General features: G+C 67.2%; 57 protein-coding genes and 2 tRNA genes (2 of these 59 cut by a window edge). 20 read left to right on the plus strand and 39 right to left on the minus strand.

Features of this window, described 5'->3' with window-relative positions; translation table 11 throughout:
• The 3 genes in view from ACCO44_RS13130 to ACCO44_RS13140 are tightly spaced (at most 38 nt apart) and all read right to left on the minus strand, a layout consistent with a single transcriptional unit that may run on beyond the window.
• On the minus strand, positions 1-233 hold the 5' end (the start) of the coding sequence (locus ACCO44_RS13130; RefSeq protein WP_262000907.1) for an Fpg/Nei family DNA glycosylase. 766 nt of this gene lie to the left of the window's left edge; only the first 233 of its 999 coding nucleotides appear in the window; its start codon is at positions 231-233; its stop codon lies beyond the left edge, outside the window.
• Position 234: 1 nt separating this feature from the next.
• A complete protein-coding gene (locus tag ACCO44_RS13135) occupies positions 235-720 on the minus strand; it encodes a ribose-5-phosphate isomerase (protein ID WP_372466851.1) in 486 nt (161 codons plus the stop codon).
• A 38-nt stretch (positions 721-758) separates the two neighbouring features.
• The gene (locus ACCO44_RS13140; protein WP_372466853.1) at positions 759-1,943 is read right to left on the minus strand and encodes a ferrochelatase; all 1,185 of its coding nucleotides are present in this window, start codon (positions 1,941-1,943) and stop codon (positions 759-761) included.
• A gap of 178 nt (positions 1,944-2,121) precedes the next feature.
• Between ACCO44_RS13140 and pepN the strand changes: the two genes are divergently transcribed.
• The 4 genes from pepN to ACCO44_RS13160 all read left to right on the plus strand — a co-directional run bounded on the left by pepN (position 2,122) and on the right by ACCO44_RS13160 (position 8,016).
• A complete protein-coding gene (gene pepN / locus ACCO44_RS13145) occupies positions 2,122-4,674 on the plus strand; it encodes an aminopeptidase N (RefSeq protein WP_372466854.1) in 2,553 nt (850 codons plus the stop codon).
• Between the two features lie 161 nt (positions 4,675-4,835).
• Positions 4,836-5,909 (plus strand): mechanosensitive ion channel family protein, encoded by a 1,074-nt coding sequence (locus ACCO44_RS13150; protein WP_029263443.1) that lies wholly within the window; start codon positions 4,836-4,838, stop codon positions 5,907-5,909.
• On the plus strand, positions 5,906-6,355 hold the full coding sequence (locus ACCO44_RS13155) for a globin (RefSeq protein ID WP_372466855.1): 450 nt from the start codon (positions 5,906-5,908) through the stop codon (positions 6,353-6,355). Before ACCO44_RS13150 ends, ACCO44_RS13155 begins: the two co-directional genes overlap by 4 nt.
• Positions 6,352-8,016, plus strand: coding sequence for an FAD-binding dehydrogenase (locus ACCO44_RS13160; protein WP_372466856.1), 1,665 nt, complete (start codon positions 6,352-6,354; stop codon positions 8,014-8,016). The genes ACCO44_RS13155 and ACCO44_RS13160 overlap by 4 nt, the downstream gene beginning before the upstream one ends.
• Positions 8,017-8,062: 46 nt before the next feature.
• Here ACCO44_RS13160 and ACCO44_RS13165 read toward each other — a convergent pair whose 3' ends face one another.
• Positions 8,063-8,728, minus strand: a complete 666-nt coding sequence (locus ACCO44_RS13165) for a hypothetical protein (RefSeq protein ID WP_372466857.1) — start codon at positions 8,726-8,728, stop codon at positions 8,063-8,065.
• Between the two features lie 50 nt (positions 8,729-8,778).
• Between ACCO44_RS13165 and ACCO44_RS13170 the strand changes: the two genes are divergently transcribed.
• The gene (locus ACCO44_RS13170) at positions 8,779-9,669 is read left to right on the plus strand and encodes an acyl-CoA thioesterase II (protein WP_262000902.1); all 891 of its coding nucleotides are present in this window, start codon (positions 8,779-8,781) and stop codon (positions 9,667-9,669) included.
• 30 nt (positions 9,670-9,699) lie between these two features.
• Here ACCO44_RS13170 and ACCO44_RS13175 read toward each other — a convergent pair whose 3' ends face one another.
• The 4 genes from ACCO44_RS13175 to ACCO44_RS13190 form a co-directional block, all read right to left on the minus strand.
• Positions 9,700-10,185: an acyl-CoA thioesterase gene (locus ACCO44_RS13175; RefSeq protein ID WP_372466859.1), complete on the minus strand. Its 486-nt coding sequence runs from the start codon at positions 10,183-10,185 to the stop codon at positions 9,700-9,702.
• A 7-nt stretch (positions 10,186-10,192) separates the two neighbouring features.
• Positions 10,193-11,872 (minus strand): energy-dependent translational throttle protein EttA, encoded by a 1,680-nt coding sequence (gene ettA / locus ACCO44_RS13180; protein WP_029263449.1) that lies wholly within the window; start codon positions 11,870-11,872, stop codon positions 10,193-10,195.
• Positions 11,873-12,145: 273 nt separating this feature from the next.
• Entirely contained in the window at positions 12,146-12,643 is a 498-nt protein-coding gene (locus ACCO44_RS13185; RefSeq protein WP_029263450.1) for a hypothetical protein, read from the minus strand.
• Between the two features lie 82 nt (positions 12,644-12,725).
• Entirely contained in the window at positions 12,726-13,241 is a 516-nt protein-coding gene (locus tag ACCO44_RS13190) for a single-stranded DNA-binding protein (protein WP_372466863.1), read from the minus strand.
• A 209-nt stretch (positions 13,242-13,450) separates the two neighbouring features.
• Between ACCO44_RS13190 and ACCO44_RS13195 the strand changes: the two genes are divergently transcribed.
• Positions 13,451-13,720, plus strand: coding sequence for a hypothetical protein (locus tag ACCO44_RS13195; protein WP_105709889.1), 270 nt, complete (start codon positions 13,451-13,453; stop codon positions 13,718-13,720).
• Positions 13,721-13,800: 80 nt separating this feature from the next.
• Here the strand turns inward: ACCO44_RS13195 and ACCO44_RS13200 are convergent.
• Positions 13,801-13,873: transfer RNA gene (locus ACCO44_RS13200), tRNA-Arg, on the minus strand.
• An 87-nt stretch (positions 13,874-13,960) separates the two neighbouring features.
• Between ACCO44_RS13200 and orn the strand changes: the two genes are divergently transcribed.
• The 6 genes from orn to ACCO44_RS13230 all read left to right on the plus strand — a co-directional run bounded on the left by orn (position 13,961) and on the right by ACCO44_RS13230 (position 16,596).
• Positions 13,961-14,587, plus strand: a complete 627-nt coding sequence (orn, locus tag ACCO44_RS13205) for an oligoribonuclease (protein WP_372466865.1) — start codon at positions 13,961-13,963, stop codon at positions 14,585-14,587.
• Between the two features lie 36 nt (positions 14,588-14,623).
• Positions 14,624-14,696: transfer RNA gene (locus tag ACCO44_RS13210), tRNA-His, on the plus strand.
• A 91-nt stretch (positions 14,697-14,787) separates the two neighbouring features.
• Entirely contained in the window at positions 14,788-15,417 is a 630-nt protein-coding gene (locus ACCO44_RS13215; protein WP_181156193.1) for a LysE family transporter, read from the plus strand.
• A 38-nt stretch (positions 15,418-15,455) separates the two neighbouring features.
• Positions 15,456-15,803, plus strand: coding sequence for a metallopeptidase family protein (locus tag ACCO44_RS13220; protein ID WP_029263455.1), 348 nt, complete (start codon positions 15,456-15,458; stop codon positions 15,801-15,803).
• Positions 15,800-16,096: an ATP-dependent Clp protease adapter ClpS gene (clpS, locus tag ACCO44_RS13225; protein ID WP_219860754.1), complete on the plus strand. Its 297-nt coding sequence runs from the start codon at positions 15,800-15,802 to the stop codon at positions 16,094-16,096. The genes ACCO44_RS13220 and clpS overlap by 4 nt, the downstream gene beginning before the upstream one ends.
• On the plus strand, positions 16,093-16,596 hold the full coding sequence (locus tag ACCO44_RS13230) for a DUF2017 family protein (RefSeq protein ID WP_372466868.1): 504 nt from the start codon (positions 16,093-16,095) through the stop codon (positions 16,594-16,596). Before clpS ends, ACCO44_RS13230 begins: the two co-directional genes overlap by 4 nt.
• A gap of 1 nt (position 16,597) precedes the next feature.
• Here the strand turns inward: ACCO44_RS13230 and ACCO44_RS13235 are convergent, their stop codons facing one another.
• Genes ACCO44_RS13235 through gatC form a run of 6 tightly spaced genes read right to left on the minus strand, consistent with a single transcriptional unit; the run spans position 16,598 to position 22,149 of the window.
• Positions 16,598-17,179, minus strand: a complete 582-nt coding sequence (locus ACCO44_RS13235; RefSeq protein ID WP_029263458.1) for an aminobenzoate synthetase — start codon at positions 17,177-17,179, stop codon at positions 16,598-16,600.
• Entirely contained in the window at positions 17,163-17,480 is a 318-nt protein-coding gene (locus tag ACCO44_RS13240) for a hypothetical protein (RefSeq protein ID WP_029263459.1), read from the minus strand. The genes ACCO44_RS13235 and ACCO44_RS13240 overlap by 17 nt, the downstream gene beginning before the upstream one ends.
• Positions 17,481-17,517: 37 nt before the next feature.
• The gene (dinB, locus tag ACCO44_RS13245; RefSeq protein WP_105709882.1) at positions 17,518-18,774 is read right to left on the minus strand and encodes a DNA polymerase IV; all 1,257 of its coding nucleotides are present in this window, start codon (positions 18,772-18,774) and stop codon (positions 17,518-17,520) included.
• A gap of 47 nt (positions 18,775-18,821) precedes the next feature.
• Entirely contained in the window at positions 18,822-20,336 is a 1,515-nt protein-coding gene (gene gatB, locus ACCO44_RS13250; protein ID WP_029263461.1) for an Asp-tRNA(Asn)/Glu-tRNA(Gln) amidotransferase subunit GatB, read from the minus strand.
• Positions 20,336-21,853, minus strand: a complete 1,518-nt coding sequence (gatA, locus tag ACCO44_RS13255) for an Asp-tRNA(Asn)/Glu-tRNA(Gln) amidotransferase subunit GatA (RefSeq protein ID WP_372466871.1) — start codon at positions 21,851-21,853, stop codon at positions 20,336-20,338. Before gatA ends, gatB begins: the two co-directional genes overlap by 1 nt.
• Positions 21,850-22,149, minus strand: a complete 300-nt coding sequence (gene gatC / locus ACCO44_RS13260) for an Asp-tRNA(Asn)/Glu-tRNA(Gln) amidotransferase subunit GatC (protein ID WP_029263463.1) — start codon at positions 22,147-22,149, stop codon at positions 21,850-21,852. The genes gatA and gatC overlap by 4 nt, the downstream gene beginning before the upstream one ends.
• Positions 22,150-22,216: 67 nt before the next feature.
• On the opposite strand from gatC, the gene ACCO44_RS13265 reads away from it, so the two are divergent.
• Together ACCO44_RS13265 and ACCO44_RS13270 are read left to right on the plus strand one after the other, a co-directional pair.
• Positions 22,217-23,917, plus strand: coding sequence for a long-chain-fatty-acid--CoA ligase (locus ACCO44_RS13265; protein WP_372466873.1), 1,701 nt, complete (start codon positions 22,217-22,219; stop codon positions 23,915-23,917).
• A gap of 47 nt (positions 23,918-23,964) precedes the next feature.
• Positions 23,965-25,809 (plus strand): DEAD/DEAH box helicase, encoded by a 1,845-nt coding sequence (locus tag ACCO44_RS13270; RefSeq protein ID WP_372466875.1) that lies wholly within the window; start codon positions 23,965-23,967, stop codon positions 25,807-25,809.
• Positions 25,810-25,832: 23 nt separating this feature from the next.
• On the opposite strand, the gene ACCO44_RS13275 is transcribed toward ACCO44_RS13270, so the two are convergent.
• Genes ACCO44_RS13275 through ACCO44_RS13290 form a run of 4 tightly spaced genes read right to left on the minus strand, consistent with a single transcriptional unit; the run spans position 25,833 to position 30,951 of the window.
• Positions 25,833-26,300 (minus strand): hypothetical protein, encoded by a 468-nt coding sequence (locus ACCO44_RS13275; RefSeq protein ID WP_105709879.1) that lies wholly within the window; start codon positions 26,298-26,300, stop codon positions 25,833-25,835.
• The gene (gene ligA, locus ACCO44_RS13280) at positions 26,297-28,630 is read right to left on the minus strand and encodes an NAD-dependent DNA ligase LigA (protein WP_029263467.1); all 2,334 of its coding nucleotides are present in this window, start codon (positions 28,628-28,630) and stop codon (positions 26,297-26,299) included. The genes ACCO44_RS13275 and ligA overlap by 4 nt, the downstream gene beginning before the upstream one ends.
• A gap of 38 nt (positions 28,631-28,668) precedes the next feature.
• Entirely contained in the window at positions 28,669-29,766 is a 1,098-nt protein-coding gene (mnmA, locus tag ACCO44_RS13285; protein ID WP_105709877.1) for a tRNA 2-thiouridine(34) synthase MnmA, read from the minus strand.
• A 9-nt stretch (positions 29,767-29,775) separates the two neighbouring features.
• Positions 29,776-30,951 (minus strand): cysteine desulfurase family protein, encoded by a 1,176-nt coding sequence (locus ACCO44_RS13290; RefSeq protein ID WP_372466878.1) that lies wholly within the window; start codon positions 30,949-30,951, stop codon positions 29,776-29,778.
• 100 nt (positions 30,952-31,051) lie between these two features.
• On the opposite strand from ACCO44_RS13290, the gene glgX reads away from it, so the two are divergent.
• The 3 genes from glgX (at position 31,052) to glgB (ending at position 37,463) form a co-directional block, all read left to right on the plus strand.
• Entirely contained in the window at positions 31,052-33,124 is a 2,073-nt protein-coding gene (glgX, locus tag ACCO44_RS13295; RefSeq protein WP_372466879.1) for a glycogen debranching protein GlgX, read from the plus strand.
• A gap of 65 nt (positions 33,125-33,189) precedes the next feature.
• Positions 33,190-35,262, plus strand: a complete 2,073-nt coding sequence (locus ACCO44_RS13300; protein WP_372466881.1) for a maltotransferase domain-containing protein — start codon at positions 33,190-33,192, stop codon at positions 35,260-35,262.
• Complete coding sequence (gene glgB / locus ACCO44_RS13305; RefSeq protein ID WP_372466884.1) at positions 35,259-37,463, plus strand: 1,4-alpha-glucan branching protein GlgB; 2,205 nt, start codon at positions 35,259-35,261, stop codon at positions 37,461-37,463. Before ACCO44_RS13300 ends, glgB begins: the two co-directional genes overlap by 4 nt.
• A gap of 28 nt (positions 37,464-37,491) precedes the next feature.
• On the opposite strand, the gene ACCO44_RS13310 is transcribed toward glgB, so the two are convergent.
• Together ACCO44_RS13310 and ACCO44_RS13315 are read right to left on the minus strand one after the other, a co-directional pair.
• Positions 37,492-38,415, minus strand: a complete 924-nt coding sequence (locus ACCO44_RS13310; RefSeq protein ID WP_372466886.1) for a tetratricopeptide repeat protein — start codon at positions 38,413-38,415, stop codon at positions 37,492-37,494.
• A complete protein-coding gene (locus ACCO44_RS13315; RefSeq protein WP_372466888.1) occupies positions 38,412-40,334 on the minus strand; it encodes a glycosyl transferase in 1,923 nt (640 codons plus the stop codon). The genes ACCO44_RS13310 and ACCO44_RS13315 overlap by 4 nt, the downstream gene beginning before the upstream one ends.
• Positions 40,335-40,514: 180 nt before the next feature.
• Between ACCO44_RS13315 and ACCO44_RS13320 the strand changes: the two genes are divergently transcribed.
• Positions 40,515-41,576 carry an AI-2E family transporter gene (locus ACCO44_RS13320; RefSeq protein WP_029263475.1) on the plus strand — a complete coding sequence of 354 codons (1,062 nt, stop codon included), beginning with the start codon at positions 40,515-40,517 and terminating at the stop codon, positions 41,574-41,576.
• Positions 41,577-41,598: 22 nt separating this feature from the next.
• Here ACCO44_RS13320 and ACCO44_RS13325 read toward each other — a convergent pair whose 3' ends face one another.
• The 9 genes from ACCO44_RS13325 to rpsB all read right to left on the minus strand — a co-directional run bounded on the left by ACCO44_RS13325 (position 41,599) and on the right by rpsB (position 48,337).
• Positions 41,599-42,315, minus strand: a complete 717-nt coding sequence (locus tag ACCO44_RS13325; RefSeq protein WP_372466890.1) for an alpha/beta hydrolase — start codon at positions 42,313-42,315, stop codon at positions 41,599-41,601.
• 2 nt (positions 42,316-42,317) lie between these two features.
• The gene (locus tag ACCO44_RS13330; RefSeq protein WP_105709870.1) at positions 42,318-42,605 is read right to left on the minus strand and encodes a hypothetical protein; all 288 of its coding nucleotides are present in this window, start codon (positions 42,603-42,605) and stop codon (positions 42,318-42,320) included.
• 9 nt (positions 42,606-42,614) lie between these two features.
• The gene (locus tag ACCO44_RS13335) at positions 42,615-43,307 is read right to left on the minus strand and encodes a transglycosylase SLT domain-containing protein (RefSeq protein ID WP_231481753.1); all 693 of its coding nucleotides are present in this window, start codon (positions 43,305-43,307) and stop codon (positions 42,615-42,617) included.
• 47 nt (positions 43,308-43,354) lie between these two features.
• Entirely contained in the window at positions 43,355-43,933 is a 579-nt protein-coding gene (locus ACCO44_RS13340) for a DivIVA domain-containing protein (RefSeq protein WP_029263478.1), read from the minus strand.
• Entirely contained in the window at positions 43,933-45,078 is a 1,146-nt protein-coding gene (locus tag ACCO44_RS13345; protein WP_029263479.1) for a phosphatidate cytidylyltransferase, read from the minus strand. The genes ACCO44_RS13340 and ACCO44_RS13345 overlap by 1 nt, the downstream gene beginning before the upstream one ends.
• A 5-nt stretch (positions 45,079-45,083) precedes the next feature.
• Entirely contained in the window at positions 45,084-45,638 is a 555-nt protein-coding gene (gene frr / locus ACCO44_RS13350; protein ID WP_029263480.1) for a ribosome recycling factor, read from the minus strand.
• Between the two features lie 68 nt (positions 45,639-45,706).
• Positions 45,707-46,423 (minus strand): UMP kinase, encoded by a 717-nt coding sequence (gene pyrH / locus ACCO44_RS13355; protein WP_105709869.1) that lies wholly within the window; start codon positions 46,421-46,423, stop codon positions 45,707-45,709.
• Between the two features lie 91 nt (positions 46,424-46,514).
• Positions 46,515-47,342 (minus strand): translation elongation factor Ts, encoded by an 828-nt coding sequence (gene tsf / locus ACCO44_RS13360; protein ID WP_372466893.1) that lies wholly within the window; start codon positions 47,340-47,342, stop codon positions 46,515-46,517.
• Between the two features lie 44 nt (positions 47,343-47,386).
• Positions 47,387-48,337, minus strand: a complete 951-nt coding sequence (gene rpsB / locus ACCO44_RS13365) for a 30S ribosomal protein S2 (RefSeq protein WP_029263483.1) — start codon at positions 48,335-48,337, stop codon at positions 47,387-47,389.
• 306 nt (positions 48,338-48,643) lie between these two features.
• Here rpsB and ACCO44_RS13370 point away from each other — a divergent pair, with 306 nt between their 5' ends.
• Complete coding sequence (locus ACCO44_RS13370; RefSeq protein WP_262000879.1) at positions 48,644-49,168, plus strand: murein hydrolase activator EnvC; 525 nt, start codon at positions 48,644-48,646, stop codon at positions 49,166-49,168.
• Positions 49,169-49,223: 55 nt separating this feature from the next.
• Here the strand turns inward: ACCO44_RS13370 and ACCO44_RS13375 are convergent, their stop codons facing one another.
• The 9 genes from ACCO44_RS13375 to ACCO44_RS13415 form a co-directional block, all read right to left on the minus strand.
• Positions 49,224-50,126 (minus strand): tyrosine recombinase XerC, encoded by a 903-nt coding sequence (locus ACCO44_RS13375; protein WP_262000878.1) that lies wholly within the window; start codon positions 50,124-50,126, stop codon positions 49,224-49,226.
• A gap of 66 nt (positions 50,127-50,192) precedes the next feature.
• Positions 50,193-51,389, minus strand: coding sequence for a DNA-processing protein DprA (gene dprA / locus ACCO44_RS13380; RefSeq protein WP_372466895.1), 1,197 nt, complete (start codon positions 51,387-51,389; stop codon positions 50,193-50,195).
• Entirely contained in the window at positions 51,386-52,912 is a 1,527-nt protein-coding gene (locus ACCO44_RS13385; protein WP_105709864.1) for a YifB family Mg chelatase-like AAA ATPase, read from the minus strand. The genes dprA and ACCO44_RS13385 overlap by 4 nt, the downstream gene beginning before the upstream one ends.
• Entirely contained in the window at positions 52,909-53,271 is a 363-nt protein-coding gene (locus ACCO44_RS13390; protein WP_105709863.1) for a YraN family protein, read from the minus strand. The genes ACCO44_RS13385 and ACCO44_RS13390 overlap by 4 nt, the downstream gene beginning before the upstream one ends.
• Before the next feature lie 128 nt (positions 53,272-53,399).
• The gene (locus tag ACCO44_RS13395) at positions 53,400-53,726 is read right to left on the minus strand and encodes a DUF2469 family protein (protein ID WP_017204525.1); all 327 of its coding nucleotides are present in this window, start codon (positions 53,724-53,726) and stop codon (positions 53,400-53,402) included.
• A gap of 63 nt (positions 53,727-53,789) precedes the next feature.
• Complete coding sequence (locus ACCO44_RS13400; protein WP_029263504.1) at positions 53,790-54,449, minus strand: ribonuclease HII; 660 nt, start codon at positions 54,447-54,449, stop codon at positions 53,790-53,792.
• Positions 54,446-55,168 carry a signal peptidase I gene (gene lepB / locus ACCO44_RS13405; RefSeq protein WP_372466898.1) on the minus strand — a complete coding sequence of 241 codons (723 nt, stop codon included), beginning with the start codon at positions 55,166-55,168 and terminating at the stop codon, positions 54,446-54,448. The genes ACCO44_RS13400 and lepB overlap by 4 nt, the downstream gene beginning before the upstream one ends.
• Positions 55,169-55,286: 118 nt before the next feature.
• Positions 55,287-55,634, minus strand: a complete 348-nt coding sequence (gene rplS, locus ACCO44_RS13410) for a 50S ribosomal protein L19 (RefSeq protein ID WP_017830722.1) — start codon at positions 55,632-55,634, stop codon at positions 55,287-55,289.
• A 169-nt stretch (positions 55,635-55,803) separates the two neighbouring features.
• Positions 55,804-56,292 (minus strand): MFS transporter permease, encoded by a 489-nt coding sequence (locus ACCO44_RS13415; protein WP_262000875.1) that lies wholly within the window; start codon positions 56,290-56,292, stop codon positions 55,804-55,806.
• A gap of 109 nt (positions 56,293-56,401) precedes the next feature.
• Between ACCO44_RS13415 and map the strand changes: the two genes are divergently transcribed.
• On the plus strand, positions 56,402-56,409 hold the 5' end (the start) of the coding sequence (gene map / locus ACCO44_RS13420) for a type I methionyl aminopeptidase (RefSeq protein ID WP_372466900.1). The gene runs 775 nt beyond the window's last position; only the first 8 of its 783 coding nucleotides appear in the window; its start codon is at positions 56,402-56,404; the stop codon falls past the right edge of the window.

Consider the following 56,409-nt stretch of genomic DNA (forward strand, 5'->3'; position numbering starts at 1 on the left):
CCGGCGAAGTCCCAGGCACCGTAGAGACCGAGGTGCACCCGCAGCCAGAGGTCGCCCTCCGTCTCGAGGAACATCTGCTTGCCGACGGCCTGCACACTCACCGCCGCACGTCCGTCGAGAACCGCGGCTCCCTCGGCGAACCGTCCCTGTGGACTGGACGCGCTCAGGGTCTTGCCCACGAAGTTGCGATCGAACTGTCGTGCGATCCGGTGAACGGAATGGCCCTCGGGCATGTCAGCCCCGCGGATCCGGTAGCAGGGACCCGTCGCGCTCGAAGTCCGCGATCTGCCCGATCCGCCGCACATGGCGTTCATCACCCGAGAACGGTGTCTGGATGAACCGGTCGATGAACGAGGTCACCTCGTCGAAGGTGTGCTGCCTCGCGCCGATCGAGATGACGTTCGCGTCGTTGTGCTCGCGGGCGAGCTCGGCCGTCGACAGGTTCCAGACCAGAGCGGCCCGCACCCCCGCAACCTTGTTCGCGGCGATCTGCTCACCGTTCCCCGAACCGCCGAAGACCACACCGAGGGCCTCGACACCGTCGCACTGGTCGGCGATGACCGCCTGCGCCGCGCGGATGCAGAACGCCGGGTAGTCGTCGACCGCGTCGTACTCGATCGGGCCATGATCGACGACCTCATGCCCCGCAGCGCGCAGGTGCTCTTGCAACTGCGTGGAGAAGTCGAGTCCCGCATGGTCGGTGGCGATGTGGATGCGCATGACTCCCATCCTAGAAGCGGCGCGGATCGGCTCCGAGGTCATGGGGCGATGCCGGCGGCGGCGGGCTTGAACCCCGCACGGATGTTCTCACAGCACCCGGGTCGGCAGACGTCGAAGCCGCCGGGGAGCGTCGTGACATGGGCACGCTCCTCGTTGGGGCGACCTTGGAGACGTTCCTGGATCAGGTCGACGATGCCGTCGACGAATGCCGGTGAGACACCGGGCGTGGGGGTTCGCGTGAAGGCGAGTCCGGCCTCTTCCGCGGCCTCCGCGGCCTCGGTGTCGAGGTCCCACAGGACCTCCATGTGATCGCTCATGAAACCGACGGGGACGACCGCCACTGCCTTGCGTCCGCGGTCGGGCAGTTCACCGATCACGTCGCACACGTCGGGCTCGAGCCACGGCTGCGAGGCGGGGCCGGACCGGGACTGGTAGACGAGCTCCCACGAGACGTCGGCCGCTGCGGGAACCGTCTGGCGAACCCGATCCATGACCCAGGCAGCCACGGCGAGATGCTGAGCGGCGTACGCGCCTCCCTCTCCCCAGTCGATGTCTCGCGCGCCGGAGCGCTCCGCGTCGGCCGTCGGGATGCTGTGGGTGGAGAAGAGGATCTGGATGTCCGCCGCCACGATGCCGTCGGCCAGGAAGCCTTGGACAGCCTCACGGACTCCCGTCTCGAACGCCTCCACGAAACCGGGGTGGTCGTAGAAAGGCCGGATCTTGTCGATCGTCACGGTCTCCCCGAGCCCGGTCTCCTCCAGGATGCGAGCGAAGTCCTCGCGGTACTGACGGCAGCTGGAGAACGAACTGTAGGCGCTGGTGGCGAAGGCCAGCAGCGTGTTGTGACCATTGGTCGAGGCCTCGGTCACGACCTCTTCGAGATACGGAGCCCAGTTGCGGTTGCCCCAGTAGACGGGGAGCGTGATGCCGCGTGCGGCGAGGGCGTTCTCGAGGGCTTCCTTGAGCACGCGGTTCTGTCCGTTGATCGGACTCACCCCGCCGAAATGCCGGTAGTGGTGCGCGACCTCCTCGAGCCGTTCGTCGGGGATTCCTCGACCGCGGGTCACGTTGCGCAGGAACGGGATGACATCTTCCTGACCCTCGGGCCCCCCGAAGCCCGCGAGGAGGATCGCGTCATAGGCGACCGGCGTGGTCACGAAGGGTGCACCACCGGCGGCAGCAGGCGAGGCAAAGGGAACGGCATTCGGCTCGATCGCAGTCACCCCTCCATCCTTTCACCTCGGCGGAGCAAAGGTGTCCGTGCAGCGCCGTTTCTATGCCGCAGCCCTCCCGAGTGCGATGCGAGGGGCCAGCTCCCGCACTGGCGTAGGCTGTCATGGTTGCCGTCGGCGCCAACTGCGCCGACCCCGGTGACATCCCCTCACCCCTGGGAGTAAAGCTGTGCCTGGAGAGAACCTCACCCGCATCGAAGCGCAGGAGCGCCGCGACGTCATCGACACTCAGTCCTATGAAGTCGCCCTCGATCTGACCAAGGGTGCCGAGATCTTCGGCTCCCGGAGCGTGGTGCGCTTCACCGCGACTCCGGAGAGCTTCACCTTCATCGACCTGATCGCCCGGGACGTGCGTGAGATCTCCCTCAACGGCGAGCAGCTCGATCCGAACGAGGTCTTCGCCGACTCTCGCATCGCGCTCAGCGGGCTGCAGGCCGAGAACGTGCTGGTCGTCGATGCCGACTGCCTCTACACGAACACGGGCGAGGGCCTCCACCGTTTCGTCGACCCGGTCGACGAAGAGGTCTACCTCTACTCGCAGTTCGAGGTCCCGGACTCACGTCGCGTGTTCGCGGTGTTCGAGCAGCCCGATCTCAAGGCGACGTTCCAGTTCACCGTGACGGCGCCGGCGGCATGGAAGGTCATCTCCAACTCCCCCACGCCCGAGCCCATCGTGCACGACGACGACACGACGGCGACCTGGGGCTTCGAGCCGACCCCACGCATCTCCTCGTACATCACCGCGCTCGTCGCCGGACCCTACGAGTCCACGTTCTCGGAGCTCACCAGCGCCTCGGGCCGTGTGATCCCCCTCGGCGTCTACGGACGCAAGAGCCTGTGGCAGCACCTCGATGCCGACTACATCTTCGACAAGACCCGCGAGGGTTTCGCTTACTACGAGTCGAAGTTCGGGGTTCCGTACCCGTTCGCCAAGTACGACCAGCTCTTCGTCCCGGAGTTCAACGCGGGAGCGATGGAGAACGCAGGAGCCGTCACCTTCACCGAGACCTATGTCTTCCGCAGCAAGGTCACCGACGCCGTCAAGGAGCGCCGCGTCGTGACGATCCTGCATGAGCTCGCACACATGTGGTTCGGCGACCTCGTCACGATGAAGTGGTGGAACGATCTCTGGCTGAACGAGTCGTTCGCCGAATGGGCGTCGACCATCGCCACCGCCGAAGCCACCGAGTGGACCGAGGCGTGGACGACGTTCAACGCCATGGAGAAGACCTGGGCCTATCGACAGGACCAGCTCCCCTCGACCCACCCGATCGTCGCGGAGATCAACGACCTGGAAGACGTGCAGGTCAACTTCGACGGCATCACCTACGCGAAGGGCGGATCGGTCCTGAAGCAGCTGGCCGCCTGGGTCGGCATCGAGGCGTTCTTCGCCGGTGTGTCGCAGTACTTCCAGAAGCACTCCTGGGGCAACACCGAACTCAGTGACCTGCTTGCGGAGCTCGAGGCCACCAGCGGTCGCGACCTCAGCACATGGTCGAAGAAGTGGCTGGAGACGGCAGGCGTCAACACGCTCGAGCCGGTCATCGCGGAGGACCACGACGGCACGATCTCGCGCTTCGCCATCACGCAGACGGCCCCGGCGGACTACCCCACCATCCGACCGCACCGACTGGGCATCGGCTTCTACACGCTGACCGACGGTGCACTCACCCGCACGCACTACCTCGAGGTCGACGTCGACGGCGACCGCACCGAGGTGCCGGAGCTGCAGGGCATCGCCCGCCCCGACCTCGTGCTGCTCAACGATGAGGACCTCGCCTACGCGAAGATCCGCCTCGACGAGAAGTCGCTCGCCACCGCGATCGCTCACCTGGCCGACATCCACGATCCGCTCGCCCGCTCGCTCGTGTGGGGTGCCGCGTGGGATCAGACGCGGGATGCGGAGACGGCGGCTTCCGCCTACATCGACCTCGTGCTGGGGAACATCGGCCGGGAGACCGAGTCGACGACCGTGCGCACCACGCTCGCTCAGCTGCGGACGGCCGCCACGCTCTACGTCGCCCCGGCTGAGCGAGAGACCGCTCGTCTCAAGGTCGCCGACGGATTGTGGAGCCTGGCGGAGTCGGCCGAGCCGGGCAGCGACAGCCAGCTGCAGTTCGTCACCGCCTTCGCGAATGCCCTGGTGACTCCGGAGCACGCGGGAATCGTGGGCCGTCTGCGCTCCGGTGAGGACACGCTTCACGGTCTGGAGATCGACGCAGACCTGAACTGGCAGCTGCTCGTGGGTCTCGCGACCATCGGCGCCACCGATGCCGCGGCGATCGATGCCGCTCTGGCGGCGGACAACACCGCCAAGGGCGGGGAATTCGCCGCGCAGGCGCGGGCGTCTCTGCCCGACTCGGCGTCCAAGAAAGCGGCCTGGGCTTCGCTCATCGAGCGCGACGATGCTCCCAACACGATCGTTCGCTCCGCCGCGCTCGGTTTCACGCATCCTGCCGGCGCCGCCGTACTGGGCGAGTTCGTCCCCGCCTACTTCGACATGCTGCTCCCCATCTGGGAGTCGCGCACCTACCAGATCGCTCAGTACCTGATCGTCGGGCTCTTCCCGACGGCTCTCGCCGACGGGGCGCTTCGTGACGCGACGCGCTCGTGGCTGGCGGCCAACCAGGATGCTGCGCCGGCGCTTCGACGCCTGGTGCTCGAGAACCTCGCGGACGTCGAGCGCGCACTCGCCGCACAGGCACGCGACGCGGAGGACTGAGCGCTCCGCCTCAGCCGCCACCGGCTCTCGAAACGGAGACCACCCACCTCGCTCTCGGAGTGTCCCGCGCGGACGCGACGCAGCGGACGTGGATGGTCTCCGTTTTCGCACGGCGCATCCGCCCAGCATGCACAGAGACCCGCTCGCTAGGATCGTGACTGATGATGCTCCCCTTCGATGTCAATGATCCTCCCGCGGAGACCCCACTCCCCGACTGGGCGACGAACCTGCTCGCCTGGCTGAGCCAGGTCGGCATGAAGGCTCTCACCGTCGCGATCATCATCGCTAGCTGTGTCGTGATCGGGCTCATCCTGCGCCTGGTCATCCGTCGGGTCGTGCACCGCATCGTCGACAGCGCGAAGAGCAAGGCGTCGGTCGACGACACTCAGGCCTTGGAGCGCTCACCCCTCGCCGACATGCGTCTGGTGCAACGGACCCGCACCCTCGGCACGATCCTGCAGAACATCGTCAACGTGATGCTCGTGGTCATCGCGATCGTGCTCATCGTGAACGCCCTCGACCAGAGCCTGTTGGGGTCGCTGACCCTCCTCACGGCTGCGGTCGGCGCCGGTCTCGGGTTCGGCGCGCAGAACATCGTCAAGGACGTGCTCAACGGCATGTTCTTGGTGGCCGAGGATCAGATCGGAATCGGCGACGTCGTCGACCTCGGGCTCGCGAGCGGTGTCGTCGAGTACGTCAGCGTTCGGATCACCCAGGTGCGCGACGTCAACGGCACCCTCTGGTATGTGCGAAACGGCGAGGTCACCCGAATCGGCAACATGTCGCAGGGATGGGCGCGGTCGATCATCGACCTCGGCGTCCCGGCCGACTCCGACCTCGAGCAGGTCGAGCACATCATGCTCGAGACCGCACAGGGGCTGGCGAAGGATCCCAAGTGGCGCACGCGCATCATCGAGAAACCGGAGCTCTGGGGGCTGGAGTCGATCGACGGCGATGCCCTCGTCGTCCGCATCGTGATCAAAGCACGTGCCAACGCGAAGGACGACGTGGCGCAGGAGCTGCGCCGCCGCCTGCGCGCCGCACTCCTCGAGAAGGAGATCAGCGTGCCGCGCATGGTCGATGTCGTGCCGACAGGGCTCGATGGCGCCCGCCGGGTCCGCGGCGCTAATCCTCCCCGGACGCGACCTAACGCGGTGACCGGCGTGCCGGTGATCCCTGACCGTGGAATCTGGCGCCGCAAGAAGCCCACGGATGACGGGAGTCCCCAGAAGTGACGTTCTACGACGAGATCGGTGGACACGACACGTTCACGAAGATCGTGTCGGTGTTCTACCGCGAGGTCGCCCTCGATCCCGTGATGAAGCCGATGTATCCGGAGGAAGACCTCGGCCCCGCCGAAGACCGGCTCCGCATGTTCCTCGAGCAGTACTGGGGCGGCCCGACGACGTATGGCGACACGCGCGGGCATCCCCGCCTGCGGATGCGGCACATGCCGTTCCACATCGATGCCGACGCGCGCGATCGTTGGCTTCGTCACATGCGGACAGCCGTGGACGAGGCGCAGTTGTCTCCTCTGCACGAAGCGACGCTCTGGGACTACCTGGAGCGCGCCGCGTATGCCATGGTGAACACATTCGAGCCTTCGCGGATCGGGGCCGCTCCCGGCGGTCGCCCCACGCTCGAGACCCGATCACGTCAGGAATCAACGGAGAGCTCATGACGACGAAGCCCCTGTCCACAGATGTTCTGGTGATCGGATGGGGGCTGGCCGGACTCGTCGCCGCGTCCGAGGCTCTCGACGCCGGCCGTCGCGTCATCCTGGTGGACCAGGAGCCGCGGACGAACCTCGGCGGTCAGGCCTGGTGGTCGTTCGGCGGGCTCTTCTTCATCGACTCCCCTGAACAGCGGCGGCTCGGGATCAAGGACTCCCTCGAGCTCGCGACTCAGGACTGGTTCGGCAACGCCGGGTTCGATCGGCCGGAAGACGAATGGCCGAGGCGCTGGGCAGAGGCCTACCTGCAGTTCGCAGCCGGAGAGAAGCGCTCGTGGCTGCGCGAGCGCGGCGTCGGGTTCTTCCCCGTCGTGGGCTGGGCGGAACGCGGCGGCTACGGCGCCATCGGACCGGGCAACTCGGTTCCACGATTCCACATCACTTGGGGCACCGGGCCGGGGATCGTCGCACCCTTCGCAGCCGCCATCGAGCAGGGCGAGCGGGAAGGACGTCTGACGGTCCTCCCGCGACACCGCGTCTCCGAGCTCGTGGTGACCGACGGCGCGGTCACCGGTGCGCGCGGAAACGTGCTCGCCTCGTCGGGCGCATCGCGTGGTGCGGTGTCGTCGCGCGAGATCATCGGCGAGTTCGAGATCGCGGCACGGGCGACCATCGTCTCCTCTGGCGGCATCGGGGGGAACCACAACCTCGTGCGGGCTGCATGGCCCGAACGCCTCGGCACTCCCCCCGAGCACATGCTCACAGGGGTACCGGCCTATGTCGACGGATCGATGTACAGCGTCAGCGCGGCCGCCGGTGCGCGGTTCATCAATGGCGACCGGATGTGGCACTACGTCGAGGGCATCACGAACTGGGACCCGGTGTGGCCGTCTCACGGCATCCGCATCCTCCCCGGGCCGTCGTCGCTCTGGCTGGATGCGACGGGCAAGCGCCTCCCGGTACCCCTGTTCCCCGGGTTCGACACGCTGGGAACGCTCGCGCACCTGCGTACGACCGGTCACGATCACTCCTGGTTCGTCACCTCGCGGCAGATCGTCGAGAAGGAGTTCGCGCTCTCGGGCAGCGAACAGAACCCCGACCTCACCGGCAAAGATGTTCAGCTGCTGCTGAAATCCCGACTCGCCAAGGGACCGACCGGGCCGGTGCAGTCGTTCCTCGACGAAGGTGAGGACTTCATCGTCGAGAACGACCTCGAGTCGCTGCTCGAGCAGATGCAGCGCCACCCCGGCGGCGAGTTCCTCGACATCGACAACGTCCGCCGCGAGGTGGTCGCCCGAGATCGAGAGATGGACAACGACTTCACGAAGGATGCGCAGATCGGCATGCTTCGTTCCATGCGTGGTTATCGCGGCGACAAGCTGATCCGCACCGCAGCACCACATCGCTTGCAGGACCCGAGCGCCGGGCCGCTAGTGGCGGTCAAACTCCACGTCCTCACGCGCAAGTCGCTCGGCGGCATCAACACCGACCTCGCAGGCCGCGCCCTCGATGCGAACGGAGACCCGATCCCCGGACTCTACGCCGCAGGTGAGGCGAGCGGTTTCGGCGGCGGTGGAGTTCACGGCTATCGCGCGCTCGAGGGGACCTTCCTCGGCGGATGCCTGTTCTCGGGGCGAACCGCCGGCCGCGCGGCCGCAGCAGCGGGCTGACGAACACGGCCTGGGGCGCTGAGAGCGGCGGAAATCCGCGCGATGACTAGACGGCGGAACCGGTGGAACGGACGCCCGTCAGCCCGGTGGCCACGGGACCGCGCACGAGCACATGACCGCGACGGAAGGCGAGACGCGTCCACCTGCCGGATCGGGAAAGCTGGACCTGTTCCTCGCCGGAGATGAACCCCATCGCGTCGGCGGCGAACGCCGTGCCGCGAGGCAGCCCTCCGAGATCCTCATCGGGTTCACCCCAGATCGCGGCGCGGAGGGCGCGGACCGCTTCCTCGCCCGAACCGGGGCCGGCGCCCCGCGCGACCGCCGAGATCCCCCACTGCGCGCGCTGGGCGATCGCGGATGCCGCCAGCGCGGCCTCCGGCGTCCACGCGCTCCGAGGCGGGGCGACGCCGGCCCATGCCGGGGACAGACCGGTCTCCGGGAGCGTGAGCCGATCGGCGTCATCGGTCTTCGAAAGTCGATCGACGACGATGTCGCATTCGAGCTCGGGGTCGGCATGCACGATGCGCATCGCGAGGATGGTCGGCGTTTGGTCGAACAGACCCTGCGGCGCGAGCACCGCGGTGGTCAGCGCGAGCACACCGTTCGCCGCCTGCAGGCGCACGCCTTCGTCGGTGATCCTGGTCGCTCGTCCGACGAAGGTCAGAACGTCCTTCGCGGTGTCGGGGTCGGCGAGGAGGAGGTGATGCGTCACGCGTTCTAAACTACCAACGGTGCGGCATGCGGGGTCGCAGAGAGGAACACATGAGCGCGGAGCAGCACGCCATCCAGACCGTCGAACGGCTTCTCGAGGTCCTCGATCTCGATGCGGCTCAGGCTCGCACCACAGAGGACATTTTCACGGGCTCCTCGCACCCGATGCCGAGCGGCCGTATCTACGGGGGCCAGGTGCTCGCCCAGGCTCTGCTCGCCGCGGAGCGGACACTCCCTGAGGACCGTGCGGTGCATTCGATGCACGGGTACTTCCTCCGTCCTGGGGATGCGAGCCAGGGAATCACCATCGCGGTCGATCGGATCCACGACGGCCGATCGTTCTCGACCAGGCGGACCCAGGCTTACCAGAACGGCGTGCCGATCTTCTCGATGATCGCCTCGTTCCAGGACGCCGATCCCGGGGTGGAGCACGCGGAGCCGATGCCGGCGGGCATTCCCGGCCCGGATGAGCTCGCCCCGGACGAGGAGCGGGTCCACGGGCTACCCGAAGGCACCACGCGGATGCTCAGTGAGCGAGCGGCCGATGTGCGGCACGTCGACTCACCGCTGTATCTGCCCAGCGAAGATGCACAAGTGCCCCGGCAAGCCGTGTGGATGCGACTGCGCGCCCCTCTCCCTGACGACCAGCGGCTTCACCGAGCCGCGCTCGCGTACCTCAGCGACATGACGATCCAGGAATCGATCCTGCGGGCACACGGCGTCTACTGGGCGCTCCCCGGGCTGAAAGTCGCGAGCCTCGATCACGCGATGTGGTGGCATCGACCTGCGCGCGTCGACGAGTGGCTGCTCTATGTGCAGGAGTCGCCGAATGCGCGTGGGGGGCGGGGGCTCGCCACCGGACGGATCTACACGCGCGACGGCGCGCTGGTCGCGAGCGTCGCACAGGAGATCATGATCCGCGTGCCCGAGGAGTCGCCCTAGGGCTCGGTCACACCGGTACCCGCCGCGACGTCAGCGGTGGGAGTACTCGATCGAGTCGCCCACATACGGCTCCCAGGCGTCGCGCATCTCCTGAGTGAGTCGGGTGGGGCGCCCGGTCTGAGCGTCGACCAGCACGATGATCGCCGTCGATCGCGCGTAGATCTGTCGCGGTTCTGCGGTCGGGTCGTTGTGGACCTCGTAGCAGACTTCGACGCTGGAGCCGCCGAGCTTGCCGAACCACATCTGCACCTCGAGCGGACGTCGCTGATATGGCACGGGCGCGAGGTACTCGATCTCCTGTCGCGCGATGAGGGTCAGGATTCCCTCGTCGATGCCGGAGTCGAGCACCGCCGTCGATGGCGCCTTCTCACCGGGGCCGGCACGCCAGAAGGCTCTGACGCGAGCCTCCTCGAGCAGTTTCAGCATCGAGGTGTTGTTGACGTGATTGAACGCATCCAGATCACCCCAGCGGAGGTGGATCGGGATGTGCAGACGCGGCCCCGGTGAAGCGGACATCGCGGCCTCAGTCGCGCGTCAGCTTGCGGTGCGTCGAACGGTGCGGCTTCGCGGCGTCGGGGCCGAGGCGCTCGATCTTGTTCTCCTCGTACGCCTCGAAGTTCCCCTCGAACCAGTACCACTGGCCGGGCTTCTCGTCGGTGCCCTCGTACGCGAGGATGTGCGTCGCGATCCGGTCGAGGAACCACCGGTCGTGAGTGATCACCACAGCACAGCCGGGGAACTCGAGCAAGGCGTTCTCGAGCGAGCTCAGGGTCTCGACGTCGAGGTCGTTTGTCGGCTCATCGAGGAGCAACAGGTTGCCTCCCTCTTTGAGCGTCAGCGCGAGGTTCAGACGGTTGCGCTCACCACCGGAGAGCACGCCGGCCTTCTTCTGCTGGTCCGGGCCCTTGAAGCCGAACTTCGACACGTAAGCGCGGGACGGGATCTCGGTCTTGCCGACGGTGATGTAGTCCAAGCCGTCGGAGACGACCTCCCACAGCGTCTTGTTCGGATCGATGTTGGAACGCGACTGGTCGACGTAGCTGATCTTGACCGTCTCGCCGATCTTCAGATCGCCGCCGTCGAGCGGCTCGAGACCCACGATCGTCTTGAAGAGCGTCGTCTTACCCACGCCGTTGGGCCCGATCACACCGACGATGCCGTTCGGCGGGAGGTTGAAGCTGAGGTTGTCGATCAGTACCCGACCGTCGAAGCCCTTCTGCAGCTTCTTGGCATCGATCACGATGCCACCCAGACGTGGGCCCGCGGGGATCTGGATCTCGTCGAAGTCCAGCTTCCTGGTCCGCTCCGCCTCCGAAGCCATCTCCTCGTAGCGAGCGAGACGCGCCTTCGATTTGGTCTGGCGGCCCTTCGCGCTGGAACGGACCCACTCCAGCTCCTCCTTGAGGCGCTTGGCCAGCTTGGCGTCCTTCTTGCCCTGGACCTCGAGTCGTTCGCCCTTCTTCTCCAGGTAGGTCGAGTAGTTGCCCTCGTAGCCGATGAGACGACCGCGATCGACTTCGGCGATCCACTCGGCGACGTGGTCGAGGAAGTACCGGTCGTGCGTGATCGCGATCACGGCACCCTTGTAGGCCTGGAGGTGCTGCTCGAGCCACAGCACACTCTCGGCGTCGAGGTGGTTGGTGGGCTCGTCGAGGAGCAGGAGGTCGGGCTTCTGCAGGAGCAGCTTCGCAAGGGCGACACGACGCTTCTCGCCACCGGAGAGCGGTGCGATCGCGGCGTCGGCCGGGGGCGTGCGCAGAGCGTCCATGGCCTGATCGAGCTGCGAGTCGAGGTCCCAGCCGTCGGCCGCGTCGATCTCCTCCTGCAGTGTGCCCATCTCGGCGAGGAGGGCGTCGAAGTCGGCGTCGGGCTCGGCCATCAGCAGCGAGATCTCGTTGAACCGGTCGACCTTCGGCTTGATCGCGATGCCGTCCTGGATGTTCTCGATCACCGTCTTGGACTCGTCGAGCTCCGGCTCCTGCATCAGGATGCCGACCGTGTACCCCGGGGAGAGCTTCGCCTCGCCGTTCGACGGAGTGTCGAGACCGGCCATGATCTTGAGGATCGTCGACTTTCCGGCGCCGTTCGGGCCGACCATGCCGATCTTCGCCCCGGGGAGGAACGCCATCGTGACGTCGTCGAGGATGAGCTTCTCGCCCACTGCCTTACGCGCACGCACCATCGAGTAGATGTACTCAGCCATACCGTTTAAACACCTTTGCTGATCAGAATCGAACCTGCCATCGCACTGCTGAAGCGGTGCGGAAATCTACCTAAGACTACCTCCGGGGCGGCAGTCAGACGATTCCCCGGCACCTGGACTGAGCTCCGCCGTCTGCCGGACTCCACGCGCGCCCGAGGTCAGCCTCGCACGTCGGTGCGCTGCGGAGCCATCACGCTGTCCGCAATCACCGCGTCCGAGGATGATCAGCGTGAAGAATAGATCGTGACGGATGTACCAACGGCCCTTGGCGTGTCACCAGTCGATCGGACGTGTGGTGCCCACCAGGCAGCGCCCCTCGGCGAGCTGCGGCATCACGACGGTGACGACACGTCCCGTGGAGGGACCCACCTGACCGACGAGACATTCGCTGTCGCCCCAGCGCACGGAGAACTGCAGGCTCTCCGCAGGGTTGCCGACCGTCGACTGATCCTGCGTCACCTGCATCGCGCTCCGATCGAATCCCGCCGTGACCAGAGCATCGATGTACGCTCGCCCGGCCCCCCGCTGATCCGTTGCCCAGACGCGTTCGGCCACCGAGGTGAAGACCGGGAGGTTCTCCTCGGCTGTGCCGTCGGGCACGAGCGTCGGTTCCGCAGGAGTCGTCGTCCCGGGAGTCGGCGACGCGACAGCCGTGGGCGATGCAGACGGGCCGGGAGTCGGCGCACAGGCGGAGAGCAGCAGGAACGCGGCGATCGAAGCCGCAAGGGCACCGGCCGCGCGCGGCGACGTGAAGACCGGACGACGAAGCACACGCCGAGTCTACGTCTCCCCGCAATCCGACCCTGCACGCCGCCGGCGCCCCACCCCGCTGAATCGAGCGCGGAGCCGCCCGTCAGGACATGGCACCCGCGGTCGAGGCAGGCGCAGCCCACGACAGGTCCAGCGGCTCGGAATCATGCAGGCCCTGCTCCGACCCGGGATCATCGTGCACCGATTCCTCTGGGCTGTTGCCCTCTGCATTCGGCGTCGCGGAGGGTCCGGCCGCAGCCGGACGCGACTGCGGCCGATAAGCCGTCGTTCCCCACCGCAGGTCATGCCCGATGGTGTCCGCGTCGATGTCGACGCTCGTGCCGTGCTTGCCGTTGCTCTCCCAGTTGCGGATCTTCAGCCGCCCGGTGACGATCACGCTGTCCCCGGTTCGCAACGATGCCTTCGCATTCTCGCCGAGGCTCCGGAAGGCGGCGACCGAGAACCAGTTGGTGCCGGAATCCGTCCACTCCTGCGTGGCGGCGTCGAAACGACGATGAGTACTCGCGAGACGGAAGTTCGTGACGGGCACGCCTCCCCCGGTCTGACCCTGGGTCGGATCCGTGGCGACTCTTCCCACGATGGTGACCATGCCGATCATGTGCTGTCCTTTCGTCGACCGGAGCGGAGCCCGTCCGGATCGCCCCAGCCTGGCCCGCACCGCACCCGGCAACCGACCTGGAATACGCGAAGCGTGGACAGCGCTCATGAACGCCTTGCGGTGCAGAAAGGGCAGATCACAGCGCGTGTCGCCACGGACAGGCGAATGTCGGTGGTCGGTCATAGCTTCGAATCACGAAAGGAGTTCCGATGTCCGAAAGCTTGACCACCTCTCTCCCCGACGTCCCCTATGCGACGCCCCGGCTCTCTTCTCCCCGCGAGCACCTCGTCCGCGCCGCGGATCACCTTTGGCGCGTGCAGGACCGACGAGAACATGTCCTCGGCCACCTGCGTATCGTCGCCGATCCCCTCGGAATCCGATATCGCGCCGAGCGCCTGCACCTCGCGACCGGGGTCTTTCGCGTGATCGGTGAGTTCTGGCGTGCGGACGACGCGGTCGCCGCGCTTCGCTACTGCTGAGGCAGGAGTATCGCGCCCGACCGGGTCGATGGGCTCATCGCGACGAGCTCGCGCCCCGTCCGACACGGATCGGGTGAAGGTGCCCCCGGCAGGATTCGAACCTGCGACCAAGAGATTAGAAGGCTCCTGCTCTATCCCCTGAGCTACGGAGGCGCACGCTTCTAGAGTATCGCGGACCCGACGATGCTCGAGGAAGGGCATCTTCCCCAGCGATGTCGGGGCCGTCGATAGGATGGCGGCATGGTATCTGCGTCCGAGAACGATCGTCTCGTCTGGGTCGACTGCGAGATGACGGGCCTCGATCTCGCGGTCGATGAGCTCGTGGAGATCGCTGTCGTCATCACCGATTTCGAGCTCAACCCCGTCGATCCCGGTTTTCAGGTGGTGATCCGCCCCGGCGCTGCAGCCCTCGAGCACATGAATGACTTCGTGACCAAGATGCACGAGACGTCCGGCCTGATCCTGGAGATCCCGCATGGGGTCTCTCTCGAAGAGGCCGAGGAACAGACACTCGCATACATCAAGCGCTTCGTTCCGCTCGAGCGCAAGGCGCCGCTCGCCGGCAACACGATCGGTACCGACAGGATGTTCCTCGCGAAGTACATGCCGCAGGTCGACCAGTGGCTGCACTACCGGAACGTTGACGTCTCCAGCATCAAGGAGCTCTCGCGGCGGTGGTACCCACGCGTCTTCTTCCAGGCACCGGCGAAGGACGGCGGGCACCGAGCGCTGGCCGACATCCTGGAGTCGATCCGCGAACTCCGCTACTACCGAGAGGCTGTCTTCGTCGACGAGCCCGGCCCGTCGAGCGACGACGCACGGGAGATCGCCACCCGTACGGTGTCCGAGTTCACTCCGAACATGTAATAGACTCGTATGGTTGCCTGCTCCGGCGGGCACATGGTGGGTATAGCTCAGCTGGTAGAGCGCTGGCTTGTGGTGCCGGATGTCGCGGGTTCGAGTCCCGTTACTCACCCTCAGGGAGAAGGCCCGAACCGCATGGTTCGGGCCTTCTTCGCATCGCCGAGCTGATCCGCCCGTCCCCACCGAAGCCCTAGACTTGCGTGGTGTCGCTCGCGGTCTGGTTCTCCTTGCTCACCGCGTCGGTGGTGATCAGCTTCACCCCCGGAGCAGGCGCCATCAACACGATGTCGAATGCGCTCAACCAGGGGTGGAAGCGCTCGATCTGGGGAATCATCGGGCAGCAGATCGCATTGATCGTGCATGTCGCGATCGTCGCGGCAGGCGTCGGTCTGCTCGTCTCGCGCTCGGAGTTCCTGTTCAACACCATCCGGTACGCCGGGGCGGCCTATCTCGTGTTCCTCGGCATTCGCCTGATCCTCACGAAACCTGCGGGCACCCTGGATGACGCTCCCGTGCCCGTCGACTCTCATGAGAGTCACTGGTCGATGATCCGACGGGGGTTCTGGGTCAACCTGCTCAACCCCAAGGCGATCGTCTTCTTCTTGGCGTTCATCCCGCAGTTCATCCGGCTCGACGAGCCTCCGGTGCCGCAGTACCTCACGCTGGTCGCGACGGTGATCGTGGTCGACGTGATCGTGATGTGGGGGTTCTTCGCGGCCGCGGCCCGCCCGTTCCGGCGCCTCACGAGATCCGTGCGCGGCCAACGCATCCTCAACCTGGTGTTCGGCGTTCTCTTCATCGCTGTGGCCGGCGTGCTCGTCCTGCTGCACTGATCCGACACGGGAGCCCGCGCGCCTCTAGGCTGGACACGATGGACATGGATGCCGCCGCCTTCGAAGAACTGGTGATCGACGAGCTCGACCTCCTGCCCGACGACATGGTGGAAGGACTCGAGAACGTCGTGTTCGTCGTCGAGGACCGGCCGGAGGACGGCAGCCTGGATCTGCTGGGCCTGTACGACGGTCTAGCGCTCACCGAACGCACACAATACGGTATGGGCGAGCTTCCCGACCGGATCGTGCTCTATCGCGAGCCGCATCTCGCGCAGTGCGAAACCCTGCACGAGCTCCGCGACGAGGTTCACACGACCCTGGTCCACGAGATCGCTCACTTCTACGGCATCGACGATGAGCAGCTCCACGAGATGGGCTGGGCATGATGGCGAGGATCGCCCACCCGGAACTCGATGAGATCGTCGACCTCAGCGCCGCCCCGCTCGAGCCGTGGCAGGTCGTGGTGTGGAACGACCCCGTGAACCTCATGAGTTACGTGGTCCGCGTGTTCCGGACCTACTTCGGGTACTCGCTCGACCACGCCACCGCTCTGATGCTCGCCGTGCACAACGAGGGACACGCGATCGTCGCCACCGGACCGCGAGAGACCATGGAGGTGCATGCGCAGGCCATGCACGACTTCGGGCTCTGGGCCACCGTCAGGAAGGCACCGCTGTGAGCGACGACATCATCGTCATGCCCATCACCGTGATCGAGGAGTTCCACCTGTCCCGGCTCGTCGAGGACTTCATCGAGCTCGTCAGCGAATCACGGGGCACGGATGATCCGGCCATCGACCGGTTGACGCCGAACCCCTATCCCGAAGACTCGGATGCTGCGGCCGAGTTCGCCGATGCCACGCGGGACGATCTCCTCGATCGTCGTCTCGCCGACGCGCGCAGGGTCCGCGCGGCGCTGGATGAGTACCCCACGGGTATCGACTCGCTCACGGAGGAAGACGCGCTCGAAGTGCGAGAGACCCTCATCGCGTTCGAGAGCCTCGAAGCCTGGCTTCGAACGCTCACCGCCATCCGTCTCGTCATCGCCACGCGACTCGGAATCACGTCCGATGTCCAGCCCGGCGAAGACGGCCGCCACGATGTCTACGAATGGGTCGGCTATCGGCTGGAGCTGATCATCCAGGCTGCCGATGAGGCGGAACCCGCGTCGGAGATCTGACCTACGGGACGTCGATGATCCGAGTCGCCAGAGCTCGAGGGTCGTCCCGTTCGAGATGACGGCGTTCCTGCGCCGCCCAGCGATCCCAGTGCGGACGGTACGTGTCTCCGTCACGATTCAGCGCCCGGGTCTTCCGCGACGCCTCCGCGGATTCCACCCAGACCCTGACGTCCGCGAGACCGGCTGTCGATGGTCGCAGGATTCCACTGCCCTCGATGATCACGCCGAGGGCAGGGTCGACCGCGTGGCTCTCCGCCTCGGCCTCCGACTCCCAATCCCAGCGCCGCCACGTGCCGAGGTATCCGCGACCGTGCGGACGCAGGATCCACTCGAGCGCGCGTTCTGCTCCGTCATCGAGGCCATCCCAACCGGGATAGATCGAATCGAGGGCGACGAGCTGCACGTGACCGAGGACGGGCCAGCGCCTGACGAGCCTCGCCGCGAGAGAGGACTTCCCCGCGCCACTGCCGCCGTCGATCAGGACGACAGGATTCGCGGCCGCCAGTGCGCGGACGTCCTGTTCGATCAGTGTCGCAGCGCGCTCCAGAGCCGTCGCGACGGGGTCGTCACTTCTTGAGGGCACGGATGATGCGCACGAGAGCCCGCCCGGTGACCCAGACGAACGGCACCGCCACGAGGAGCAGCGTGACGATGTTGGGCTCGAAGCGGAGGCCCTCTTCTCGCCGGACGTAGACCCCGACCGGGACGGAGACACCGCCCCCTCCCCCGCCTTCGGCACCGTCGCCACTGCCACCGCCGAATCCGGAGTATGTGAATGCAACGGGAGTGATGCTCACCCCGTCGACATCCTGGGGCTCTCCGTACGCGCTCTTCACGCCGAAGGACGCTGCTTGCTTTCCGAGTTCCAGTGCGATGTTCGGCATACCTCCACGGTAGCCGAGGAACAGGGCGCGCGTGAGATCAATCCAGGCCGTGCGCCTTCGGATGCTGCGCGGCGCCTCGGCCATCGACACGCCCGATGTGTCGCGCGCGGCTGATCGTCGCCGAGCCGAACCGTGCCACGGCCTCGTCGACGGCGCCCTCGACCTTGCGCCAATCCTCGTCGTCGTCCCAGAGGCCGAGACCGCCACCGCCAGCGGGGCGCAGGTTCTCGGCGCGGACGCCGACGAGTCGCACGGGGTCCCGCCGATCGATCTGCTCGAACAGTGACTGGGCTGCCTCGCCGATCCGCTGACCGACCGCAGTGGGCTCGCTCAGGGTCACGGAGCGGCTGAGGGTGCGGAAGTCGTCGAATCGGATCTTGATCGCGACGGTCGCCGTCTCCCAGTCGGCACGCCGCAGCCTCGCTGCGACGCGATCGGCGAGTCGCAGGAGCTCCGCACGGAGAAAATCCCGATCCCGGATGTCCGTGTCGAATGTCTCCTCATGACCGATGCTCTTCTCCACGCGTTCCGTGTCGACGGCACGCGGATCCTGTCCCATCGCCAGCTGCGCGAGGCGTGCACTGAGGGCCGCACCCACAGCCCTGTCGATCATCTCTCGCGGCGCCTCGCGCACATCCTGCACCGTGCGGATGCCTCGCGCCTCGAGGGCCTCCGCGGCCTTCGGCCCGACGCCCCACATCGCGCGAACCGGTCTCGGCGCGAGGAAGTCGAGCGTGTCCTTCGCTGCGACGACGAGCATGCCATCGGGCTTCGAAATCGTGGACGCCATCTTCGCGACGTGCTTGGTGGCAGCGACGCCCACGCTGCAGGTGATGCCGACCTCGTCGAGCACTCGTTGCCGGATCAACTCCGCGATGCGAGCGGGACTCCCCCAGAGGCGGCGCACGCCCTGCACATCGAGGAACGCCTCGTCGACCGACAGCGGCTCGACGAGGGGCGTGAACGACTCGAAGATCGCCATCACCTGCCGTGAGACCTCCTGGTACCGGTGGAAATGCGGGAGGACGATGCGCGCGGACGGGCACAGCCGTAACGCCTGGGAAACCGGCATCGCCGCACGGACGCCATAGCGACGAGCCTCGTAGGACGCACTCGAGACGACGGAACGGCCGTCCGGCGCCCCGATTATCAGCGGCAGACCACGGAGGGAGGGATCATCGAGCACCTCGACGGCCGCATAGAACGCGTCCATGTCGACGTGCAGGATGCGGGTTCCCGTGTCGTCGGCATCGACGGCGGAGACGATGCGCCCTCTGCCGTCACCGTGTCCCATGCGACCATTCTCCCCCGGGCCTCGGACACGAGGCCCGGGGTGGCACGCTACTGCGCAGCGCGCTCGAGAATGAGTTCACGGACACGTGCGGCGTCCGCCTGACCCTTCATCGCCTTCATGACGGCGCCGATCACAGCGCCGGCGGCCTGCACCTTGCCATCCTTGATCTTCGCCATCACGTCGGGCTGAGCGGCCAGGGCCTCGTCGATCGCGGCGATCAGCGCGCCGTCATCCGACACGACCGCGAGCCCGCGGGCGTCCACGACCTCCTGCGGCGTGCCCTCGCCGGCGATGACGCCTTCGAGCACCTGGCGGGCGAGCTTGTCGGTGAGGGTTCCCGCATCGACGAGCTTCTGCAGCGCAGCAACGTTCTCCGGGCTGATCAGGTCGGTCGCGTCCTTCTCCTGTGCGTTCGCGAGACGGCTGATCTCGCCGGTCCACCACTTGCGTGCGGTGGCCGGAGTGGCGCCGGCAGCGATCGTCGCCTCGACGACCTCGAGCAGGCCGCCGTTGCGGACGTCCTGGAATTCGAGGTCCGTGAAGCCCCACTCCGTCATGAGACGGCGACGACGAGCGACGGGCTGCTCCGGAAGCGCGGCGCGCAACTCTTCGATCAGCTCGGCGGCCGGTTCCACGGGCAGCAGATCAGGCTCCGGGAAGTAGCGGTAGTCGTCGGCATCCGACTTCGGGCGTCCCGGCGAGGTCGTGCCGGTGTCCTCGTGCCAGTGCCGCGTCTCCTGTGTGATCGTGCCGCCATCGGCAAGAATCTGCGCCTGTCGCTGGATCTCGTACCTCACGGCGCGCTCGACCGAGCGCATCGAGTTCACGTTCTTCGTCTCCGTGCGGGTACCGAGCTTGTCTGTACCCCGCGGGCGCAGCGAAACGTTCGCGTCGCAGCGCAGGTTGCCGCGCTCCAGCCGAGCCTCGGAGATGCCGAGCCCGCGAACGATGTCGCGGATCGCCTGCACGTAGGCCTTGGCGACCTCCGGCGCTCGGTGCTCGGTGCCGTAGATGATGTTGGTCACGATCTCGACCAGCGGCACCCCCGCACGGTTGTAGTCGACGAGCGAGTACTCGGCCCCCTGGATACGTCCGGTGGCTCCGCCCATGTGGGTGAGCTTTCCGGCGTCTTCCTCCATGTGCGCACGCTCGATCGGGATCGTGATGAGCGTCCCGTCCTCGAGCTCGACCTCGACCGAGCCCTCATAGGCGATCGGCTCGTCGTACTGCGAGATCTGGTAGTTCTTGCCCAGGTCGGGGTAGAAGTAGTTCTTGCGCGCGAACCGGCTCGATTCGGCGATCGAGCAGCCGAGCGCGAGGCCCAGACTGATCGACGAGCGGATCGCCGTCTCGTTCACAACCGGCAGCGACCCGGGCAGTCCGAGGTCGACCGGCGCGATGAGCGTGTTCGGCTCCGCGGCGTGGAACGCCTCGTTGGCCGGGTTCGGCGCATCGGAGAACATCTTCGTGTTCGTGTTTAGCTCGACGTGGACCTCGAAACCGAGGACCGGCTCGAACAGCTCGAGCGCCTTGTCGAAGTCCATGAGCTTGGCGGCGGCCATCAGCGCTTCCCTTCTGCGAGCTCCGGAGCACGGGTGAGCAGCGGCGCGCCCCACGAATCGACGAGCAGCGTCTCGAGCGCGGCGCCGACCTTGTAGAGACGTGCGTCCTCGCGCGCCGGAGCGATGAACTGGATGCCGACGGGCAGGCCATCGTCATCCGCGAGGCCGCTCGGAATGGAGATGCCGGGGACCCCGGCGAGGTTCACCGGGATGGTCGTGATGTCGTTGAGGTACATCTGCAGGGGGTCATCGATCTTCTCCCCGAGCTTGAACGCCGTGGTCGGGGCCGAGGGCGTCGCGATCACGTCGACCTCGGCGAACGCGTTCGCGAAATCCTGCTGGATGAGCGTGCGGACCTTCTGTGCGCTGCCGTAGTAAGCGTCGTAGTATCCGGCCGACAGTGCGTACGTGCCGAGGATGATGCGGCGCTTGACCTCATCGCCGAAGCCGGCGTCGCGGGTCGCGGACATGACGTCCTCGACCGTGGGGTTGCCGTCGGGCGTCACCCGCAGGCCGAAGCGCACGGAGTCGAACTTCGCGAGGTTGCTCGAAGCCTCGGCGGGGAGGATCAGGTAGTACGCAGCCACTCCGTATTCGAAGTGCGGAGCGGCGATCTCGACGATCTCGGCGCCCTGAGCCTCCATGAGCGCGAGCGCGCTGCGGAACGACGCCGCGACACCCGGCTGGAAGCCGCTGTCCGGGAGTTCGCGGATCACGCCGACCTTGAGCCCCTTGAGTACGTCTCCGCGAGCCCCTTCGCGGGCGGCCTCAGCGAACGAGGGCCACTCGTCGCGCAGCGAGGTCGAATCCTTGGGGTCGTGCCCGCCGATGGCGTCGTGCAGCAGCCCGGAATCGAGGACCGTCCGGGAGACCGGGCCGACCTGGTCGAGGCTGGAGGCGAGTGCGATCGCACCGTAGCGGCTCACGCCGCCGTATGTGGGCTTGACGCCCACCGTGCCGGTGACGTGCGCGGGCTGACGGATCGACCCGCCGGTGTCGGAGCCGAGCGCGAGCGGAGCCTCGAACGCGGCGACAGCAGCGGCGGAGCCACCGCCCGAGCCACCGGGAATCCGGTCGAGATCCCACGGGTTGTGCGTGGGGCCGTACGCCGAGTGCTCCGTGGACGAACCCATCGCGAACTCGTCCATGTTGGTCTTGCCGAGAGCGATCATCCCTGCTGCGCGCGAGCGTGCGACGACCGTGGCGTCGTAGGGCGAGCGATATCCCTCGAGGATGCGCGAGCCGCTGGTCGTGGGCTGGTCGGTCGTCACGAGAACGTCCTTGATCGCCAGCGGCACACCGGCGAGAGGCCCCAGGGATTCACCGGAAGCGCGGCGGGCGTCGATCGCGGCTGCGGCCTCGAGCGCTCCCTCGTTGACGTGCAGGAAGGCGTGCACGTCGCCGTCGACGGCGGCGATGCGGTCGAGGTGTGCCTGCGTCGCCTCGACGCTCGACACCTCGCCCGTGGAGAGCTTGGCGGCGAGATCCGCCGCGTTCAGTCGGATGATGTCGCTCACTGCTCTTCTCCCAGGATCGCGGTGACGCGGAAGCGGCCGTCCGCGGCGTCCGGAGCGTTCTGCAGCACCTGCTCGTGCGTGAGCGTCTGCCCGACCACATCCGGTCGGAAGACATTGCTCAACGGGATAGGGTGGCTCGTCGCGACGACATCGTCTGTCGCGACCTCCGAGACCTTCGCGATGTTGTCGACGATCGCGTCGAGCTGGCCCGTGAGCCGCGACACCTCGTCGTCGTTCAGCTGGATGCGTGCGAGCACACCGAGATGGCGCACGAGTTCAGGGGTGATTTCAGACACCCCTCCAGTCTAGTTGCCGCACTCCGAACTCCCCTGCCCCGCGAGTCGGTCGACATATGCTGGGCGGGTGAGCACGTTCCAGCCCCCTCGCCCGTGGATCGCCAGCTATGCCGCAGGAGTCCCCGACGACCTCCCTCCCGTGGACGGCTCGCTCGTCGACATCGTCGCCGCTTCGGCTCGCGACTACCCGGACGCCCCCGCCCTGCAGTTCTTCGGCCGCGAGACCACCTACGGACAGCTGCAGTCGGCGATCGACCGCGCCGCAGCAGGACTTCGCGACCTCGGGGTCCGCGCAGGAGACCCGGTCGCCATCGTTCTACCGAACTGCCCCCAGCACATCGTGGCCTTCTACGCGGTACTCCGTCTCGGCGCTGTCGTCGTCGAGCACAACCCTCTCTATACCCCTCGCGAACTGCGTAAGCAGTTCGAGGATCACGGCGCGAAGCACGCGATCGTGTGGAACAAGGTCGTGTCCACAGTGCAGGAGTTCCCGACGGATCTGGCCGTCACGAACCTCATCTCCGTCGACGTGACCCGCGCCATGCCGTTCGTCACTCGTTTCGCGCTGCGGCTCCCGGTCGCCAAGGCTCGCGAGTCGCGCGCGGCGTTGACCGAGAAGGTGCGCGGTACCGTCGCGTGGGATTCTCTCCTGGCCTCCGAGCCGATCCCCGCCTCACATCCGATGCCGCGCACCGACGATCTCGCGATCATCCAGTACACGTCCGGTACCACGGGAACGCCGAAGGGTGCGGCCCTCACACACCGCAACCTGCTCGCCAACGCCGCGCAAGCTCAGGCCTGGGTGCCGTCGATCCAGCGCGGCAAGGGCTGCGTGGTCTATGCGGTCCTGCCGATGTTCCACGCCTACGGCCTCACGCTCTGCCTCACATTCGCGATGTCGATGGGCGCCCGACTCGTGCTGTTCCCCAAGTTCGATCCGGACCTCGTGCTCGACGTCGTCAAGAAGCACCCCGCGACTTTCCTCCCACTCGTGCCGCCCATCGCGGACCGCCTCCTCGCCGCAGCGAAGGAGAAGGGTGTGTCGCTCGACGGCATCGAGGTCGCGATCTCCGGCGCCATGGCACTGCCGCACGAGCTGGTCGTCCCCTTCGAAGAGGCCACGCATGGCTACCTCGTCGAGGGCTACGGACTGAGCGAGTGCTCCCCCGTCCTGATGGCGAACCCGGTCGCGGACAACCGCGTGCCCGGCACGGTCGGGCTCCCCCTGCCCGGGACCGAATGCCGTGTCGTCGACCCGGAGAACCCGAGTGAAGACGTCCCGGCCGGATCAGCCGGAGAACTCGTCGTGCGCGGGCCCCAGGTGTTCTCGGGGTATTACGGCAAGCCCGAGGAGACGGAAGCCGTCTTTGTCGACGGCTGGTACCGGACCGGTGACATCGTCACGATCGACGACGCCGGATTCGTCCGCATCGTCGATCGCATCAAGGAACTCATCATCACCGGCGGCTTCAACGTCGCGCCCACCGAGGTCGAGAACGCGCTGCGCCAGCACCCCCAGGTCGCGGATGCCGCGGTCGTCGGGTTGCCGAGCGAGCACTCCGGCGAGGAGGTCGTCGCCGCCATCGTCGTGGATGCCGGAACCGATGTCGATGTGGAGGCGATCCGAGATTTCGCCCGCAGCATCCTCACTCCGTACAAGGTGCCGCGTCGTGTGTTCGTGGTCGACGAGCTCCCCAAGTCGTTGATCGGGAAGGTGCTCCGACGCCAGGTCAAGGAGAAGCTGCTCTCCCTGACCACCGGCGCCTGAGGTCGTCCTCACAGGCGCCGAGCGCCGCAGCGCGCTACCCTTGGGAAGTGACCCCTGAAGATGCAGTGCTGACCGACGCCCCCGAGGACTCCCCCGCGACCCCCGGATTCGAGGAGCTCGGCATCACCGGGCCCGTCCTCAAAGCCATCAAGGACCTCGGCTACGAGACCCCGTCGCCCATCCAGGCGGCGACCATTCCGACGCTTCTCGCCGGCCGCGACGTCGTCGGCCAGGCACAGACCGGAACGGGTAAGACCGCCGCTTTCGCGCTTCCCGTCCTCGAACGCCTCGATGTCTCCCAGAAGATCCCGCAGGCGCTCGTGCTCGCTCCCACCCGTGAGCTCGCACTCCAGGTGTGCGAGGCATTCGAGTCCTATGCCTCGAAGATGAAGGGCGTACACGTCCTCCCCGTCTACGGCGGACAGGGCTACGGCGTGCAGCTGTCCGCGCTGCGACGCGGCGTCCACGTCATCGTCGGTACGCCCGGCCGAATCATGGACCACCTCGCCAAGGGCACACTCGACCTGTCCGAGTTGAAGTATCTGGTGCTCGATGAGGCCGATGAGATGCTGAAGATGGGCTTCGCGGAAGACGTCGAGCAGATCCTCGCGCAGACCCCGGAGGACAAGCAGGTCGCGCTGTTCTCGGCCACGATGCCGCCGCAGATCCGTCGACTCGCGCAGAAGTACCTGCGTGAGCCGGAAGAGATCAGCATCAAGTCCAAGACCGCCACCGGCACGAACATCACGCAGCGCTACCTCGTCGTGTCGTATGCGCAGAAGGTCGATGCGCTCACCCGCATCCTCGAGGTCGAGAACTTCGACGGGATGATCGTCTTCGTGCGCACCAAGAACGAGACCGAGACGCTGGCCGAGAAGCTGCGGGCCCGGGGATACTCCGCAGCCGCGATCAACGGCGACGTGCCCCAGGTGCAGCGCGAGCGTAGTGTCAACCAGCTCAAGGACGGCAAACTCGACATCCTCGTCGCGACCGACGTGGCCGCTCGCGGTCTCGACGTCGAGCGCATCAGCCACGTCGTCAACTTCGACATCCCCACCGACACCGAGTCGTACGTGCACCGCATCGGTCGCACGGGTCGTGCGGGACGATCGGGCGATGCGATCAGCTTCATCACCCCGCGCGAGCGCTACCTCCTGAAGCACATCGAGAAGGCCACCCGTCAGCAGCCCGCTCAGATGCAGCTGCCTAGCACGGAGGACGTGAACACCACGCGTCTGAACCGCTTCGACGACGCGATCACCACCGCACTGTCGGAGACCGGCCGCATCGACGCTTTCCGCGACATCGTCGCCCACTACGTCCGCCACCACGACGTCCCCGAGGCCGACGTGGCAGCAGCTCTCGCCGTGGTCGCTCAGGGCGACAAGCCGCTGCTCCTGGACCCGGCCAACGATCCGCTGACGAAGGCTGTCGAAGCAGATAATCGCCCTCCGCGCGAGCGCACGGGACGGGACGCGCGTGAGTCCCGCGAACCGCGTGAGCGTCGAGGTCGCGGCGACTACACGGCATACCGCATCGAGGTCGGTCGCCGTCATCGGGTCGAACCGCGCCAGATCGTCGGTGCCCTCGCGAACGAAGGCGGCCTCGGCCGTGACGACTTCGGCGCGATCAACATCCGTCCCGACTTCTCGGTCGTCGAGCTTCCGGCGAACATGAGTCCGACCGTCCTGGAGAAGCTTCGCGACACCCGCATCTCCGGTCGGTTGATCGAGATCAAGCCCGACCGCGGCCCCGCCGGCGCGCGCCGCAGCGGCCCGCGTGAGGGTGGACGCGACGCGGGAGACCGGTTCGAGCGTCGTGACCGCGACGAGCGACCGGCTCGCGACAGCCGCGACGAGAAGCCGTTCCGCAAGCCCCGTCACAAGAGCTGACGCCGCATCGCGCGCGGTTCGGACTATCCCGTTCCGCGCGCGAGTTGCGCCGCGACGTCGATCAGCGGCTCGGGGTGCGCCAACAACGCCCGCTGTTCGGGGTGTGCGATGAGGTGCGCGATCAATCGATGTGCGCCCGCCACCGTCGGCTGCCAGTAGCCACCGACGTGATGGCGGCTCAGCGGCAGCGTCGTGCTCTCACCATCAACAGTGAGCGTCACCGCTCCATCATCGGGCTCGATGCCGGGGTCGCTCAGCATCGCCGCCGTCAGTGCGCCGAGCAGTACCGTGCCGAAGAACCCGGGCAGCCGGAACCGCGTCGTCGGCACATCGAGAGCGATCCCCTCCACGCGGTCCCACGGCACGATCCCTTGACCTTCGGCACCTCGGCGGATGATCACCGCCTGCGGAGTGAGACGAAGATGGTGTCGCCCGGGGTCTCCGAGCGCCAGAGCATTCGGAACGACGATCAGAGGCCCGTAACGCTTCACGACCCGTCGCTCGCGGGCGGGAGCGCGGCCGGCCCCTCTGTCACGAGGATGTGGAACTGTGCCGCGTCGAGGATCCGGATTCCGAGGTCCTCGGCCTTGGCGAGTTTCGATCCCGCGCCGGGACCCGCCGCTACGAAATCCGTTTTCTTCGACACGCTCGACGCAGCCTTACCGCCCGCGTTGATGATCGCCTCCTGCGCGCCGTCGCGGGTGTAGCCGTCGAGGGAGCCGGTGGCCACCACCGTGAGACCTTCGAGCACTCCACCCGCCGCAACCGCCGCACCCGGCCCGGGGTGGCCAGGCGTCGACCACTGCACGCCCGCATCGGCCCACTGCTGCACGATCTCTTGATGCCAGTCGACCTCGAACCATGCGAGCAGGGAATCGGCGATGATGCCCCCCACGCCCTCGACGGCGGCAAGCTCGTCTCGCGTAGCCGCACGGATCGCATCGAGAGAGCCGAACCACTGCGCCAGAGCCCGGGCGGCGACGGGGCCGACGTGGCGGATGTTGAGCGACACAAGCAGTCGCCACAGCTCCTTGGTCTTCGCCTTCTCGAGCTCGGCGAGCAGGGTGAGCGCCTGCGACGACGGCTGCGGCCCCTCGAGACCCGACTTCTTCTCGGCCGCGGTGGGGTTGCGTCGGAAAGGAGCGCGCGTCTTGACGATCCCGTCCTCGTCCTCCTTCGGGAGTCCGGTCTCGGAATCTCGCACGAACAGTTCGATGGGTACGAGCTCCTCGAGGGTGAGGGCGAACAGCCCGGCCTCGGTCTCGAGCGGGGGCACAGCCGGTGAGGTCGGTTGGGTGAGCGCCGCAGCGGTCACCTCGCCGAGCGCTTCCACATCGAGGGCGCCGCGGGATCCGATGTGCTCGACGCGGCCACGGACCTGAGCGGGACACGAACGCGCGTTCGGGCACCGGAGGTCGATGTCGCCTTCCTTCATCGCGCGTAACGGTGTACCGCATTCCGGGCACTCGACCGGCATGACGAACTCCCGCTCGCTGCCGTCGCGCTTCTCGACCACGGGACCGAGAACCTCGGGGATCACGTCGCCGGCCTTGCGCAGAACGACGGTGTCGCCGATCAGCACGCCCTTGGCCTTGACGACATCCTTGTTGTGCAGCGTGGCCTGGCGGACGACGGAACCGGCGACGTGCGCGGGCGCCATGACGGCGAACGGCGTGGCGCGCCCCGTGCGTCCCACCGATACGACGATGTCGAGGAGCTTGGTCTGGACCTCTTCGGGCGGGTACTTGTAGGCGATGGCCCAGCGGGGCGCTCGGCTCGTCGCGCCGAGTTCGTCGTGCAGCTCGAGCTCGTCGACTTTGACCACGATGCCGTCGAGCTCGTGCTCGATGTCATGACGGTGCTCGCCGAAGTACTCGACGAAGGACACCACCTCGTCGATCGTGTGGCACACCTTCGTGTGCGGGCTCGTGGGCAGACCCCATTCGGCGAGCAGGTCGTACACCTCGCTCTGCGCGGCGACGGGAGGGTTCGTCCACGCGCCGATGCCGTGCACGTAGAGCGCGAGCGACTCGATGCGCAGGAGTCCGGCCTCGAGTTCGAGGCCGTTCTTCTTGTCGATCTGCTGGCGGAGCCCGCCGCTGGCGGCATTGCGCGGATTGGCGAACGACGGGAAGCGTCGGGCGGCCGCCGTCTGCGCCTTCTCCTCGTCGAACGCCTTCTTCGCGCCTCCCCTGGCTTCCCAGCGCGCGAGAGCATCGGCGTACGCGCGGTCCCGGAAGTCGGCCTGCGCAGCGTTGAGACGCTCGAACGCTGCGACAGGGATGAATACCTCGCCACGCACTTCGACGATCGGGGGATGACCCTCCCCGCTCAGCCGTTGCGGGATCTCTGGCAGACGGAGGGCGTTCTCCGTCACGATCTCGCCGACGCGGCCGTCGCCCCGAGTGGCGGCAGAGGTGAGGACGCCGTTCTCGTACCGGAGGTTGATCGCGAGCCCGTCGATCTTCAGCTCGGTGAGCCACGCGACCTCACGCCCGGCGGCGGCCCTGGTCTTCGCCGCCCACTCCCGCAGCTCGTCGACGGAGAAGACGTTGTCGAGGCTGAGCATGCGCTCGGCGTGCTCGATCGTCGCAAGCCCCGTTGCCTCGGCCGCCCCGACCATCTGGGTGGGCGAATCCTGACCCTGCAGCTCGGGGTGCAGCCGCTCCAGTTCCTCGAGCCGATGCATCCATCCGTCGTAGGTGAAGTCATCCACGACCGATGTGTCACGGCCGTAATAGGCCTCCTTCGCGTCGAGGATGCGAGCGGTCAGCTCCTCGGCTTCGGTTCGGGCGTCTTCCAGCGAGATGTTCTCCGGCACCCCGCCAGTCTACGAGCGGGCACCGACACCGATGGGGTCTACGCGCCGACAGGCACCGCCGACACCGTGGTGTCGATCGTGAACTGCCCGAGCACCCGGGTGCCGACGTAGAGCACGGCGGTCTGCCCAGGCGCGACCCCGTCGAGCGGGACCTCCGGCGTCACCCGGACCCCGTCGTCCGAGACCACGGCACGTGCGGCGACCGGCTCGGAGTGCGCGCGGATCTGCACGTGACACTCGAACGAGGACTCCGTCGGCGCGGCCCCGGCCCAGCTGAACCGCTCCCCTGCGATCTCCGCGATCGCGAGAGCCTCCTTGGGTCCGACCACGACGGTGTTCGACACCGGTCGGACTTCGAGCACGAAGCGAGGCTTGCCGTCCGCCGCGGGCACACCGAGCTTGAGGCCGCGGCGCTGTCCCACCGTGAAGGCATGCGCCCCCTCGTGCGAGCCGACGACCTCCCCGCTGCGATCCACGATCTCGCCCGTGGCGGTTCCGACCTTCTCAGCGAGCCATCCTCGGGTGTCCCCGTCGGGGATGAAGCAGATGTCGTGGCTGTCCGGCTTCTGGGCGACGGTCAGGCCGCGTGCGGCCGCCTCGGCACGAACGATCGCCTTCGAGGGGGTCGTTCCGAGCGGGAAGTACGTGTGTGCGAGCTGCTCAGCGTTCAGCACACCCAGGACGTACGACTGGTCCTTGGCGTTGTCCGACGCCCGGTGCAGCTCCAGTCCGTCGGCACCGTCGACGAGCGTGGCATAGTGCCCGGTGCACACGGCGTCGAAGCCGAGCTCGATCGCGCGCTCCAGGAGGGCCGCGAACTTGATCTTCTCGTTGCAGCGCATGCAGGGGTTGGGCGTTCGTCCTGCCTGGTACTCGGAGATGAAGTCCTCGATGACATCGTCGCGGAAACGCTCGGAGAAGTCCCACACGTAGAACGGGATGCCGAGCAGGTCGGCGGCGCGGCGGGCATCGAGCGCATCCTCGATCGTGCAGCACCCGCGACTACCCGTGCGGAGCGTTCCACCGGCTCTGGAGAGCGCCAGGTGCACACCGACCACGTCGTGCCCCGCCTCCACGGCTCTTGCTGCCGCGACGGCGGAGTCGACGCCGCCGCTCATCGCCGCAAGGATCCGCATGGGAACAGTCTACGAGCGTGCGCCTGTGCCGGCGCCGGAAGCTCGCGCATAGGCGTCGCCGATCGCGGCGAGCACCGCTTCGACATCGGCGTCCGTCGACGTCCGACCCAGCGAGAATCGCAGCACGCTGCGCGCATCCCGCTCGCTCCGCCCCATCGCCATCACGACGTGCGACGGCTCGGCGACGCCTGCCTGGCACGCCGATCCGGTCGACGCCGCCACCCCGGCGACGTCGAGGAGGAACAACAGGCTCTCCCCCACCGCACCGGGGAACAGCACCTGCGCGTTGCCCGGCAGCCGGTCCGTCGGATCGCCCAGGAGCTCGGCTGCCGGCACTGCGGAACGTAGGCCCGAGACGAGACGGTCGCGCAGCACACGCAATCGCGCGGCCTCCTCCGTCCGCTCGGACTCGGCGAGCTCGAGTGCAGTGGCGAACGCCGCAGCCCCGGCGACGTCCTGGGTTCCGGCCCGGAGGCCTCGTTGCTGCGCGCCGCCGCGCAGGACGGCCGTCATTCGAGCGGTGCGAGCTGTGACGAGCACCCCGACGCCGACGGGAGCCGCGATCTTGTGCCCGGCGAGACTCATGGCCACGAGCCCCACTCCTCCGGCGGAATCTCCACGCAGATCACGGAACGACAGCGGTACATGTCCGAGCGCGGCGACGGCGTCGAGGTGGAGCGCCACACCCGCCGTCGCGGCGGCGGCGGCAAGCGCCGCCGCGTCGTTGATCGTGCCCGCCTCATTGTTCGCGACGAGCGCGGTGGCGAGCGCGGCGCCCGGAAGCCGGAGAGCGAACTGCTCGGGATCGATCCGCGCCTGGGCGGTCACCGGCACCCGGCGCAGCTCGGCGCCGTCTTCCACGAGCGCGGCCACGGTATCCATCGTGGCGTGGTGCTCGGCTTCGGGCATCACGATCGCCGTCGTGCCGTCGGGGCGGGCCCGCCACAGCCCCTGCAACGCCAGATTGATCGACTCGGTGCCACCCGAGGTGAACACGATCTCGATCGGGTCGGCATCGAGCACCGCGGCGACCCGCTCGCGGTATTCCTCGAGCAGTCGGCGGGCATCCTGGCCGGCGCCGTGCGTGGAGGAGGCGTTGCCGACGGTCTCCGTGGCGGCAAGCCAGGCGTCACGCGCTTCGGGGCGCAGAGGCGTGGTCGCCGCATGATCGAGATAGTGCCGCATCCTTCGATTCTCTCGCGAAACCCGCCCTGCCGGGTCTCCGTCCGTGGAACCCGGTACGCCCTGACATGAGACTGCAACACATCGCGCCTAGTGTGTACTCATGCCCGCGTTCCGAGACCTGACCGTGCCCGGCGGCACCACCCTCGACAACCTCGGCGTCCGTCTGCACGACGGCGTCGGCACCCTGCGCGTCTGGTCGCAGAACGCCTCGTCCATCGAGCTGGTCGTGTTCGACTCCACCGACCTGGACTGGGCGACCGACGAGGTTCCGCTCGAACGGCTGGCAGGAGGCGTCTGGGAGATCACCACGGAGCTCCTTCAGCCCGGCGTCCGCTACGCCGTCCGCGTCGGCGGGCCCCACGGCCCGGGAAACACCTTCAACCCGGAGACGCTGTTGCTGGACCCGTATGCACGGGGCCTGGCCCAGGGCGACGGCTACGAGGAGTGGCGTTCGGTCGTCATCGTCGACGGCTTCGACTGGGGCGATTCCCAGAAGCCTCGTATCCCGCTCGACCGCACGGTGATCTACGAGGGGCATCTCAAGGGACTCACCAAGCGTCACCCCGATGTGCCGCCCGCCCTGCACGGCACCTATGCGGGCCTCGCCCATCCCGCGATGATCGAGTACTTCCACTCGCTGGGCATCACCTCCATCGAGCTCCTCCCCGTGCACGCCTTCGTGCCGGAGCCGCGCCTGCTCGAACGCGGACTCACCAACTACTGGGGCTACAACACCCTGAATTTCTTCACCCCGCACACCGCCTACGCGACCGAGGACGCGCGCAAAGAAGGACCGGAGGCCGTCCTCGCCGAGTTCAAGGGGATGGTGCGGCTGCTGCACGAGGCCGGCCTCGAAGTGATCCTCGACGTCGTGTACAACCACACCTCCGAAGAGGGCATCGGCGGTCCCCGCTCGAGCCTGCGCGGCATCGACAACGCCCACTACTACCGCCAGGACGAGTCCGGCGTCTACGTCGACACCACCGGGTGCGGCAACACGCTGAACACGGCGACCGATGCCGGGGCCAGACTCGTCCTCGACTCCCTCCGCTATTGGGCTCAGGAGATGCAGATCGACGGCTTCCGCTTCGACCTCGCCACCGCGATCGCCCGCGACGGGGCACACACCTACACGCCGGAGCATCCGCTCCTGCAGGCCATCGCGGATGACCCGATCCTCGCCGACACCAAGCTCATCGCCGAGCCGTGGGACGTCGGTCTCGGCGGGTGGCAGACGGGGAACTTCCCGTCGGGATGGCACGAGTGGAACGACCGCTATCGCGACCGCGTACGCAACTTCTGGCTCAGCGACATCGACTATGCACGACGTGCGTCCGCCCCGGTGGGCGTCGGTGGGTTCGCGACCCGACTCGCCGGATCCTCCAACACGTTCAGCGAAGACCGGGGGCCGCTCGCCAGCGTGAACTTCGTCACGGCACACGACGGCTTCACCCTGCACGATCTCGTCTCGTACGACGTCAAGCACAATGAAGCGAACGGTGAGCAGAACCGCGACGGTGCCGACATGAACCGCGCCTTCAACCACGGTGTCGAGGGGCCTACGGATGACCCGACGATCCTCGCCGCGCGGCGCAAAGCGATGCGCAACCTTCTCGGGACGCTGCTCCTCTCGGCCGGCATCCCGATGCTCACGGCGGGCGACGAGGTCGGACGCACCCAGCGCGGCAACAACAACGCCTATGCTCAGGACTCCGCTCTCACCTGGCTCGCCTGGGATTTCGAGCCCTGGCAGGAGGACCTCCGCGCCCATGTCTCACGCCTGATCCGGTTGCGGCAGGAGAACCCGGCATTGCGCCCCGGCCGCTACGCGCGACTCGGCGAGCACATCCCGAATGCCTCGGTCATGGACTGGTTCGACCAGAACGGCGAGACGATGGAGCAGGGCCAGTGGGCCGACCCCGGCAACCGGACCCTCCAGTACGTCGCCGCCTCCACCCCCGATACCGAGGCCTACAACCGCATCCTGCTCATCGTGCACGGGACGGAGTCACCCATCGACGTGCGCCTCCCCGACGAGATCGAGGGCGCGACCCGCTTCGTGTCGCTGTGGTCGAGCGCTCAGGAGCGGCCTTCCGACGAGCAGGAGATCTTCGCGCCCGGCGATGTGCTTCCCGTCTCCGGTACATCGATGAGGCTGTTCCGCGTCGAATGAACCCGGCTCCCGACGCACCACGCGGCGCGCTACCCGCGACCACGACGGCGCGGTACATTCGGGATGTGGCTGCACGTGCTGGTACTCGGTCCTCGGCTCTTCGGAGCCCCGCTCAGATCCCGACGCGCGCCTTCGGCGACGCGGATGTCCCGGGCTCGCTTCGCTCCACTCGCATCCCGCTGCTCGATCCGACACCTGCAGTGCCCGGCGGCTTCGCGCCGAAGGCCTTCGTGGGCGAGGTCGTCCCGTTCACCGTGGTCTCGTTCCGCGAGGGCCACGACATCATCGGTGTGCAGGTGCGCCTCACGTCGCCCACGGGCGAGGAGAGCCTGCACCGGCTGACCGCCCGGAGCGACGGCACGGACCGGTGGGCGGCGGAGATCGCGCTCGACGAGCAGGGTGCATGGCGCTATCGGTTCGAAGCGTTCTCCGACGACTTCGCAACCTGGGCCCACGCCGCGGAGCTGAAGGTCGCAGCCGGTGTCGACGTGCCGGTGATGGCCGCGCTCGGCGCAGAGCTGCTCGCGCGGGCCGCCGCTGAGAAGGACCGCCCCGCCGCCCAGCGGAAACGTCTGCTCGCGGACGCCGAGTCGCTGCGGACCGGGGATGGCGAAACGGCACTCGCGCTCTCCACCGATTCCGGACTGGCTGATGTCTTCCTGGCCCGCCCTCTGACGACCCTGCGTTCCGCCACCGAGCGACAGACGCTCAACGTGGACCGTGCCGCGGCGGGCGTCGGTGCGTGGTACGAGTTCTTCCCGCGATCGGAGGGCGCGAAGCGGCTCAAGGACGGGACCGTGAAGAGCGGGACGTTCCGCACGGCAGCCAAACGCTTGCCGGAGGTCGCCGCGATGGGTTTCGACGTGGTCTATCTGGTTCCGATCCATCCGATCGGTACCACCAACCGCAAGGGGCGCAACAACACACTCACAGCGGAGCGGGGTGATCCCGGATCCCCATATGCGATTGGCTCCGCCGAGGGCGGTCACGACGCGATCCACCCGGACCTGGGATCGCCGGCCGACTTCCGCGCCTTCGTTCGCGCGGCGCACGGAGCCGGCCTCGAAGTCGCACTCGACCTCGCACTCCAGGCCGCCCCGGACCACCCCTGGGTGCGCGAGCACCCCGAGTGGTTCACGACCCTCCCCGACGGCAGCATCGCGTACGCCGAGAACCCGCCGAAGAAGTACCAGGACATCTACCCGCTCAACTTCGACAACGACCCCGATGGCATCGCGGCCGAGATGTTGCGGATCGTGAAGCACTGGGTGGCCCAGGGGGTGAAGATCTTCCGGGTCGACAACCCCCACACCAAGCCGCTGCAGTTCTGGGAGTGGCTGATCCGCGAGATCGGCGCCGTCGATCCGGACGTGATCTTCCTCGCGGAGGCCTTCACCCGCCCCGCCGTCATGCGTGCCCTGGCCGCCGTCGGTTTCCAGCAGAGCTACAGCTACTTCACGTGGCGGAATACCAAGAGCGAACTGGAGGAATTCCTCACCTCCGTGTCGCAGGAGACTTCCGACTACATGCGGCCCAACCTCTTCGTGAACACCCATGACATCCTGACCGAGTACCTGCAGTTCGGCGGTCGCGCGGCGTACCGTATCCGTGCCTGCATCGCCGCCACCGCAGGGCCCGTTTACGGGGTGTACGCCGGCTACGAGCTCTTCGAGAACGTGGCGAGGCCCGGGTCGGAAGAGAACATCGACAACGAGAAGTACGAGTTCAAGTTCCGCGACTGGTCGGGCGCAGAGGCCCGCGGCGAATCGCTCGCTCCTCTGCTCCGGCGCCTCAACGAGATCCGCGCAGCTCACCCCGCACTCGGCCAGCTCAGGAACTTCCGGGCGCACTGGAGCGACGACGATGCCGTCCTCGTGTACAGCAAGCACCTGCCGGCGCCGTTCACCGGTACCGGACGTCCCGATACCGTCATCGTGGTGGCGAACGTCGACCCGCACTCCGTGCGCGAGACGACCGTGCACCTCGACAGCACGCAATGGGGCATCCCGCTCGGCGATCCGTTCGAGGTCGAAGACCTGCTCACCGGCGCCGTCTGGACGTGGAACGATCACAACTATGTGCGGCTCGACGCCTTCGCCGAGCCGGTGCACATCCTGAAGGTGAGGGAGCGAGCATGAGCTACACAGAAGATGTCGCCGCATCCACCGAGTGGGAGGCCGTCTCCTCGGCCACGCACCACGATCCGCACGCCATCCTCGGCGCGCACCCCCACAAAGACGCCGCAGACCGCACGGTCACCGTGATCCGCGTCCGACGCCCGCTGGCCGCCGGCGTGTCCGCGGTGTTCGGCGACGGCAGCCGGCTCGAGCTCTCCCACGTGGCGCATGGCATCTGGGAGGCGCAGCACGTCGGTCCCCCGCTCCCATACCGGCTCGCCACGCGGTACGCGGATCACGAGGAGACGCTCTCCGGGGATCCGTATCGACACCGTCCGACTCTCGGAGACCTCGACCTCCATCTGATCGCCGAGGGACGGCACGAACGCCTCTGGGAGGCGCTGGGTGCCCACCCCCGGACGCTGGACGGCGAGCAGGGCGTCGCGTTCGCCGTCTGGGCGCCCAACGCCTCGGCAGTGCGCGTCGTCGGCGATCACAACGACTGGAACGGCGATGCGCACGCGATGCGCTCGATGGGCGTGAGCGGAGTCTGGGAGCTCTTCATCCCCGATCTCCCCGTTTGCACGCGGTACAAGTATCAGATCCGCACCCGCGACGGAGCCTGGATACTGAAAGCCGACCCGATGGCGCTCGCGGCCGAGGTACCGCCGAACACAGCATCCGTCGTGACCGCGTCGTCCTACGAGTGGGCGGACGGCGCGTGGATGACCCGGCGTGCCGCGACCCACGCCGTCGCGCAGCCGCTGTCGGTCTACGAGATCCACGTCGGCTCCTGGCGTGAGGGCCTCGGGTACCGGGACATCGCCGAGCCGCTGATCCAGCACGTGACGGATACAGGATTCACGCACGTCGAGTTCATGCCGTTGGCGGAGCACCCCTTCGGGGGCTCCTGGGGCTACCAGGTCAGCGGCTATTACGCGCCCACGAGCCGTTTCGGCACCCCGGACGACCTGAGATACCTGATCGATCGGCTGCACCAGGCCGGCATCGGCGTGATCATGGACTGGGTTCCCGGGCACTTCCCGAAAGACGCCTTCGCCCTCGCGCGCTTCGACGGCCAGCCCCTGTACGAACACCCCGATCCTCGCCGCGGCGAGCACCAGGACTGGGGCACGCTCATCTTCGACTACGGCCGACCGGAGGTGCGCGGCTTCCTCGTAGCCAACGCGCTGTACTGGTTCAGGGAGTTCCACGTCGACGGGCTGCGGGTCGATGCCGTCGCCTCGATGCTCTACCTCGACTACTCCCGCGAAGCCGGCGAATGGGAACCGAACATCCACGGTGGCCGGGAGAATCTCGAGGCGATCCGGTTCCTGCAGGAGGTGAACGCCACGGCCTACCGACTGCACCCGGGGATCATGATGATCGCCGAGGAGTCGACCAGCTTCCCGGGCGTCACCGCACCCACCGACCACGCCGGCCTGGGGTTCGGGTTCAAATGGAACATGGGCTGGATGAACGACTCTCTCCAGTACATCTCGCGCGACCCCATGTACCGCGCGCATCACGAAGGCGAGATGACCTTCTCCTTCGTGTATGCATTCGGGGAGAACTACCTGCTGCCGATCAGCCACGACGAAGTCGTGCACGGAAAGGGCAGCCTGATGGCGAAGATGCCCGGTGACCACTGGCACAAGCTCGCGAACGTCCGCGCGTACCTCGCCTACATGTGGGGGCATCCCGGGAAGAAGCTCCTGTTCATGGGCCAGGAGTTCGGTCAGCTCGCCGAGTGGTCCGAAGGGCGTGAGCTGGATTGGTGGCTCCTCGACCAGCCGTCGCACGCGCAGCTGCAGGGCTTCGTCGGCGCGATGAACCGTGCGTACAGATCCCAGTCCCCGCTGTGGGCACGGGACAACGACGGATCATCGTTCCAGCGCCTCGGCGCACCCAGCTGGGACCCGACCGTGATCGCCTTCGAGCGGCGGGATGCCCACGGCGGACGTCTCGTCGTCGTGAGCAACTTCGCCGGGGTGGAGCGCGCGGGATATCGACTCGCACTCCCGCAGGACGGCGTCTGGCAGGAGGTTCTCAACACCGACGCCGCCGATTACGGCGGACGAGGGTCCGGAAACCTGGGCATGGTCTTCGCCACCGGTGAGGACGGAAGCGCCCCCACGGCGACGATGACCCTTCCTGCGCTGTCGACGCTGTGGCTGCGGCACCAGTCGGACCCACACGTGCCTACCGTGAGCCACGGATGACGGGGGCGCGCGCCGGATCCTCCGACGGCTAGAACAACAGCGAAGAAAGCCGGTTCCGGGCGGCTACCACTCGCGGGTCGCCCGTCCCGATGAGGCCGAACAGCTCGATCAGCCGCTCCCGCACCGGGGTGCGCTGATCGGACGGCAGCTGGGCGAACAGGTCGAGCAGTCGCGAGAAAGCGTCGTCGACGTGACCGCCGGCCAGATCGAGGTCTGCCACGTCGAACTGCGCCTGGACGTCGAGCGGTCCCTCGGCAGCCGCCGCACGCGCTGCCTGCAGGTCGAGCCCCTGCACGCGGTCGAGCAGACGCACCTGGCCGAGACCAGCGATCGCCTCCTCATCACGAGGGTTCTCGGCGAGGGCCTTCTCGTAGGCGCGGATCGCTGCGGCGTAGTCGCCCGCCTCGATCGCGGCGAACGCCTCGGCGTGCAGGGGGGGAAGCTCCGGCTCCTCCGGCGTCGACGGCGCCTCGGCATCGGCGTCGACCGCAAGCGATCCGGTGACACCGTTCTGCGCTGCCACCTGCAGCAGCTGCGCGAAGACATCGCGCACCTGCTGCTCCGGCACCGCTCCGGTGAACATCGGCACGGGCTGACCGGCGATCAACGCGACGACCATCGGGATCGACTGCGCGCGGAAGCTCTGCGCGAGCTGCGGGTTCGCATCGACGTCGACCTTGGCGAGCAGCACGCGGCCGCCGAGTTCACGCGTCACCTTCTCGATGATCGGACTCAGCTGTTTGCACGGCCCGCACCACTCGGCCCACAGATCCACGACGACGGGAACCGTGCGCGAGAGTTCGAGGATCTGCCCGAATGTCTCATCGGTCGCATCGACGACGACATCGACCACGCCGGGGGCTGGAGCCCCCTCGGGCGGAGCCGCCGGTCGGTTGCGGAGGGTCGACAGGTCCACCGCGCCACGCAGCGCGGTCGGAGAGATTTCACTCACTTGATCACCTTCACGGAAAGGAGGTCCTGGTGGACTGCCAGGAGCCTGATCTGCTCCGTCGATCCCTGAGCGGGGACCGAGAAGAACAGCTGGAACTCGTACGTCGTCTCGACGCCCTTCGCGGATTCCGTCGCGCCCGTCAGGGCCTTGGCCTCTGCGTTGTCGCCGAACCGGATCACCACGTCGGAAGACGTCGGCGTCACCGTCTCGGTATCGGTCAGAGAAACCGCGACGATCGCACCACTGTCGAGCGTGGTCATCGAGATGGGCTCATCCGTCGTCGGCGCCATGTCGAATGCCGCCTTGGACGTCTTGGCGGCACCCTTGTCGGCGAGCCCCTTGACCACGGCCTGCCGGCTGTCGGTGATCGACGTCGCGAGATTCAACGCGAGGTCATCGAACAGGCCGTAGAACTCGCTCTTCTCCCCCGAGTCGACGACGTCGGCGAACGCCGGGGCGAGTTCCGCGGGCGGGAGCGTGAGGAACGCGGAGTCCGACGGGACGAGCGACGTGCCGAGCCAGCTGGCCGCGACATCGGGGAAAACCGCATCCGCGGACATCTCGGCCATATTGCTGACCTTGTAGTTCGACCACGGGTCTGACTGCGTCATCATGAACACAACGGGCGGCTCGGTGTCGTCGCCCTTGCTCTTCGCGAGCATGAGCACGGTGCGCGGCCACACATCGGTCGCCTCAGGAAGCACGACCTCGACATCATCCGTCGGGATCGCCGCAGGAACAGCCATGTCCGTGAGCTTGGTCCGCAGCGCGTACTCGGTCGTGCGGGCGGCGAGAGCCGGTCCGTCCAGACGCGTGGCGGCCAGGTCGAGATCGAGTGCGGCGTCTGCCTCCACCACCGTGTCGGATACCGACTTCAGGATGCGCTTGGCCTGCGCCTCGGTCACGGCGGGGGGCTTCTGATTCTCCGGCGCGATGACGGTCGGGCTGGGCGAGGGTGACGCAGAAGCATCGCCGAACTGCGGCCAGGAATCGGCGGAACACCCGGCAGCGAGAAGGGCAGTGAGCCCGAGGGCCGGGATCGCCAGCAGCCGGCGACGACGAGCGGGGCTCTTCGCGCGCATCGACGTCTTCGAGTCGTTCTCCTTGGGGTCCACGATCTCCCCATCTTCGATCTCGGTGTCCGGGGTATCTGCGGAGGGCGCCGGGTCGGCGGAGGCCGGTGTATCCGTTGAACCTTCGATCGCTGCGCGCTCTTCCGGGGGAAGCACCGCGACGTCGATCGGCTCGGTCACAGGAAGGGGGCCGGGGCCCTTGCGGCGCGGACCCCGTCCACGACGCTGGTGGCGGATTCCGAGGACGTACAGGACGAGTCCGATCAGCAGGACGATGCCGCCGGCGACCATGAGGGGCCCTGCGAGGGGGGTCGAGGTGTCGAGCGGCCAGGAGACGACGATGTCGTCGGGAGCATCCTCCGTGCCGTCGTACGCGACCAGCATGCTCGTTCCCTCGGGGAGTTGCATGTTGTCGGCGACGAGCGTGTTCTCCTTCTCGAAGGAGTCGAGCCACAGGTCGGAGCCACGGGGATCACGGCCAGTGTCGGCTTCGCCCTCTTCGCCCTCTTCGCCACCGGCCGACGCGTCCGGCGACACGTGCTCGACGGCGAAGCTGCTGTCGTCGTCCACCGTGACGTGGTTGTAGTCGGAGTCTGCGAGCCAGGCTTCCATGTCGGCTGTCCTGCCGTAGCTGCCGAAGATGTCACCCTGACCGCGCACGATCAAGGTCTGCACTCCGGGGTTCGTCCGGAGCACGTCCCCGTCCAGCAGGACGAACGGTGCAGGCTCATCGATCTTGACTTGCGTCTGCTGCGAGTCGGGGCCCACGAAGGTGCGCTGGGCGATCCCCGCCCCGATCAGCACGGCGGCAAGCACGAAGGCCACCACGGCCCATACGAAACGCACGAATAGTCTCCTCACGCATCACCGGCACCTGCCCGCGACGCAACACTCGACATTTCAGACTAGCGAAATCAGCTGTGTGTTGCCCACGTACACATGCAGTGCCGGCTGGACCGGCACGTCGCGCGCCACGTGGCTCGGCGTCTGGATACCCTTGCTGCAGTCGTTTCGAGGAGTCGTCGCATGAAGATCCACAATCCGTTCCGCACCGCCCTCGTGGCGACGCTCGGCGTGGGACTGGGGATCCTCCTGATCAACAGCGTGGAGACACTTTCGAGCGTCCTGCTCTACGTCGGCACAGCGCTCTTCCTCAGCCTGGGCCTCGATCCGCTCGTCTCCTTCCTGGAACGTCGTAGGCTCCCCCGCTGGCTCGCCGTGCTGGTGACGATCCTCGCGGTCCTCGCGATCTTCAGCGGGATCGTGCTGATCATCCTCCCCGTACTCGTGGATCAGATCTCCCAGCTGATCGCGCAGATCACGGCCATCGTTTCGCGAGGGAACATGATCCCCGATCTCAAGGAGTGGATGCAGGACACCTTCCCGAATCTGCAGGTCGATGTCGTCTTCACGTACGTCACCGACTGGCTGACGACGAACCTCGCCGAGATCGGCGGATCCATCGGTCAGGGCGTCCTCGTCGCCAGCGGCGCCGTCGTCAGCGGACTGTTCGGCGCGTTCATCATCCTCATCCTGACGATCTACCTCACCGCCTCGACGCCATCGCTCAAGCGCGCCGTGTACCAGCTCGCCCCGTCGTCGAAGCGCGACCGCTTCATCGACCTGTCGGAGCAGATCACCGACTCCGTGGGGTACTACGTCATGGGGCAGGTGACACAGGGCGTGATCAACGGCGTCCTCAGCGCGATCTACCTCTCGATCATCGATGCGCCGTTCCCGGCGGTCCTCGCGATCATCGCCTTCTTCTTCTCACTGATCCCGCTCGTCGGGACCCTGACCGGCTCCACGATCATCGTCCTCGTGTGCCTCATCCCGGGTCTCGGGTCTCCAGGGATCGCGATCGCCGCGGCGATCTACTACCTCGTCTACATGCAGATCGAGGCGTACGTGATCTCTCCGCGCATCATGAGCCGCGCGGTCGCCGTCCCCGGAGCAGTCGTCGTCGTGGCGGCGCTCGCGGGCGGTAGCCTGCTCGGCCTGCTGGGGGCACTCATCGCGATCCCCGTTGCTGCGAGCATCCTGATCATCTACCGGCAGGTTCTCATCCCGCGGATGAACGAACTCTGAGGCACCGGAGCCTCGGGCTCGATCAGTCCGTCGGCGGCCACTGAGTGGCCAGGGGAAGAGCCGACGGGTTCACTGCCGCCACGATCTCCGTGAGCACGCGCCGCGTCTGGGTCTCGCCGACCCACAGGTGCTTACCGCCCTCGACCGCGATCAACTGGGCATGCGGAATCGAGGCGAAGCGTTCGCGAGCCTCATCCGGGCGCAGGTAGTCGTCCAGCTCCGGCACCAACACGACGAGCGGGACTTCGCTGTCGGCCCAGGCCGCGACCTCCGATTCCGTGGCGCGATGCAACGGCGGAGACAAGAGGATCACGCCGGCGATGTCGTGGTCGCGCCCGTACTTGAGCGCCAGTTCGGTGCCGAAAGACCACCCGAGGAGCCATGGACGCGGAAGCGCCCGTGCGTGGACGAAGTTCATTGCCGCCGCCACATCGAACTGCTCCGCCGCGCCCCCGTCGAACGCACCGTCGCTCGTGCCGCGCGGCGACGTGGTCCCCCGCGTGTTGAACCTCAGGACTGCCAGGTCAGCCAGCGCAGGAAGCCTCGCTGCGGCTTTGCGGATGATGTGGGAGTCCATGAATCCGCCCGCTGTCGGCAGGGGATGAAGCGTCACGAGCGTCGCCACGGGCGGAGCATCCTGCGGGATGGCCAGTTCGCCGACCAGTGTGAGACCGTCCGCGGTGGTCAGCTCGACATCCTCGCGCTGCGCGGGGAGCTCCAGCGGCCCTCGAATCTCCATGTTCACGCCATCCTCCAACAGTGTGTATGCCAGTGCCGACGCGCGGCGAGATCCGCCGCATCGCCTAAGACGCCGTCGGCACGCCAGGCGACCAGGTGCGCGGTTCCCGCGACGATCGGCCGCGCACACCCCGGGCAGACGTATTCCTTCTGTGCCTGAGCGGATGACACCGGCTGCACGGTCCACTCGCTGCCCCGGCGGGTCTCCGAGCGCTTCCATCCGGCGAGCATCCGATCGAAGGAGTCGTCCGGTTCAGGGCGCGCAGGAGAGCGCCGGCGTGAGCGAGGCATCGCTCCTGTTCACCACCAGTGGTTGTTGGTCCAGAAGCTGTACGCCCCGGCCCAGCTGCCGTACCGCCCCGTGGCGTAGCCGGTGGCCCAACGCAGGTTGTCCACGGGATCGTAGCCGTTGCCGGGAACCTTGCTGCACGGAAGCGCCTGGACCAGCCCGCACGCACCCGAAGACGAGTTCGTGGCGTTCGGGTTCCAACCGCTCTCGCGAGACACGATGTAGTCGACGTACTGCCAATCGCTCTGCGCGATGCCGGCGGCGGCCATCCAGTCGGCGGGCGCTCCACCTCCCGAGTAAGGAGGCAGGGTGCCACCGGAGGACCCGCCCTGCGAACCTGTTGCGGCAGTCGCTGCCGGCTTGGGCTTGGGCTTCGGTTTCGGCTTCACGTACACCTCGAACGTGCCGCGTTCGACCGGCGTGATCGCTGCACCGCTGACCGTGACCGTGAGATTCTGCGTGTCGGCGAGAGCGAGCGAATAGGCCGAGTCCGGAGCATCGGACTGCACGGGCTCCGCCAACGCGACGCCGGTCGGTGCCACGAGTGCTCCCGCGAATCCGACCACAGCGAGAGCGCTGAACACGCTCACGACACCGCGACGGCGAGACCATCGGCGAGTGCCCGTGCGCGCGGATCTGACCGTCGCTGCGGGCACCAGCGAAAGGTCGCGTCGTTCGGGGTTCATGTCGTTTCGGGAGTTCACGATGAAGGACAGTCTACGCAAAGGCGCCTGAGTCGACCATCAGGAACTCAGCGAACGGCGAGAATCACGTCGATCGTGGCGTCGAGGAGTGCGTCGACCTGCTCTTCACGGTAGCCGCCACGCTGCATGCGAAACGCGGCAGAACGCAGCTGCTCGGCGGAGAGCGGGTCTCCGTCGCGGAGGTAGCGGACGATTCTTGTCGAGACATGATCGACCTCGTCGACGCGATAGCCGAACGTGAGGACACCGGTGCGGGCGAAGCGTCGGCGGCGAGGCCGGGCCAGGTGATCCAGGATCGTCTGCGCGTCTGCTCTCGCCTGTTCGACCCAGACCTCGGCGCCCTGCGCTCGCACCACACGCTCCCGCTCGCGCGCGGCGAAAGCGTCTTCCACGCGACCGAGAGCCGCATCGACGTCGGCCACCACGTAGCCGCCCTTGACGAGCGGAAAGGATGCCGCGCGCACATCGTCGGCGCCCAGGTCGTCGGTACCGGTCTCGAACGCTCGTCGCGCAGACGCGAGAAAGGTGTCGACAGCGGCACGGTGGTATCCACGCTCGCGCCCGGACGTCAGCGCGAACGCCGGCGAGGCATCGGCAGCTCGCTCGGCGACCTGGTCTTCGTTCATCACAGCACCACCCAGGGAGAGAGGAGGAAGTAGAGGCAGAGCGCCGGGATCGTCGAGGGCAGGATGCTGTCGAGCCGATCAAGAAGACCGCCGTGCCCGGGAAGCCAAGAACTCATGTCCTTGATGCCGAGATCGCGCTTGAGCATGGATTCCCCGAGATCGCCCAGCGTCGCCGACAGCAGGATCGACGCGCCGAAGATCAGGCCCGCCCACCAGGGCAGTTCGAGAAGGAAGATGGCGAGCAGCACGCCGGCAACCAGGGAAGCGAGGACAGCGCCGCCGAATCCCTCCCAGGTCTTCTTGGGGCTGATCTTCGGGGCCATCGGGTGGCGTCCGAAAGCGAGACCCGCCGCGTACGCCCCCGTGTCAGCGGCGACCGCGACGGCGATGAAGCTGAGCACCCACCACTGGCCACCCTCCTGTTCGAGGAGGATGAGAGCGACGCCGGCGAGGAACGGGACGTAGACCTGGACGAAACCGCCGATGACCGCATCCGCGAGGACGTCACCGTAGGTACGGCCGTCTTTCACCATCATCTGGGCGATGAGTCGCCACACGATCACGAACGCGACCGCCACGAAGAGCATGACCCAGGACAGCCACGGCTCTGCGAAGTACGCGGAGAGCACCAGGAAGGCGCCCGCGACCAGCTGGGGAACGACATCGACCCGGCGGCCGGAGGCCCGCAGAGCCCGAGAGAGTTCGTACACCCCCAGCAGTGCCGCGGCCAGAGCGAACGGCACGAACAGCGCTTTGACGAAGAGCAGCGATCCGAGCAGCGCCGCACCGAACGCGAGACCGATCAGAATCGCCAGAACGAGGTCCCGCCCCGTGCGCTGTTTTATCCGTTCATTCGCCTGATCGATCTGATCGCGTGCATGGGAGACATGGTTCTCGAGTTCGTCCCGCGCGGCCCGCCACTGCTCCCGGATCGCATTGTGGTCGGCTGTGTCGAGCGGCCCGGCCACGACGGGCGCCGCACCGGCGGATGACGCCGGCAGCGGTGGACGAGGCGGAATGGTCTCCGCATCGAACGTCGGGAAGGCGGCGTCCGCGAGCGGGACGCCGTCGAGCGGCGTGCCATCACGCGCGTCTCTACGCGTCGGCGGCATGCCCTCCTCGGCGTCTCGCGTTTCGTCAGACATCCGGACTACACCTCGAGGAGTTCGGCCTCTTTGCGCTTCAGCGCGTCGTCGATGAGGTCGACGTGCTGGCGCGTCAGGCCGTCCAGCTCCTTCTCGCCCCGAGCGATCTCATCCTCACCGAGCTCGCTCTTGAGCGCGTCGAGCTCGTCCTTCGCCTTGCGACGGATGCCACGGACATGGACCTTCGCGTCTTCAGCCTTGGTCTTGACGAGCTTGACGTACTCCTTGCGACGCTCAGCCGTGAGCTCGGGCATCGTCACGCGCACGAGGTTGCCGTCGTTCGTGGGGTTGACTCCGAGGTTCGGCATGTCGCGGATCGCCTGCTCGATCGCCTTCAGCGCCGACTTATCGTACGGCGTGATGATGAGCGTTCGGGCTTCCTGGTTCGCCAGCGATGCGAGCTGGGCGATCGGGGTCGGCGTGCCGTAGTAGTCCACGAGGACCTTCTGGAACATCTGCGGGTTCGCACGACCGGTGCGCACCGTGGAGAAGTCCTCCTTGGCAGCTTCGACCGCCCGGTTCATACGAGTGGTGGTTTCAGCGAGGACGTCCGCGATCACGGTGGCTCCTATCGTCGGGGTGTTCTGCAAATTCTATCGGGCGAAGTCGTCTCCGCCGTGTCACACGCTCAGGCGGTGACGAGGGTTCCGATCGGCTCGCCGAGCAACGCGCGGGTCACGTTGCCTGCGGGCTCCATGCCGAACACGCGCATGTCCATGCTGTTGTCCATACACAGGCTGAAGGCGGTCGAGTCGACGACCTTGAGGCCACGCTGCAGCGCATCACGATACGTGACGCGCTCGATGCGCTCCGCGTCGGCGTGCTTGTTCGGGTCGGCGGTGTAGATCGCGTCGACGCCGTTCTTGGCGACGAGGACCTCGTCCGCGCCGATCTCGAGCGCGCGCTGCGCTGCGACGGTGTCGGTGGAGAAGTACGGGAGGCCTGCGCCGGCACCGAAGATGACGACGCGGCCTTTCTCGAGGTGACGCTCGGCGCGACGCGGGATGTACGGCTCGGCGACCTGAGTCATCGAGATGGCCGACTGCACGCGGGTGGCGGCTCCGGCCTGCTCGAGGAAGTCCTGGAGGGCGAGGGCGTTCATGACCGTACCCAGCATGCCCATGTAGTCGGCGCGCCCCCTGTCCATGCCGCGCTGGCTGAGCTCGGCACCGCGGAAGAAGTTGCCTCCACCGACGACGATCGCCACCTCGACCCGGTCGACGGCCGCGGCGATGTCGCGGGCGATCTGCGAGACCACATCGGGGCTGACACCCAGCTGCCCCGCTCCGAAAGCCTCGCCGGAGAGCTTGAGAAGGACGCGTCGGCGTCCGGTGCGTTCATTCATGGGTGGGTGTCCTCTCGTCCCGATTCAAGATAGTGCCTCGTGGGCATGAAGAAGGGGTTCGGATCATGCGATCCGAACCCCTTCGACCTTGCTACGCGCCGACCTTGAAGCGCGCGAAGTCCGTCACGGTGATACCGGCGTCCTTCGCCACCTGGGCGACAGAGAGCTTGTTGTCCTTGGCGTAGTCCTGCTCGAGCAGGGCGACCTGCTTGATGAACGCAGACACGCGGCCTTCGACGATCTTCGGGAGAGCCGCTTCCGGCTTGCCCTCGTTGCGAGAGATCTCGGTGACGATCTCGCGCTCCTTCTCGACCGCGTCCGCCGGCACGTCCTCGCGGGACAGGTACGACGGGTTCGCGAAGGAGATGTGCTGGGCGATGCTGCGCGCGGTCTCGGCATCCTCACCCGAGTAGGCGACGACGACACCGATCTGCGGGGGCAGGTCCTTGCTCGTGCGGTGGAGGTAGACCTCGACCTTGTCGCCCGAGATCGTGCGCACGCGGCGCAGTTCGACCTTCTCGCCGATGATCGCGGCCTCTTCGGAGATGACCTGCTCGACGCTCTTGTCGCCGGCGGAGGCGGCGAGGGCGTCGTCGACCGAGTCGGCCTTGACCGCTGCTGCGGCGTCGGCGACCTTGTCGGCCAGCGCGATGAAGCGCTCGTTCTTCGCGACGAAGTCGGTCTCGCAGGCGAGCTCGATGAGCGTCACAGCGCCATCCTGCTCGCGAGCGACGATCAGTCCCTCGCTGGTCGAACGGTCAGCGCGCTTCGCGTTGCCCTTCGCACCCTTGAGACGCAGGATCTCGGTGGCCTTCGCGACGTCTCCGTCAGCCTCCTCGAGCGCCTTCTTGGTGTCGACCATTCCGGTGCCGAGCTGCTCACGCAGCGCCTTGAGGTCAGCGATGGTGAAGTTGGCCATGTGTGGTGGCTCCTTGCTTCGTTAGGTGTGTGTGAACGAGGGGATTACTTGGCGTCGGCAGCCTCGGCGGCGGCGACCTCAGCGGTCTCCTCACCGGAAGCGGCGGCGATCGCCTCGTCATGTGCCTCCGCACCGGCCTCGTCGGCAGCGGTCTCGTCAGCAGCAGGCGTCTCGACGACGGCGGCCTCATCGTCGGAGGTCACGACCTCGGCGGCGTCAGCGGACTCCTGCACCTCCTGGGCGGGAGTCTCGAGGAGCTCCTTCTCCCAGTCGGCGAGCGGCTCGGCGTCACCCGTCTCCGGGTTGTGCTTCTGCTGCAGGCCCTCGGCCGCGGCGTCGGCGATGATGCGCGTCAGCAGCGAGACGGAGCGGATCGCGTCGTCGTTGCCGGGGATCGGGTACTGGAAGTCGTCCGGGTCGGCGTTGGTGTCGAGGATGCCGATCACCGGGATGCCGAGCTTCTTGGCCTCATCGATCGCGAGGTGCTCGCGCTTGGCGTCGACGACCCAGATGGCCGACGGCGTCTTGGTGAGGTTGCGGATACCGCCGAGCGACTTGTGCAGCTTGTCGAGCTCACGCTTCTTGAGCAGGAGCTCCTTCTTCGTGAAGCCGCTGTTGGCCGGGGTCTCGTAGTCGAGCTCCTCGAGCTCCTTCATACGTGCGAGACGCTTGGAGATCGTCTGGAAGTTGGTGAGGAGTCCACCGAGCCACCGCTGGTTCACGAAGGGCTGGCCGACACGCGTCGCCTGCTCGGCGAGGATCTCCTGCGCCTGCTTCTTGGTGCCGACGAAGAGGATCGTGCCACCGTGGGCGACGGTCTCCTTGACGAAGTCGTAGGCCTTGTCGATGTAGCCGAGCGACTGCTGGAGGTCGATGATGTGGATGCCGCTGCGCTCGGTGAGGATGAAGCGCTTGACCTTCGGGTTCCACCGACGGGTCTGGTGTCCGAAGTGCACGCCGCTGTCGAGCAGCTGGCGGATGGTGACCACAGCCATGGTCGTCTCCTGGTTCTGGCGCGTTCCTGCGCCGTTGAGGTTGCAAGCCGATCGGATGATCGGACTTCCTGGTGCCCGGCCCACGCCCGCCTGTTCGAGGAACAGGACCTGTGGGAGTGGATGCCGCGATCTGAATCGCTTTGGGCACGCGTAGTCACCCCGATATCGAGGTGCTCCCCCAGCATACAGGACGCAGCGACGTCACTCACCCTGCACCGACAAGGCCCCGCCGGAGTCATCCACGCGCTCCATCGAACGGGCCGAGTTGTCCATCTGACCGCTCCGAGGAGCCGTCACACTCCCCTCATGCGCATTCTGCTCCGAACGACGTCCGGCACGGCCATCGCCGTGCTCGTTGCGCTCGCCCTGTGCGCACCCGATACCTCGGCGGCCTCGGGCGGCACAGCAGACCTACCGCGCTGGCGCTGGCCGCTCGCCGGGAATCGAGAGGTCGTCGAGCCGTTTCGCGCTCCGGCGCACGAGTACGGCGCCGGTCATCGTGGAGTCGACATGGACGCCTCGATCGACGCGGTGGTCACGGCCCCCGCAGATGGCACTGTGGCTTTCCGCGGGACCGTCGTGGACCGGCCGCTCCTGACCATCGAGCACGACGGCGGCCTCGTCAGCACCTTCGAACCACTCCGGACGACGCTCGACCCTGGGGACGCGGTGTCGGGCGGGCAGGAGATCGGATTCGTCGACGTTGGCGGTCATACCCCGGCGGGTGCGCTGCACCTCGGCATACGACGAGACGGCACGTACATCAATCCGATGCTGCTCTTCGGCGACCCCCCTCGGGCCATCCTGCTCCCCTGCTGCGACCCGCTGTGATCCCGCCCCACCATGGCTCCCGCAGCCAAGCGGCTCAAGCAGGTCGCTCCCGACGTCACGCCCGAGGATGTGCCAGCCGGTAGGTCGCGGTCAGACGTTCGGCCGAGACGTGCGTGTATATCTGGGTCGTGCCGAGGCTGGCGTGGCCGAGTATTTCCTGGACGGCCCGCAGGTCTGCGCCACCGTCGAGAAGGTGCGTGGCCGCCGTGTGTCGGAGAGCGTGCGGGCCGATGGTCTCCGCGCCGACGATCGGTGCCAGCACCCTGGCGACGAGTTCGTATACCGCTCGAGGGCCGATCCGGGCACCACGGCTACCCAGCATCACCGCCGGTGAGAAGTTACGCGCCCTCGCCACCAGGACGGGCCGGCCACGATGGAGGTACGCCTCGAGCGCAGCCCTCGCCGGAGCGCCGTACGGCACCACCCGCTCTTTGGCTCCCTTCCCGAGCACGCGGGCCGTTCCTCTGTCGAGGTCGAGGTCATCGACATCCAGCCCACACAGTTCGGCGACACGGATGCCGGAACCGTAGAGCAGCTCGAGGATGGCGTGATCCCGCAAAGCGATCGGATCCCCCGTCTCGGCCGCATCGCGATGCGCATCGAGCAGGCCCGACATGGCTTCGCGGGATGCCACCGTGGGCAGTGTGCGTCCCTTCTTCGGCGCGATCAGCCGCAGGCTCGGGTCGTGGGATACGAGCTCCTGCTCGTGCGCCCAGCTGAAGAATGACCGGGCCGCCGCAGCTCGCCGTGCAAGCGTGGATCTCGCATCGCCGCGCTGGGTGGCACGCCAGAGCCAATTTCTGAGCACCTCGAGGTCGACTTCCTCGAGCGTGACACCGACTGCCGACGTCTGGAGGTCTCGAAGGTCCGACCGGTACGCCTTCACGGTCGCCGGCGAGAGTCGACGCACCCGCTCCAGGTGACCGACGAACGCCTCAGTGGCGACCGCGAGATCCATGGGTTCAGCTTGCCGCCGCGCGCCGCGTCGTCTCTTCAGCCTCGCCGATGTCTCTGCGGATGCCTCTCACTCGGTCCGCGACGCGCGCGCCCGGTGCCACCCCCGTTCGTCGACGGAGACATCCCCGTCCAGATGCAGCAACCCGAGGCATGAGCGCACGCGTTCCGGCGACAGGCCCGACCTGCGGGCGATCTCCTCGACCGAGAGCCTGGACCTCGCGCTCAGGGCATCGAGGACCCGAGTGCGATTCGGATCGTGCTCATCACCCTCGCCCGCTCGTTGTTCGATCGACCCCCATAGCTCTCGTACCTCATGTGCCGACGTGACGCACTGCGCGTCGTACTCCCGGAGCAGCCGGTGGCACCCCGCGGAAGATGCCGATGTCACCGGCCCGGGAACGGCTCCGAGCGGACGACCCAGCGTCGCCGCATGACCGGCGGTGTTCAACGAGCCGCTGCGCCACCCCGCTTCGACCACGACGGTAGCCTGCCCGAGCGCAGCAATAAGTCGGTTCCTCGCCAGGAAGCGCCACTTGGTCGGGGCTGCGCCGCACGGCGGTTCACTCACCACAGTCCCCTCGACCGCGATCTGCTGCAGGAGCCTCTGATGACCCACCGGATAGGCGCGGTCGACTCCGCCGGCGAGGAAGGCGACGGTCGCGCCACCCACACCGAGAGCAGCCCGGTGTACAGCACCATCGATCCCGTATGCACCGCCGGAGACGACCACCGCTCCCCTGGCGGCGAGATCCCCGCTGAGTTCCGCCGCAACGTGTTCGCCGTAGCTGCTGGCGGCCCGTGCTCCGACCATCGACACGCGTGGCTCGCGCACGAGCAGATCGGCATGTCCACGCACCCACAGTGCGTTCGGCGCGTGGGGACCGAGATCATCGAGGCTCACGGGCCAGTTCGCGTCGCCGGGGACTACCAGTTGCGCGCCGACATCGAACGCGCTGCGGAGAGCCTGCCGCACCGCGCGGGGATCCGCCTGAAGACGCCATCGTGCTCTGGCCGCTGAAAGCGCCCGAGATGCCCGCCCGCTCGCAGCACCGGAGGGTATCAGCGACGCGCCATCTCCCAGCGCCGCCGACAATGCATCGCCAGCGCCCAGGGCCTCGATCAGTGCACCTGCGACGGCATCACCGGGTTCGGCGATCACGCTCCACGCTGCGCGAGCCACGCACTCCGCGACGGCATCACCCTCGTGGATGCGACGGACCGCTGCGATGGTCTCGGGGTCGTACTGCAGTTCGTCGATCCTCATGACAGTCCTCTCCGCAGGAGCAGCGCCCTGCCGATCTCCTCGGCGCCGGGCCGGTCGATGTCTGCCAGGTCGGCCATGGTCCACGCGACTCTGAGCACTCGGTCATAGCCCCGCAGTGTCAACGACCCGCGCTCCAGCGCGCGATCGAGTGGCGATCGAGTCGCGACGGAGAGTCGCAGCGCCCCCTGCCGGAGCCAGGTTCCCGGGACATCGGCATTGCGCCGCCACGGCGTGCTCTTCCACCGTTCCGCCGCACGCTCGCTCGCCGCGAGGACCCGGGCCCTCGCCCGCGCCGTCGTGGTTCTCGCCCTCCGCTCGTCCGTCGCGCACGACGCGGCCACCCGGGCGACGTGCAGGTCGATATCGATCCGATCGCGGAGCGGTCCCGACAATCGCGTCGAGTACCGCCGGATCGCCATGGGCGGACACACGCATTCGGCACCCCTGACGCCATGATTTCCGCACGGACACGGATTCATCGCGAGCAGCAGCTGGAACCTCGCGGGAAAGCGCGCTGTAAACCCCGCTCGATGCACCTCGATGACTCCCGATTCGAGCGGCTGGCGCAGCGCGTCGAGAGCCGCGCGAGAGAACTCCGCCGCCTCGTCGAGGAACAGCACGCCGCAGTGGGCCCGCACGATAGCTCCGGGCCGAGCAGCGCGCGACCCACCGCCGACCAACGCTGCGACGGACGCACTGTGGTGCGGGGCTTCCAGTGGCGGCGTGCGGCCGAGCGTCACGACCCGATCCCCGTTGAGCGAGAGTATGGAGGCGACCTCGAGTGCCTCCTGGTCCCCGAGCGGCGGCATGATTCCGGGGAGTCGTCGGGCGAGCATCGTCTTGCCTGCGCCCGGAGGCCCGCTCAGCAGCAGATGATGTCCACCTGCAGCGGCGACGATGAGCGCCTCGATCGCGTCTTCCTGGCCGACGACGTCGGACAGATCCAGATCTGAAGGTGCGTCGACCGACGCCGACGCCATGTCGACGGTCTCGACCTCGGGCGCTTCGACATCGGCACCGTGCCACACCGCGACTTCGGCGAGAGAGGTGGCAGCACGGACATGGACTCCGGGGACCAGTCTCGCCTCTGCTTCGTTGGCGTGAGGAACGATCACCCTTTCGAACCCGGCACGTGCAGCAGCGAACACGGCAGGGAGCACACCCGGGACAGGGCGAATCCTACCGTCGAGCCCGAGTTCTCCGACATGTACGGTCGCTGCGATCGAGCGCGGTTCGATCGAGCCGCCGGCAGCCAGAGCAGCCACGGCGATTCCGAGGTCGAACCCTGCTCCGTGCTTGGGAAGGCTGGCTGGCGACAGGTTGACCGTGAGGCGGCGCCGAGGTAGGTCGAGCCCGGCATTTTTGCAAGCATTGTGCACCCGTTGCACCGCCTCCGCGAGCGACTTGTCGGGTAGACCGATGATCCGGAACTCGGGCGTCTGGTTCGACAGGTCGGCTTCGACTTCGACGAGATGACCATCGACCCCGCTCAGTGCGACAGCCCACGTGCGGGCCGTACTCATGCGATGTCCACGAGATGCTCGAGCGACCCCAGGAACGGGTCCGGCCCGATGATCCCGATTGCCTCGAGCCTCACGGTGCGCCCACGAGCCACCTCGGGATGAGCGGCGAGCCACGCCTGCGCGAGTTGCCAGAGCCGGCGGCGCTTTCGTTGATCGACCGCCTCGAACGGGTGCCCGAATGCTGCCGTGCGTCTCGTCTTCACCTCGATCATCGCCAGCTGATCGCCTACCGCGGCGACAATGTCGATCTCCCCTTGCGAACACCGCCAGTTCCTGTCGAGCACGGTGTATCCGCTGCCTATCAGGTGCTGCGCCGCGCGCTCTTCCCCGGCTCGGCCGAGGTCGTCTTTTGCTGCCATGCCCTCAGCATCGCGGTCAGACTCGTAGCCTGAGAGGTGCCCTCACGCCCTGGCCCTGAAGTGGGGATTACTCAGGGATTCCGCATGGTGTGGAGGACCAGCATCAAGGTCGGCAGTGGCGACGAAGGTCACTCCCCGTCGAGCGAGAGTTCCTGCGGGAGTTCGAACTCCCGACGCTGGAGCTCCTCGACATTCACGTCCTTGAACGTGAGCACGCGCACGGCCTTCACGAAGCGATCCGCTCGGTAGATGTCCCACACCCACACATCGCTCATCGAGATCTCGAAATAGAAATCGTGTTCGGTGTCGCGGCGGACGACGTTGACCTCGTTCGCGAGGTAGAAGCGGCGTTCGGTCTCGACGACGTACTGGAACTGCGACACCACATCCCGGTACTCCCGGAACAGTGCCAGCTCGAGCTCGCGGTCGTAGTCGTCGAAGGCTTCCTCATCCATGATGACTCCATCCTAGAGTCGCGGCGCACGAGGCGCGGCATCGCCGGCCGATGCAGGTCTGGATCAGAACAGGGTCGGGGCGTCGGCGATGGCCCACGACGCACGGTGGAAAGGAGACAGCCCGTTGCGCCGGATGGCCTCGCGGTGTTCGGGGCTCGCGTAGCCCTTGTTGCGATTCCACTGATACGCAGGATGGCTCTCGTGAAGTTCGGCCATGTACAGGTCGCGGGCCACCTTCGCGATCACGGAGGCCGCAGACACGGAGGCGCAGTCGCGGTCGGCTTTGATGACGGGTCGCACGCGCAGCGGCGACGAATGCACTCGGGAGACGTAATCGTGGTTCCCGTCGAGCAGAACGAGCGCCTCGTCCATCGAAGCCCCCTGCGCAGCGATCGCCGACACAGCGCGCGATGCGGCGAGTCCGAGGGCCCGCATGATGCCGACCTGGTCGACTTCTTCGGCGCTCGCCCAGCCGACGGCAGAGGCCTGCACCCACGCCGCTGCGCGTGCCGCGACATCGGGCCGACGCTTCTCCGTCACGAGCTTGGAATCACGCAGACCATCCGGCACGCGACGTCGCACGCCTGCCGCATCCATCATCGCGGCGCCGACGGCGACGGGACCGGCGAGTGCGCCTCGACCCACCTCATCCAGCGCGATGATCACGCCGCACTCCCCCAGGAGTTTGCGTTCCAGGGTCAGCTTCGGGGTGATCACGGTCATTCGGGGTCCGGAACTCCGTTGAACGTGTCGTGGTGGCCGTCGATCGGTCCCATGCGATCCAGAGGCCAGGTCGTCAGGAAGGCCTTGCCGACGATGTTCTCCATCGGGACGAAGCCCCCGCTGGGGAGGTCCTGATGTGCGCGCGCGTCGCGCGATCGATCGCGATTGTCGCCCAGCAGCCAGACCGAGTCATCGGGAACGACCACGTCGAACGTCTCGTTCGAGGCGGCCGTGTCGCCCTCGGGGAGGTTCAGGTAGCTGAGTTCGTCGATCGGGGCGCCGTTGATCGTGATCTGGCCGAGTGCGTTGCAGCACACGACATGATCGCCGGGCAAACCGATCACGCGCTTCACGAGGTGGTCCTGCGAGTCCGTCGCGGAGATGCCGACGAAGTTGAGGACCCAGTCGACCGCCTGAACGAGCGGAGGCTGAGCGGGCGTCTGCGGCTGTGGATCGAGCCAGCCGCCCGGATCCTTGAAGACGACGACATCGCCACGTGCATAGTCGGTCCACCGAGGGGTCAGCTCGTCGACGAGAATCCGATCCTTCACGAGAAGGGTGCGCTCCATCGAGGCCGACGGAATGTAGAACGACCTCACGACGAAGCTCTTGACCACGAAGGACACGAGGGCGGCGATCACGATGATCACCAGCACGTCGCGGAGGAAGACCAGGAACCCGCGTCGTCTGGAAGTGCGCGCGGCCGGCGAATCAGTCATCAGGTTCCTTCTCGAGTCATACACCGCTCTGGCGCGACGGTATCAAGGTTCGCACACCGGGGACAGAACACAGCACCCCAGGACATCGTGTCCTGGGGTGCTGTGGAGAACCTGCGACTCAGCGGTCGCGCTTCTCCTTGATCTTGGCCTTCTTGCCACGGAGCTGGCGGAGGTAGTAGAGCTTCGCGCGACGCACGTCACCGCGGGTGACGACCTCGATGTGGTCGATCACCGGGGAGTGCACCGGGAAGGTACGCTCGACGCCCACCTGGAAGCTGATCTTGCGGACCGTGAAGGTCTCGCGCACGCTGTCGCCCTGACGGCCGATGACGACACCCTGGAAGACCTGGATACGAGAGCGGCTGCCCTCGGTGATGTTGACGTGAACCTTGACGGTGTCACCGGGGAAGAAGTCCGGGATGTCCGAACGAAGGGAAGCCGCGTCGACGGCGTCGAGGATCTGCATGATCATCTCTCTCTGCACCCGCCACAGGTCGCATGCATGTATTCAAAGGAACAAGAAGGGAGTGAGCTGTACGGAACGGCGAACGTCCGCGGGCTCCCCTGTGGCAGAGCCGGTCACAGCACAAACACTCATTCTGCCATGGATGCCGCGCCCGGCCAAAACGCTGACCTCAGTCGCGGCCGTCGGTCTCCCGCACCACGATGATCTCGTGTGCGCGCGTGGGAGGGGCAGGTTCGTTGACGGGCGGGATCGTGGACCAGGTGATGGTCTCGCGCAGTCGGGTCCCGCTCCCCTTCGCCTCGTTCCACAGCTGCCAGAGCTGCAACCAGATCAGTGCGATGCCCGCGACGATCGCGCCGGTCAGCAACCACGGGAAAGCCCCGTCGATGAAGAAGCCGACGGCGATGGTCAGCCCGTTCCAGATCGTGAAGCCGATGACATCCCACCACGATACGGCCCGCTCGATGCGAACGGACGGGCGCGAGCGCGTCAGGAGCGTGAGCAGGAGCTGTCCGACGAAGACGGACGGCATCGCGATGAGCAGCACCCAGAGAATGGACCAGCCACCCTGGAAGACCCCCCAGCCGATCAGCAGCCAGAGCGGCAGGAGGAACGCCGCCGGGAGGAGCCAGCGGAAGAAGGCCTGTCGCAACCACATGATCAGATCGTACGACGACACCCGCCCCTGCGGCCCGGTGTTCGCTGAGAGCGGTCGGGGAACCGCCCGCGCCGGATCAGGGAGAATGGAGACGACGAGAGGAAACCCGATGATCGA

The sequence above is a fragment of the Microbacterium maritypicum genome (assembly GCF_041529975.1).
GTDB lineage: Bacteria > Actinomycetota > Actinomycetes > Actinomycetales > Microbacteriaceae > Microbacterium.

What these genes read in the sequence shown, in the direction of transcription:
- ACCO44_RS13325 (WP_372466890.1), bottom strand. Translation starts at nt 42,315, where the DNA reads ATGGAGATTCGAGGGCCGCTGGAGCTCCCCGCGCAGCGCGAGGATGTC.
- dprA (WP_372466895.1), bottom strand. Translation starts at nt 51,389, where the DNA reads ATGAGGATCGACGAACTGCAGTACGACCCCGAGACCATCGCAGCGGTC.
- dinB (WP_105709882.1), bottom strand. Translation starts at nt 18,774, where the DNA reads ATGGGACACGGTGACGGCAGAGGGCGCATCGTCTCCGCCGTCGATGCC.
- ACCO44_RS13190 (WP_372466863.1), bottom strand. Translation starts at nt 13,241, where the DNA reads ATGATCGGCATGGTCACCATCGTGGGAAGAGTCGCCACGGATCCGACC.
- ACCO44_RS13320 (WP_029263475.1), top strand. Translation starts at nt 40,515, where the DNA reads ATGAAGATCCACAATCCGTTCCGCACCGCCCTCGTGGCGACGCTCGGC.
- orn (WP_372466865.1), top strand. Translation starts at nt 13,961, where the DNA reads ATGGTATCTGCGTCCGAGAACGATCGTCTCGTCTGGGTCGACTGCGAG.
- rpsB (WP_029263483.1), bottom strand. Translation starts at nt 48,337, where the DNA reads ATGGCTGTGGTCACCATCCGCCAGCTGCTCGACAGCGGCGTGCACTTC.
- ACCO44_RS13400 (WP_029263504.1), bottom strand. Translation starts at nt 54,449, where the DNA reads ATGACCGTGATCACCCCGAAGCTGACCCTGGAACGCAAACTCCTGGGG.
- mnmA (WP_105709877.1), bottom strand. Translation starts at nt 29,766, where the DNA reads ATGCGGATCCTTGCGGCGATGAGCGGCGGCGTCGACTCCGCCGTCGCG.
- ACCO44_RS13150 (WP_029263443.1), top strand. Translation starts at nt 4,836, where the DNA reads ATGATGCTCCCCTTCGATGTCAATGATCCTCCCGCGGAGACCCCACTC.
- ACCO44_RS13395 (WP_017204525.1), bottom strand. Translation starts at nt 53,726, where the DNA reads ATGGATGAGGAAGCCTTCGACGACTACGACCGCGAGCTCGAGCTGGCA.
- tsf (WP_372466893.1), bottom strand. Translation starts at nt 47,342, where the DNA reads ATGGCCAACTTCACCATCGCTGACCTCAAGGCGCTGCGTGAGCAGCTC.
- ACCO44_RS13390 (WP_105709863.1), bottom strand. Translation starts at nt 53,271, where the DNA reads ATGGCAGCAAAAGACGACCTCGGCCGAGCCGGGGAAGAGCGCGCGGCG.
- pyrH (WP_105709869.1), bottom strand. Translation starts at nt 46,423, where the DNA reads ATGAATGAACGCACCGGACGCCGACGCGTCCTTCTCAAGCTCTCCGGC.
- ACCO44_RS13220 (WP_029263455.1), top strand. Translation starts at nt 15,456, where the DNA reads ATGGACATGGATGCCGCCGCCTTCGAAGAACTGGTGATCGACGAGCTC.
- ACCO44_RS13240 (WP_029263459.1), bottom strand. Translation starts at nt 17,480, where the DNA reads ATGCCGAACATCGCACTGGAACTCGGAAAGCAAGCAGCGTCCTTCGGC.
- ACCO44_RS13160 (WP_372466856.1), top strand. Translation starts at nt 6,352, where the DNA reads ATGACGACGAAGCCCCTGTCCACAGATGTTCTGGTGATCGGATGGGGG.
- ACCO44_RS13340 (WP_029263478.1), bottom strand. Translation starts at nt 43,933, where the DNA reads ATGAACGAAGACCAGGTCGCCGAGCGAGCTGCCGATGCCTCGCCGGCG.
- glgX (WP_372466879.1), top strand. Translation starts at nt 31,052, where the DNA reads ATGCCCGCGTTCCGAGACCTGACCGTGCCCGGCGGCACCACCCTCGAC.
- ACCO44_RS13330 (WP_105709870.1), bottom strand. Translation starts at nt 42,605, where the DNA reads ATGCCTCGCTCACGCCGGCGCTCTCCTGCGCGCCCTGAACCGGACGAC.
- ACCO44_RS13135 (WP_372466851.1), bottom strand. Translation starts at nt 720, where the DNA reads ATGCGCATCCACATCGCCACCGACCATGCGGGACTCGACTTCTCCACG.
- ACCO44_RS13175 (WP_372466859.1), bottom strand. Translation starts at nt 10,185, where the DNA reads ATGTCCGCTTCACCGGGGCCGCGTCTGCACATCCCGATCCACCTCCGC.
- ACCO44_RS13370 (WP_262000879.1), top strand. Translation starts at nt 48,644, where the DNA reads ATGCGCATTCTGCTCCGAACGACGTCCGGCACGGCCATCGCCGTGCTC.
- ACCO44_RS13345 (WP_029263479.1), bottom strand. Translation starts at nt 45,078, where the DNA reads ATGTCTGACGAAACGCGAGACGCCGAGGAGGGCATGCCGCCGACGCGT.
- clpS (WP_219860754.1), top strand. Translation starts at nt 15,800, where the DNA reads ATGATGGCGAGGATCGCCCACCCGGAACTCGATGAGATCGTCGACCTC.
- gatB (WP_029263461.1), bottom strand. Translation starts at nt 20,336, where the DNA reads ATGGCCGCCGCCAAGCTCATGGACTTCGACAAGGCGCTCGAGCTGTTC.
- ACCO44_RS13375 (WP_262000878.1), bottom strand. Translation starts at nt 50,126, where the DNA reads ATGGATCTCGCGGTCGCCACTGAGGCGTTCGTCGGTCACCTGGAGCGG.
- ACCO44_RS13290 (WP_372466878.1), bottom strand. Translation starts at nt 30,951, where the DNA reads ATGCGGCACTATCTCGATCATGCGGCGACCACGCCTCTGCGCCCCGAA.
- ettA (WP_029263449.1), bottom strand. Translation starts at nt 11,872, where the DNA reads ATGGCTGAGTACATCTACTCGATGGTGCGTGCGCGTAAGGCAGTGGGC.
- rplS (WP_017830722.1), bottom strand. Translation starts at nt 55,634, where the DNA reads ATGCAGATCCTCGACGCCGTCGACGCGGCTTCCCTTCGTTCGGACATC.
- ACCO44_RS13170 (WP_262000902.1), top strand. Translation starts at nt 8,779, where the DNA reads ATGAGCGCGGAGCAGCACGCCATCCAGACCGTCGAACGGCTTCTCGAG.
- ACCO44_RS13195 (WP_105709889.1), top strand. Translation starts at nt 13,451, where the DNA reads ATGTCCGAAAGCTTGACCACCTCTCTCCCCGACGTCCCCTATGCGACG.
- ACCO44_RS13415 (WP_262000875.1), bottom strand. Translation starts at nt 56,292, where the DNA reads ATGTGGTTGCGACAGGCCTTCTTCCGCTGGCTCCTCCCGGCGGCGTTC.
- glgB (WP_372466884.1), top strand. Translation starts at nt 35,259, where the DNA reads ATGAGCTACACAGAAGATGTCGCCGCATCCACCGAGTGGGAGGCCGTC.
- ACCO44_RS13385 (WP_105709864.1), bottom strand. Translation starts at nt 52,912, where the DNA reads ATGAGTACGGCCCGCACGTGGGCTGTCGCACTGAGCGGGGTCGATGGT.
- lepB (WP_372466898.1), bottom strand. Translation starts at nt 55,168, where the DNA reads ATGACTGATTCGCCGGCCGCGCGCACTTCCAGACGACGCGGGTTCCTG.